Genomic DNA, 55088 nt, shown 5'->3' on the forward strand with positions numbered 1-55088 from the left:
CCGTCTTCGGTTGAGCCCAGCAGGCCGTCAAGATCGGTCTGCTGGTTCTTGGTGCGGCGGCGCGGCGGGCGGCTAGAACTCGAGTTCTCAGACATTCGGGTTCTCCGTTTCGTCGTTGGAGGTGCTGGAATCAAGCTCATCGTGAGGGATCGTGAGCTCAACGCGGTAACCGGCCAGATGCTGGCCAGCCTTGAGGGTGTCGACAGCATGCTGCAAGATGTTGACGGCAGCAACCTGGTCGACCATGGTTTTGAATTCTCTGCTCGATACTCCGGCCTCGTGAAGCGAGCGGTGGGCGCTCACCGTGGTGAGTCGCTCGTCGACCAGCCACACGGGTACGGAGGCATCGTCAGCAGCAAGTTCCTGCACCAGGGCCTCGGCATACTCGCGGGCCATGAGGGTCGAGGGGCTCTCTCCCCCGCGCATGGTCTTGGGTAGCCCCACGAAGACTTCGGTGACTTCGTTAACCTCGATGAGCTTGCGAAGTACCCGCCGGTCTGAGTTCTTTTTCAGGTCGCGGCGGAGGGTCTTGAGGGGCGTTGCGAGTATGCCGTCGGGGTCGCACAGGGCAAGGCCGACGCGGGCGTTACCCACGTCGACTCCCATGCGGCGGCCTCTGGTGAAGGTCACTGGGTTAGGCCCCCAGCTCTGAAATCGTGGATCGGATAGCGGTGAAGGCTTCGTCAATCTTGGTGGCGTCCTGACCGCCGCCCTGGGCGACGTCGTCCTTACCACCGCCACCGCCACCGAGCACACCGGCAGCGACGCGGACGAGGGCACCTGCCTTAACACCGGCGTCACGGGCGGCCTGGTTGGTGGCAACCAGAATAACCGGGCGGCCGTTGTTAACACCGGCAACAGCTACGGTGGCAGCGTCCTCACCCAGGCGTGAGCGCAGGTCAAGGGCAAGTTCGCGCACGGCGTTGGCGTCCAGTTCCCCTGCATTGTGCAGGAGGGTGCGGACGGAGCCCACCATCTGGGCGGTTTCGGTCAGCTTACCGGCCTCGGCCTGCAGCTTTTCCTTGCGCAGCTTAGCCAGTTCCTTCTCAGCTTCCTTGAGCTTGGCCAGGGTCTGGTTAATCTTTTCGGGCAGTTCGGTGGAGGACTGCACCTTCATCAGACCAGTCAGCTGGTTGACCAGGGTACGCTCGGCAGCCAGGTGGTTGAAGGAGTCCAGGCCGACCAGGGCTTCAACGCGGCGGTTGCCCGAGCCGACGGACTGCTCAGTCAGCAGGGTCAGAGAACCAATCTGAGCGGTTGAACCAACGTGGGTACCGCCGCAGAGTTCGCGGGAGAAGTCGCCGCCCATTTCGACCACGCGCACAGTATCGCCGTACTTTTCGCCGAAGAGGCTCATGGCGCCGAGCTTCTTGGCCTCGTCCAGCGGCATTTCGCGGGTAATGGTCTGGAAGTTGTCGCGGATAGCGGTGTTAGCTACCTCTTCAACTTCCTGCTTGGCAGCGTCGGAGAGACCCTCGCTCCAGGCGAAGTCGAAGCGCAGGTAGCCTTCCTTGTTGAAGGAACCTCGCTGGGTTGCTTCGTTGCCGAGTACCTGGTGCAGGGCTGCGTGGATGATGTGGGTGCCGGAGTGGGCCTTTTCGCCGTCCTGACGGCGCTGAACATCCACCTGGGCAATAACGGGAGTGCCGGATACAACCTCTCCCTCGCGCACAACTGCGCGGTGAACTGAAAGACCCTTGACGGGCTGCTGGACGTCTGAAACGTCAATGGTGAAGCCGTTACCGGTGATGATGCCGGTGTCAGCGGCTTGGCCGCCAGCCTCAGCGTAGAAGGGGGTTTCGTCAAGTACGATTTCAACCTTCTGACCTGCGGACGCCGCGGGTACAGAAACACCGTCGACCAGGATGGCGCGCAGGGTGGTTTCGGTGCGTAGCTCGTCGTAACCGGTGAAGATGGAGCCGCGTTCGTCGGCCAGTTCGCGGAAGACGGAGAGGTCGGCCATGCCGCCCTTCTTGGCCTTAGCGTCGGCCTGGGCGCGGTGGCGCTGTTCTTCCATGAGGGCACGGAACTGGGCTTCGTCGACCTTCACGCCGGCTTCTTCGGCCATTTCGAGGGTCAGGTCGATGGGGAAACCGTAAGTGTCGTGCAGGGCGAAGGCGTCTGCACCTGAGACTTCGCCCTTACCGGCGGCCTTAGCTGAAGCAACGGCCTCTTCCAGGCGGGTGGTGCCTGACTCGATGGTCTTGAGGAAGGCCTTCTCTTCGGCGTAGGCGATGCGGGAGATGCGCTCGAAGTCTTCGGCTACATAGGGGTAGGCGCCGGCCATGGCGTCCTTAGAAGCCGGGAAAAGGACGGGCAGGCAGGGCTCGGTGACGCCCAGTAGGCGCATGGCGCGGATAGCGCGGCGCATGAGGCGGCGCAGGATATAGCCGCGGCCCTCGTTGGAGGGGGTTACACCGTCGGCAATGAGCATGAGGGAGGAGCGGATGTGGTCGGCAACTACGCGCATGCGCACGTCGTCCTCGTAGCCTTCGTCGTTAACGTTTTCGGAGCCGTGGTACTTCTTACCGGAGAGCTTGGCTGCGGCATCGAGGACGGGGCGTACCTGGTCGGTTTCGTAGAAGTTCTCTACACCCTGTAGCAGCATGGCCAGGCGCTCTACGCCCAGACCGGTGTCGATGTTCTTCTTGGGCAGATCACCCAGAATCTCGAAGCTGTCCTTTCCAGTACCTTCACCGCGCTGGTACTGCATGAAGACCAGGTTCCAGATTTCGATGTAGCGGTCGTCGTCGGCTGCGGGGCCGCCTTCCTTACCGTATTCGGGGCCACGGTCGTAGAAGATTTCTGAGTCGGGGCCTGCGGGGCCGGGCTGGCCGGTGGACCAGTAGTTCTCGGCCATGCCCATCTTCTGGATGCGCTCGGCGGGGAACTTCACGTCGTTGACCCAGATGTTATAGGCTTCGTCGTCGCCCTCGTAGACGGTAACCCAGAGACGTTCGGGGTCGAGACCGTAGCCGCCCTCTTCAATGGATGAGGTCAGCAGCTCGTAGGCCCAGGGAATGACTTCCTTCTTGAAGTAGTCGCCGAAGGAGAAGTTACCGGCCATCTGGAAGAAGGTGCCGTGGCGGGCGGTCTTGCCAACCTCGTCGATATCCAGGGTGCGGATGCACTTCTGTACGCTCACTGCGCGAGAGAACTTGGGGGTCTCACGGCCCAGGAAGTAAGGGATGAAGGGGACCATACCCGCGATGGTGAACATGGCGCCGGGCTCGTGTGATACGAGTGAAGCTGAGGGTACTACGGTGTGCCCGCGCTTTTCGAAGAATTCGATCCAGCGCTTTGAGATTTCCTGTGAGAGCATCGAGGCTTTCTTCCTTCGGTTGATAGTAAATCTTGGGGTGGTTCGCTTATGCGAAGAAGTCTTTGCCGAGTTCGGCATCGCGCTCTAGGCGGTGCCTGATGTCGGCTTCTCGTTCTGCCAGACTTCCGGCCGGGGGCAGGGCAACAGATTCGATGAGCTGGTCGTCCGCTAGTTGCTGGGGCTCGCTCCCCCGCTGCCAGGTGTCGAGGGAGCCTGGGCGGGCGTCCTTGGTCTGAGCGTCGAAGCGATCTTTAAGTTCTGCTTCTTTTTCCTCCATGCCCGCTTTGACGGTCGCGGCGAAGCTCATCGCCTTGAGTGCTGCACCCTTGAAGGGGGCGCCGTATTTTGAGTCAAAGAATTGAGCCATGGTGCTACCTTCTGCTGTGAAGCGCTGCAGGGGGTGATCCGCTGAGACTTCAATGTCGGTGGACGCCGGTGCTGAGGTACGGTTGCGCGTGGCCAGGTAGCCTGCGGCGGCTCCGCCCGCTATGAGGAGTATGTTTTTAAGGAGTCCCATTTAGTGGCCTTCGGGTGAGGTTCCGGGGCGCTCCTGCCCTGCGGTGGTTGAGGCTGCCGGGCGTGAACCGGTCGCAGCTGCGCCGTCCCCCTTGACTGCCTTGCGGATGCCGTGGGAGAAAGCTGCAACCTTGATGAGGGGCTGACCTACGGTCGAGGTGACCAGTGATGAGAGAGCAGAAACGTTTGCTGAGGCATCAGAAACGTTGCTGGTGATGTTGTCGACCTTCTCAATCTGGGCGTTGGTGCTGGCCACAGTTTTAGTGACTTCACCGATGAGCGGTGTGGTCTCGTTGTTGAGAGACCGGATGGTTGCGGTGAGTTCGTCGAAGACCTGACCGAGTTTGATGATGGGCAGGGCTAGCAGGGCTACGAGAATCGCGAATACGCCTGCGGCTATAAGGCCCGCGATATCTGCTCCGCTCATGGCTTTCCTGCTTTCTGCCGAGTCACCCGGCTTTTAAAGGACACGATTTGATAACAATCTTACTTTACACGGCATTAAGGAGCCAGCCCGCTCCCCTGGCCCGTGAGGGCGCAGGTGGGCGGGCTGGTGTGAGCTTGGCGGGATTAGGCCAGGCGTGAGTAGTATTCAACCACGAGCTGCTCTTCGCAGGTCACGGGGATTTCTTCACGCTTGGGTGCGCGCTCGAGCTTGGCGTGGAGCTTCTCGATCTCTACGTTCAGGTAGGCAGGGGTGTCAGGCAGGACGTCCTGGTGTGCGCCGGTGGCTGCAACCTGGAAGGGTGCCATCTTCTCTGACTTGGGGTGAACGTGAATCAGCTGGCCGGGCTTGACACGGAAGGAGGGGCGGTCAACGCGGATGCCGTCTACCATGATGTGGCGGTGTACGACGAGCTGACGTGCCTGTGCGATGGTGCGAGCGAAACCTGAGCGCAGGACGAGGGCGTCCAGGCGGGTTTCGAGGATCTCGACCAGGTTCTTACCGGTCTGGCCTTCGATGCGCTTAGCTTCGAGGTAGGCGCGGCGCATCTGAGCTTCACGAATGTTGTACTGTGCGCGCAGACGCTGCTTCTCGCGCAGCTGTACGGCGTAGTTCGAGTCAGCCTTCTTGCGGCTGCGGCCGTGCTGGCCGGGGCCGTAAGGACGACGCTCGAGGTACTTTTCTGCCTTGGGGGTCAGTGCGATGCCGAGGGCACGTGACTGACGCACGGTACGGCGGGTACGGTTGTGGTTTGCCACAGTTCGTATTCCTTTTCTTTAGCGGTTGGCACGACTCGTAACGCATATACGGTGGTGTGCTGAGCGTTTCCCACGGGTGTGGGTGTGCCATTGTTCTGGTGGTCTGGCCTCCGGTGGGCCGCCCACGGTTTGGGCGGTGGAGAGTAGAGAGCAGCCGCACTCTCGGTACTACGAGCTACCCGGTGATCAGTTTCTGCTCCCTTGCCGGGGCGGACGTTGCGTTTTGGGTAGTCTGCCAGCCACAATCAAGTATATAGACCCGTTAGGTGTCCTGGCTAACCCCGCGGGAGCAAGAAGTTGTGATTTTAGACAAAAGTGGGCTCCGGGTGCTTTCAGCACCCGGAGCCCAGTGAACCCACCAGGGGGGGACTATCGGCGTTAGATGCCGAAGCCGTAGTTGTCGTAGACGCTGCTGTTGTTAGCCGGGTTGGTGTCCTGAGCGCTGTTGGGGATGTAGTCGGTGGTGACAACAATCTTGTTGCGCTTGGAGTGGTTGAGATAGTGTCCGTGGGCCCAGTCAAGACGAACCTGCTCACCGGGGCCAAGCTCACCGCGCAGGGTCACCATAAAGGTGTGGGAGTTAACGCGGGCAATCCTCATCTTTGTTGAGGCGGGGGTGGTCAGGGTCAGGGAGGTGTGCTTGACGGGGGCACCGCTCATGTCTTCAACGGTAACGTAGAAGCGGGTTCCACTAGGCAGGTTGCCAGAGGCAGATCCGGAGTTACCGATATAGAGCTGGCCGATAGTTGCCAGACCGGGAACCGGGGCAAAGGAGGTGGCATTGGTGTAGACGTCAACGGAGGTGGGTACGGTGGCGGCCTCAGCGGGGGCTACCGCCAGACCGGTAGCTGTCAGGGCACCGAGAGCTGCGGTGGATAGGGCTTTCTTCATCATAAGCAAAAAATCCTAAATCTCTAAAGGGGTGTGAGTAGGTCTGAGACTGTAAACAATAAAAGCGACTTGTAATCTCTAACCTCCTCTAGTTTAGCGAGCTAGCCTGGGACAAGACTAGGCAGTTTAGCCCCTACATATATGGACATTCCCCGCATTAAGGTGGACAAGCTCCGGCTTTAAAATGAGGAAGGCGGTGAAGAGAGATATCTCTTCACCGCCCCGAGTCTAAAAGCCTAGCTTTTGATTGAGATTGAAAGCTAGGTTTTTAGGGTTTACCAGATACCGTCATGGTACATGAGCTCATTGCCAAGATTAGTGTCTTGACCACGGGTAAGACCGACAAGTCGACTGCCAAAGTAGTCAAAGGCGTTGTTGTAGCGAGCTGTGAAACGATCGCCATTGAGGCCAGCAGTTGGCAGACCTTGGAAAGCGCCGATATCGTGAGAATAGACAAAGTCGCTACCTGAATAGGTGACAGCCTTAACGTCGCCACTAGTGTCGTGGGCCCAGCCTGAGAACTGAATGTTGGCACCCGCAAAACGCTCGTTGCTGTTGTTCCAGATGTCCGCACGCTTGGTGTAAGCCTCCAGCAGGCAGGCCTCATCAACGGAGGAACCTACAGCGGCACGAACCTCATTGAAGCTGGGGGGTAGGAAGCCGATGGGTCGAACACCAACAGAGGTGTAGATAGCGCCTGAGCCAGCAACAGTGGCATCACGCCAGTGGGAGTTAATAAGGTTTACAGCGCTACCGCCGGTTGCATTACCGCTCTTGATGGCAAAAACCCAGGTTAGGTGGTTACCCTGAGGAACGCCAGTTTCCTCACCAAATTCACCTGCGCCCAGGTCGTTGTAGCGACCATCAGCAGAGTAAAGATTGATATAGGAGGACGCATGAGAAACATCGCGCTGGTTAGCAGCGTTTGGGTCATCGACGTTAACCGCTGCGGGAGACACGTCGGCTACACCGGTACGGGTATTCCAGCCAGAGTTTGCCGGCCACTTCTCGGGCATCTGAGCGGTGCGAATGGTTCCGCCACCAAAGAGCTTGTTAATAGCTCCGGAGGTATCAACATTACGCTGAGCGAATTCAAAGCCAAAAGGCAGGCCGGAGACGCCCAGCGCACCGCCGTTGGTTACCTGCACTCGCAGATTGGAGGTTTGTAGGGCACCATTAGTGCCAGAATTACCGGTATACCAAAGGCGGATGGTGGTATTGGTTAGGCTAGGCAGAGAGGCCAGGCGAACCTGGAATACTGCATCGACCTGAGCATCAATATCGTCAGGGCAGGTTGGTGAAGCTGCATATGCGGGGATGGCAGCAGTTGCCACAACAGCAGGGGCTGCCCAAGCGGCACCCTTAGCAAGGGTACGGCGAGAAACATTGTGAGTCATGTATGTTTTCCTCAACTAGGTGCTAAAAAGACATTGTTACCATTGCGGCAGCCTAGTGCAAACCGCCCTACGCAATGAAAACTAAATCTATTATAAGGAAGAAGAAAGCAGTACGCACGGCAACAGCTCGCCTCAGGTAGGTTGTGGTAGCCCCAGCCATCAACCGCTTTCTATCTGATTTCGTCATATAATCTAGCTTAAATCCGCGCAGGGAGCATGCATCTACTAGTCACATAGGTGGAACTTACACATTCCTCCGCTGCAAATTCAACTTCCACCCCCTGCCCAACTAAGCCCAACCTGTGTGTGAAATTTCACCAAAACACGCTAGCAGTTTCTACCGTAATGGAATGAGCCGCAGGCGTCGCCAACCAGCTAACCGTTAAATTCTCTCAGCTTGCCCACTCTTCTGAGCCTCTCCCCTAGCTCCTTTTCAGCCCCAAAGACCGTAGGAGTGTAATAGACCTTCCCTACAAGAGCATCAGGGGCGTACTGCTGGCGGGCTACCCCGTTTTTCTGATCATGGGGGTAGATATAGCCCTTGCCGTGCCCGAGCGCAGCAGCCCCCGGGTAGTGCCCATCGCGCAGGTGCAGCGGAACCGGCCCTGCCAGGCCGGCGCGGACGTCCGCCAATGCCCCATCAATAGCCCGGTACACGGCGTTCGACTTAGGGGCAGACGCCAAATGAATCGTCGCCTGCGCCAGATTCAAACGGGCCTCGGGCAACCCCACCAGTTGAACAGCCTGGGCAGCATTCACCGCTGCAGTAAGAGCTGTAGGGTCGGCCATACCAATATCTTCACTGGCATGAACAATCAGGCGACGGGCAATAAACCGGGGATCCTCCCCCGCATCAATCATTCGAGCCAAATAGTGCAGAGCCGCGTCAACATCTGACCCCCGTATCGACTTGATAAAAGCGCTAGTGACATCGTAATGCTGATCACCCTTCTTGTCATAGCGCACCACAGACTGATTCAGAGCCAGGCTGGCATGCTCAGCCGTCACAGGAAGAGGCTGCCTGACCGAATACTCAACCCCGGCATCCGTAGCCTCACCGAAAGCAACCGCAGCCGCAGCCTCTAAAGATGTCAAGGCCTTACGAGCGTCCCCATTCGCCAGTTTCACCAGATACTCAGCCGCGTCTTCCTGCACAGCGATTACACCGGCAAAACCACGGGGGTCCGCAATGGCCCTATGGACCAGCTCTGCGATATCAGCATCGGTAAGCCCCTGGAGAGTCAGCAGAATAGAGCGCGATAGCAAGGGCGAAATCACCGAAAAAGAAGGATTCTCGGTGGTTGCCGCAACCAGCACCACCCAACGATTCTCGACCCCCGGGAGCAGGGCGTCCTGCTGGGCCTTCGTGAAACGGTGAATCTCATCGAGAAACAGTACGGTGGTTAGTCCCCGAAAATCTCGGTCTTCCAGCGCCTGCTCCATCACCGCGCGCACGTCCTTCACACCGGCGGTAATGGCAGAGAGCTCCACAAACTTGTGCCCAGCTCCCCCAGCAATCACATTCGCCAGGGTGGTCTTACCCGTCCCAGGAGGACCCCACAGAATCACCGAACTTGGCCCAGCAGGTCCACCGGCCTCCCCCGCCAACACTCGCAAGGGAGAACCCGGGCCCAGCAGGTGCTTCTGCCCCACCACCTCATCCAGGGAGCGGGGGCGCATGCGTACCGCCAAAGGCGCCCGCTCCCGTCGACGAGATACCTGGCTGCCATCAGTATCGGGCTGAGAGTCATCAAAAAAGAAGAGGGAGGGTTCCACGGTGAACTTACCTTAGAGAGAATCGGTGTCGAGAATCAGGGTAACGGGGCCGTCGTTGGTCAGGCTCACCTGCATATCGGCGCCGAATCTTCCGGTTTCAACGATTACCCCCAGGTCGTGCAGAGCCTGAACGTAGTCATTAAAGAGGGGCTCGCTCACGGGGCCGGGAGCTGCCGCAGACCAGGACGGACGCCGCCCCTTCTTCGCATCCCCATAGAGGGTAAACTGGCTCACCGCCAGCACCGGGGCACCCTCATCAAGCACAGACCGCTCCCCCGCTAAAAGCCGCAGGTTGGCAGTCTTTTCTGCGAGCTTGGCAACCTGGGCGGGGCCGTCCGTATGCGTAATACCCACCAGAACCAGCAGACCTGGCCGGTCGATTGCCCCCACCGTTTCGCCGTCAACAGTGACGGCCGCTGAGGTAACCCGTTGAAGAACTGCGCGCATGGGTGCTCCTATGTGTGGAGGGTGACTGACTGTTCTAGCCTACCAACTGCCATAGAAAAGACCAGAAAAACCAGAAATACCCACCTAGTTCGTGGGTATTTCTGGTTTAAATGGTACCTACCGGGTAGGTCAGACTCATCGGATGAGGTAATCCCCTACATTGGCCTGTAGGCTACTGTGCCTGTTCCTTCCGGCGGAGATTCTTAAAGTATGAACGAGGCTTTGCTAAATTAGCCTCAATTTCTGCAATAATTTTCAGTTGTTCTGCAACTTCTTGCTGGCGGCGGCTTTGAGACACACGGTGGTTCTTGCGGCCAACCCTATCAGCCGACTTTGGTGAACGGGTAACTACTATTGAAGTCATCAGGTTTACCCCTTTCTCAGTTAACTCAATTATCGTCTGTTGCGACTGAATCTCCAAGACTTTCTAGACGATTCTTGTCTTGTTTCCTGTTCGAGCTCTTCCTTATAGGTCTTAACTATAGACTGAGCCAGCCTACTATCAGCAGGGTCCAGTTCAGGATCACGGGAAAGCTCTTCAAGCAGCCTTAGGGCGTAGACCTGCTCCACATGGCTTGTGCTCGAAAGGTGCTCAACCGTCCACTGCATCCTATCTTTGAAGTTTGACCTATTTGCTTCCTTGCGCCGATTCTCATTAGTCCGATAGGCAATCCATGCAGCAGTACCTGCAACAAAGACCGCGGCTACCCCACCCAAGTTCCGTAATGAATCTCCTAAAACCGAGAACTCGTACTCAGAAATAGAGAAGTCCGGAACCAGACTCCACGTTAGAAACCAGCAAACCATCCCACATACACACAATGCGCAGATTATTGCAACCACTTTTCTGCTCATACTTCCATGGTATGAGGAATGCCAGTACTTTTACACTCACGGCTAGAAAAGACCAGAAAAACCAGAAATACCCACCTAGTTCGTGGGTATTTCTGGTTTAAATGGTACCTACCGGGAAGGGGGGTTACTTCTCGCCGTCCTTCTTGGGCTTGAAGTCAACGCCGGCTTCCTTACGCTGCTGGGCAGTGATAGGTGCAGGTGCTGCGGTCAGCGGGTCGTAGCCACCACCGGTCTTCGGGAAGGCAATGACGTCGCGGATAGAATCAGTGCCACCAATCAGCTGCAGTACGCGGTCCCAGCCGAAAGCGATACCGCCCATGGGGGGCGCACCGAAGCTGAAAGCCTCCAGTAGGAAGCCGAACTTCTCGGCAGCTTCTTCCTCGGTAATACCCATGACCTTGAAGACACGCTCCTGCACATCACGCTGGTGAATACGGATTGAACCGCCACCAATTTCGTTACCGTTGCAGACAATGTCGTAGGCGTAGGCCAGGGCCTCGCCGGGGTTCTCGTCGAAAGAGTCCAGGTACTCGGGCTTGGGTGAGGTGAAGGCGTGGTGCACAGCGGTCCAGGCTGAGTGGCCCAGGGCAACGTCGCCGGACGCGGTTGCATCAGCAGCTGACTCGAACATGGGGGCATCCACTACCCAAACGAAGGACCAGTCGCCGTCCTTAATCAGGCCGGTTCGGTGGCCAATCTCAACGCGGGCTGCACCCAGCAGGGCGCGGGAGGCCTTGGCCTCACCGGCTGCAAAGAAGATGCAGTCGCCAGGCTTGGCGCCGGTAGCCTCAGCCAGGCCCTCACGCTCAGCGTCAGTGATGTTCTTGGCAACGGGGCCGGTCAGCTCGCCGTCCTCCTGAATCAGCACATAGGCAAGACCCTTAGCACCGCGCTGCTTGGCCCATTCCTGCCAGGCATCCAGAGTGCGGCGGGCCTGGGAAGCACCACCGGGCATGACAACGGCACCGACGTAGGGGGCCTTGAAGACACGGAAGGTGGTGTCCTTGAAGTAGTCGGTCAGCTCGGTGAGCTCCAGGCCGAAGCGCAGGTCGGGCTTGTCCGAACCGTACTTCTCCATGGCGTCCTTGTAGGTAATACGCTCGATGGGGCGGGGTACCTTAACGTCGATCAGGTTCCAGACGGCCTCAACGATACGCTCACCCAGGTCGATGATGTCTTCCTGGTCGACGAAGGAAGCCTCGATATCCAGCTGGGTGAATTCGGGTTGACGGTCGGCGCGGAAGTCCTCGTCGCGGTAGCAGCGGGCAATCTGGTAGTACTTCTCGATACCGCCCACCTGCAGCAGCTGCTTGAAGAGCTGGGGTGACTGGGGAAGGGCGTACCAGGAGCCGGGTGCCAGGCGTGCGGGCACCAGGAAGTCGCGGGCGCCTTCGGGGGTGGAGCGGGTCAGGGTGGGGGTCTCGACCTCGGTGAAGTTTTGGCTGTGCAGCACCTCGCGGGCGGCGCGGTTGGCCTCTGAGCGCAGGCGCATCAGGCGGGCAGGCTCGGGGCGGCGCAGGTCGAGGTAGCGGTACTTGAGGCGGGCTTCTTCGCCCACTTCAACGTGCTCATCAATCTGGAAGGGCAGGGGGGTTGAGGTGTTAAGAACCTCGGTCTCCTTGACCATAACCTCGATTTCACCGGTGGTGAGGTTGGGGTTTTCGTTGCCCTCGGGGCGGCGGGTTACTTCGCCCACAACCTTGAGGACGTACTCGTTGCGCAGGTGCTCGAAGTCGGCTTCGTTGTGGAAGACAACCTGGGTGACGCCTTCGCGGTCACGCAGGTCAACGAAGGCCACGCCACCGTGGTCGCGGCGGCGGGCTACCCAGCCAGATAGGGTAACGGTTTCTCCGATGTTCTCGGCGGTTAGCTCGCCGAGGGTGTGAGTGCGTAGCACTGAGTTCCTTTCGATGGGGCACGGTACCGGGTGGCACTGTCTAAAGTTCAGTTTGCACCCGATTTTACCGTGTTGTGGTGCACCTGGCACCGGTTGGACGGGTGTGAATTAGGCGGTAGGGAGCACGCGCACGTGCAGGTCGTCGGTGGGCGGGGCCCAGGTGCCGGGATCTGCAGCTACCTGCTGGCCGGTGCGGATGTCTTTTACTTCGTGGGTGAGCTCGCCGTTCTCCCCTGCTGAGGTGAACCAGACGAAGGGGATGCCCCGCTTCTCGGCGTACTTAATCTGCTTACCGAACTTAGCGGCGGTGGCTGAGACCTCACAGGCGATACCGCGGGCGCGCAGGGCGTCGGCGACGTCCTGGGCACCTGACCACATATCGTCGTTGGTGAGGGCGATGAGGACGGCGGTGGGCACTTTGCGGGTTGCTTCGGCAAAGCCCTGGGACAGGATGCGGGCCACCAGGCGGGTCACGCCGATAGACAAGCCCACGCCGGGGTAGGTCTTCTTGCCGTTTGAGGCCAGGGACTCGTAGCGTCCACCGGAGCAGATAGAACCCAGCTGTTCGTGGCCTACCAGCACGGTTTCGTAGACGGTGCCGGTGTAGTAGTCCAGACCGCGGGCGATGGAAAGGTCCGCTACTACCTTGCCGGGGGCGCGCTTAGCTGCCTCGCCGATAACCTCGGTCAGTTCAGCTAGGCCCTCTTCAAGCAGGTCATGGGTGACGCCCAAGGCACGAACCTGGTCAGCAAAAGAGGTGTCTTCAGCGCGGATGCTGGCAAGCTTCAGGGCGGCAGCGGCCTGCTCGTCGGCAGCGCCAACCTCGTCCTTAAGAAGCTGGGCGACGGCGTCCGCACCGATTTTTTCAAGCTTATCGATATTGCGCAGTACACCCGCGGTATCAGTGAGTCCTAGCCCCAGGTAGAAGCCCTCGGAGAGCTTGCGGTTGTTGACGCGCAGCTTGAAGTCGGGGATCGGTAGCTTAGAGAGCGCATCGACGATAACCAGGGCCAGTTCCACGTCGTAGCGGAAGGGCAGGGCACCGTCGCCAACAACGTCCACGTCGGCCTGGGTGAACTCGCGGGCGCGACCCTCCTGGGGGCGCTCACCGCGCCAGACCTTCTGAATCTGGTAGCGCATGAAGGGGAAGGAGAGGTAGCCGGCATTCTCTACAACATAGCGGGCAAAGGGCACGGTCAGGTCAAAGTGCAGGGCCAGCTTTTCCTTCTTACCGCCCCGGGCCTCGTCCGCATCGTCAAGCAGACGGGAGACCGCGTAGACCTCTTTATCGATATCGCCCTTGCGCAGCAGCTGCTCAATGGTCTCTACCGAACGGGTCTCAATCGACGAAAAACCGTGAAGCTCAAAGGTCTCTCGCAAAGTATCGAGAACAAAATTCTCTACCAGGCGTTCCTCGGGCAGGTGCTCCGGAAAACCAGAAAGCGATTGTTTGCGAGCCATGTGCTCCCCTTTTATCGGTTGAAAACGGTCGAAGTAGGTAACGTGCCCTCGCGAAACAAGCGGTCTCACAGCAGAGCACAATCCCTTTAATACTAGACCGAAGGCGCACCTGCCGGGTAATTGCACCCTCTTTCGCCCTAAACACGCTATGCTGGTAACTGCGCCACCTGCGCCCGATAGATTATTGCTGCCTCTTCGCGAAGCAGCAACCAGCCCTATCGATACGGCCCGGTCTGGTGCACTTTTCATTACTTAAACGGGGGCTGCTCCCCCACTACTGATGCGAAAAGAGTTATAGCGGTGACTACCCAATCCGACGACACCACCCTCAACGTAGACCTCGACAAGGCCCGTAAGTTTGGCCGCGTGGACGAGGACGGCCACGTTTTCGTTATCGTTGACGGTGAAGAATACGCAGTAGGCCAGGTACCCGGCGCATCTGCCGACGAAGCCCTCGCCTACTTTGCCCGCAAGTTTGAGAACTTTGAAGCCCAGGTTGCTCTGCTCGAAGAGCGCGTAGAGCGCAAGGCCAAGGCCGCTGACCTGCAGAAGGCAGCTGCCCACCTGGGCCAGCAGGTTGCTGTACGCAACATGGTAGGCGACTACGCCGCCCTGCAGGAACGCCTAGTTGCCCTGGTTGGCAAGATCAATGAGCGTGAGGAAGCAGAGAAGACTGAGAGCGCCGAGGCTCGTCAGGCAGCTCTTGAAGCCCGCGAGGCCATTGTGTCTGAGGCTGAAGCTATCGTGGCTAAGGACGACTCCGCTATTCACTGGAAGAACTCCCACGCCCGCATGAACGAGCTATTCGAAGAGTGGAAGAAGACCCAGAAGGAACACCACCTGGCCAAGAGCATCGAGGACGAGCTGTGGAAGCGTTTCCGCGCTGCCCGCACCAGCTTTGACCGCCGCCGCCGTGCCCACTTCTCCCAGCTCGATGAGGCTAATGCCAAGGCTAAGCGTGTTAAGGAAGCTCTCATCGCTGAGGCCGAGGCCCTGCAGAACTCCACCGACTGGGCAGCAACCGCCGCTAAGTACCGCGATCTGATGGACCAGTGGAAGGCAGCCCCCCGCGGCACCCGCAAGGAAGATGATGCCCTGTGGGCCCGTTTCCGCGCAGCCCAGGACGTCTTCTTCGACGCCCGCACCGCGGTGAACGCTGAGCTGGATAAGGAATTCGAGGCTAACCTCCAGGCTAAGGAAGCCCTGCTGGAAGAGGCCCGCGGCATCCTGCCCGTCACCGACATCGCTGCGGCTAAGAAGGCCCTTGATGGTATTCTGGACCGCTGGGAAGCTATCGGACGTGTGCCCCGCAACTCGGTGCGCCGCGTTGAGCAGGAGCTGCGCAAGGTTCAGGACGAAATCCACCGCGCCGAGAACGCCAAGTGGCAGAAGACCGACCCCGCTAAGCAGGCTCGCGCTAACTCCATGCTGACCCAGCTGGAGGACGCCATCGCCGGCCTTGAAGCAGACCTGGCCAAGGCTGAGGCCAGTGGCAACACTCAGAAGATCAAGAAGGCCCAGGAAGCCCTGGACGCCCGCAAGCAGTGGCTTGAGACCCTCAAGGCTTCTTCAGCTGAGTTCGGTGCCTAAATTCTAGGTTTGTCTGTGACGTCTTTGTGACGCAGAATCCCCCGTCTACCGGTCGGTAGACGGGGGATTTTTGTGGATAAGTAATTTTAGGCGGGAAAGTTATCCACAGCCTGACAACTTTTTATCGTGCATCCTGCGTTGATGTGCTAAAACGTAGGCATGGAACATCTCAACTCACTCGCTGCCCTCTCTGAGCTCCCCTTCCCCCTGGCCCCGGGGAGGCCCAGCTCCTATAACTCCCTGCAGGTTATCGCCCACGACAGCAGTTCTTTTCAGCCCACCCGGGCAGGGCACAAGCAGCCCGAGCCGCGGGAGCTGCCGGTGCTCGTCCACCTGTACAGCCAGCAAACCACGGGGCTCCCCGCAGCTCAGTGGCGGGCCTTCCTCAAGGAGCGCGGGTTGGTGCACTTTCATCACGGCATCTACCGGGAGCCGGAGGACGAGCCCACCCCGCTCATGCGGGCAGCCAGCCTGGGCTTGCTCACCCCCGCAGGCTACCACCACCGGATTCGCTATAGCCGAACCACCGCAGCCTGGGTGCTAGGCTACCTGCCCGAGCTACCCGAAGGGCGCCTGCATGTAGACTACGACCGAGATAACCGGTGTAATCTCCCCCGCTCCTACCGGGCAGACTTTGCCACCCATCAAGCCCAGCTTCGCCCCTACGACACCATGACCATCGGGCCAATCCGCCTCACCACGCCGCTAAAAACCGCCCTAGATATCATTACCCACTCGGTCGATGAGAGCGACCTGACTATCGTCAAAGCAATCCTGCGAGATAGCCAAAACAGTGTTACTCCTGAGCTTCTACTCCAAAGCGCCCGGGAGCAGGCGAGCCTTAAAGCTACGGCTCTGCTCAGAGCCCAGCACCTGGCCCACCAGCTTGAGGCGGCTGCGGTAGCCGGGGTCTAGCCCTGCTGGTTCATGAGCGGACGCGAGCCGGTCAGGCGGTAGGCATTGTAGATGCCGGGGACGTTGCGGATCTGGTTGAGCAGGTGCTCCATCATGAAGCGGTCAGAGAGCTCTACGGTGTAGCGGTTGACCACAAAACGTTCGTCGCTGGTATGCACCTTGGCATCCACAATATTGCAGCCGGCCTCAGAAATAACTCGGATGGTATCTGAAAGCAGGGCCTTACGGTCGATGCCCTCTACCTGGATTGAAACCCGGTAGACGGAGTTACCGTGGGCAGCCCATTCCACCGCGGTCTGGCGGGGGTCGTCAACCTGGCTCAGCACGTTGAGGCAGTCGGTACGGTGCACCGAGATGCCCTGCAAGCGGGTGACGATACCAACGATATCGTCGGGCGGTACGGGGGTGCAGCAGCGGGCAATCTTAGTCAGAATACCCTCGGCCCCGGGTATCACCACACCGTTGTCATCGCCTACCAAGCGGCGGTTAGATACCAGGGAGGCATCGAAGCTATCGAGTTCAACGGTCTGGTCGACCTCGTCCTCTCCGTAGTAGAGGTTGACCAGGGAGGTAATGACGGCCTGGGTCTCCACCTCGTTCTCGCCCACAGCGTGGTAGAGGGTAGCCACATCGTGCTTGTGCAGGTCCTGGGCCACCTGCAGCATGAGCTCAGGCGTCATCATCTTGGTCAAGGGCAGCTCGTGCTGGCGCATAGCCTTGACCACGCGTTCCTTGCCCCGGTTCATCGCCTCGATACGGCGGCCCTTAGCGTAGTGCTGGCGAATCTTGGTGCGGGCCTTGCTGGTGCGCACAAACTTGAGCCAGTCCTCGCTCGGGGCGTGGTTCTCGTCCTTGGTTGTCTGAATCTCAACCGTTGAAGCGGTTTCGAGCTCGGTGTGCAGGGGAACCAGCTTGCCGTTAACCTTAGCGCCGATAGTGCGGTCCCCCACCTCAGTGTGGATAGCGTAAGCAAAGTCAACGGGGGTAGAGCCCACCGGCAGGCTAATGGGCTTACCCTGCGGGGTCAGCACCACAATCTCATCAGTCTCAAGGCGCTCAGACAGCTGCTGGTAGAACTGCTCAGACTCGGGATTGGAGTTCGAAATCTCAGAAATCGACTGCAAAATGCCGATGTTGAAAGCAGCGGTATGGGCGCTAGGTTCCTTGGGTGAAAGGTCTACCTTTTCACCGCGGGAAGCAGCCTTATAGCGCCAGTGGGCAGCCACACCGTACTCAGCCTCTTCGTGCATCTTGTAAGTGCGAATCTGGATTTCCAGGGGTAGGCCGCCGGGCCCGTGCACCGTCATGTGCAGCGACTGGTAGTGGTTGTGCTTAGGCTGCTTGATGTAGTCCTTGAAGCGCCCAGGAACCGCCATCCACAGCGACATCACATGCCCCAGGGCGGTATAGCAATCGTTCTCATCCTCGACCATGATGCGCACGGCCAGAATATCGTTGATATCGTCGAAGCTCTTACCCTTGGTCTTCATCTTCTGATGAATCGAGTAGTAGTGCTTGGGGCGGCCCGTTACGGTGGCCTCAATACCTACCTGGGCCAGGCGATCCTCAATCGTCACACGGGCCTCGGCCAGGTACTTTTCGAGCTTAGGGGTACGCTCGCCCACCATCCGCACAATCTCGGCGTAAATATCGGGGCTCATCGCGGCAAAGGAGAGGTCTTCCAGCTCCCACTTGATGGTGTTCAAACCCAGGCGGTGAGCCAGCGGGGCATAAATCTGCAGGGTCTCTTCGGCCTTACGCGCTGCAGACGCACCGGAGACAAACCGCCAGGTGCGGGCGTTGTGTAGACGGTCAGCCAGCTTGATGAGCAGCACGCGCACGTCCTGCGACATAGAGATAACCAGCTTGCGAATTGTCTCAATAGGGGCGTTATCGCCGTAGCTGACCTTATCGAGCTTGGTCACGCCGTCTACCAGGTAGGCAACCTCAGTGCCGAAATCAGCGGTGAGCTGCTCCTGGGTGTACTCGGTATCTTCGACCGTATCGTGCAGCAGACCAGCAACCAGCACGGGGCCGGTAGCACCTATCTCAGCCAGAATGGTCGTCACGGCTACCGGGTGTGTGATGTAGGGGTCCCCGCTCTTACGCTTCTGCCCCCGGTGGTAGTGGTTAGCGACCTGGAATGCCCGCTGTAGTACCTCAAGGTCTTCGTCAGGGTGGTACTTCTTGACGGTGCGAATCACCGGCGCCAGCACAGGAGAAAAACGGGGGGCAGGGCCCTGCTGCTGTTCCCGCCCAAATACCAGGCGGGTAGGCACGCGCCCCGAAGCAGACATGACCCGGTGCGACCCGCGAACCGGCCGCTTACCCTCCGCGCGAGAATCCTTCTGGCTACTCTCTTCTGACCGGCTCATGCCCAATTCCCCCTCAAACTGAAATACTCGTGTGGGACTATCTTAGATTAATTCCACACTGCGCGTAACAAAAACGGGAGCGGACTGTATTCCGCTCCCATTTCTAGGTTAAAAGGCCTAGTAGCTCTTGGCCCTACTTACTATCGAGGTTAACCGAATGCACGGTGACCATCACCGGGGCAGCCGGCTGCGCACCAGCGTCCTCACACTCCTCACCCTCTTCTGCCTGCCCCTGGCGGGCACGGCGGACGAGCTCGGTATGCTCACGCACGCCCTTCTCGCCCAGGCGCAGGGCAGCGTAGGCAGGAGCTGCCACAAAGAGGGTGCCCAGGGTACCGATAATGATACCGACGAAGAGGGCCAGGGAAAGGTCCTTGAGGGTACCCGCCCCCAAAAGCAGGGCACCGATGAAGAGAATCGAGCCCACCGGCAAAATACCCACAATCGAGGTGTTAATAGAACGCACCAGGGTCTGGTTGACCGCCAAATTCACTTGCTCAGCGAAAGTGGTGTCGCGGCGCTTCTCTAGCCCCTCGGTGTTCTCACGAATCTTATCGAAAACCACCACGGTGTCGTAGAGAGAGTAGCTCAACACGGTCAGGAAGCCGATAATCGCACTGGGAGTAATCTCAAAACCGATGAGAGCATACAGGCCCACGGTGGTCACGATGGTAAAGATCAGGCCAGCAATTGCCGAGACCGACATCTTCCAGGTACGGAAGTACAGGGCCATACCGATCATCACCAGCAGAATAAACCAGACCAGACCCACCAGAGCCTGCTGGGTCACCCCAGCGCCCCAGGTGGGGCCTACGAAGGACGAGGTCACCTGGTCAGCACTCACACCGTAGGCCGACTGCAGGGCCTGGCCCACTGCCAGAGTCTCATCGTCCGTCAGCTCACTCATCTGAGCGCGTACAGTACCCGCAGCGATATTAGTGACGCGCACGTCGGAAGCCTCGGGGGCGGCATCCGCAATCGCCTGCTGGCCGATAAAAATATCGGTATCAGCCACCTGCGACACAGTGAACTCAGAACCACCGCGGAACTCAATACCCAGATTGAAGCCACCGCGCACCACCGGCACCAGGGCCGCCAGCACAACCAGAGCCAGGGCAATCGTCAGCCACAAACGACGCTTAGGCACAAACCCAAACGACCGCTGACCAGAATGCAGTTCATTACCGAACTGAGCGAGTTTATTAGCCATGGCGGGCCTCCTCGGTAGTGGTGGAATCTGCGGCAGGCAGGGTCTCCGCATCAGCATTCCCCTGCGCCGCTTCGGCTTCAGCCGCCTCAGCTGCAAGGCGCTCGCGGCGCTTACGCTCAGCCAGGGAGAGGGAACCTTCGGCTTCTTCAGGAGTGCGGACGCGCCCCGCACCCCGGTAGAGCGGGGTTGAGCCGAGGGCTACCGGGTCCATGCCAGAGAAGCGTCCACCGTTACGGAAGTAGTCCTTGCGGCCCAGCAGAACCATAAGCGGATGGATGAAGAGGAAAGTGATAATCAGATCTGAAACAGCGGTGAGACCCAGGGTGAAGGCAAAGCCGCGCACGTTGCCTACAGAAGCGAAGTAGAGCACTACAGCGGCCAGCAGGTTCACGGCCTTGGAGGCCATGATGGTGCGCTTGGCCCGCAGCCAGCCGTGGTCGATAGCGGCAGGGATGGTACGCCCGGCACGAATCTCATCGCGAATACGTTCAAAGTAGACAATGAAAGAGTCTGCCATCAGGCCGATTGAAACAATCAGACCGGCTACACCTGCCAGAGACAGGCGGTAGTTCATCAGGTGACCCAGCAGCACAATCACACCGTAAGAGAGCAGGCCAGCCACAATAATCGAGGTGATATTGACCAGACCCACCAGGCGGTACTGGAAGAGGGAGTAGATAAACACCAGCAGCAGACCAATCAGACCGGCAATCAGACCCATCTTCAGCTGATCAGCACCCAGGGTTGCAGAAATCTGCTGCTCTGACTGAATAGTGAAGCTAATAGGCAGGGCACCGTATTTGAGCTGCTCAGCCAGGTTAGCTGCCTCTTCTTCGGTAAAGTTACCGGTAATCTGGGGCTGGCCGTTGGTAATCACTGCCTGGGTGACGGGGGAAGAGAGCACCTGGCCGTCCAGCATGATGGCGAAACGGGCGCGGGGGTCGGACGCGTTGGTACCGCGGATAGCGTTCAGGCGGGTGGTGACGTCCTTAAAGGTCTGGGTAGCAGCCTCGTTGAAGACGATGTTCACACCCCACTGGCCGGTCGCGTAACCGGTTGAGCTAGCCACCTGGGAGTAGGAGGCTGTCTCAATATCGGTACCCTCAATTTCGATGGGGCCCAGGATGTACTTTTCACTTCCGTCTGAGGCACAGGCGACAATGGCGGAGTTGGGGTCCTGGTTAGAGGTATCGACGTTGGCGGGTACGGTACAGTCCAGCTGCTCGTACTGGCGCCAGAGGTCGCCGGTCACCCAGTTGTAGTCCGAACCGTCGGTAGGTTCGGCGGTCGGTGAGGGTAGGGCATCCTCGGCCGCTGCAGCGTCCGCTGCTACCGCCTGCGGAGTGCCCGCGTTAATGACCGCACGGAAGCTCATCTGCGCCGAGGTCTGAATCAAATCGCGGGTCTCTGAGCTCAAAGTGCCGGGCACTGAAACCACGACGTTCTGACCGGACTGGGTGGTTACTTCTGCTTCCGCTACACCCGCTCCGTCAACGCGCTGGCGGATAATCTCAACAGCCTGCTCAAGCTGTTCATCGGTAATGGCCTCGCCCGAGGAGTCGTTGACCTCGGGTGACAGGATGAGCTGGGTACCGCCAGAAAGGTCTAGGGCCAGCTTGGGCAGCCAGCTGCCCCCGGAAAAGGTGGTGCCGAAGATTCCTCCGGCAAGTAAGAGCAGCACCAGAGCCATCGAGGCAAGTGCCCCTCTGGCTTTGGTGACGTTGGATGGTTGAGCCATCGGTGCCCCTTCAGGTGAGTGGGTTCGTGAAACGTGAAAAAGCGCGCCACCTCTGAATCTAGAGGTAGCGCACCCTAAGTTGTAGTTTAGTTTTTGGGGTCGTCTGCGACTTCACCCTGGATGACAGGACGCTCGGCTTCGGCTACCGGTATGGCAGTGGTATCTTCCTCGATGCTGGTGACGGTCATGAGGTGAACCTTAGCCACGGTGCCCGGAGCAATTTCCAGGTGGGCGGTGTTGGCTTCCTTGTCGATAGAGACAACAGAGCCGTAAAGACCAAAGTTAGTCATAACCTGGGTGCCGGGCACCATGGCGTCCTGACGTTCCTTAATCTGCTGCTGGGCCTTCTTGGCACGGCGTGCCGGTAGCACGATGAGCACTAGCATCATGATGCCCAGAAGTAGGAGCATAAACAGGGGTGAGCCTGACTGCACGAGAATCCCTCTTAACGTAGTTGATGGGGGTGAACAAACTAAGTCCCCATTCTATGCCAAGTTCCTTGCAGTTGGCTGGTTGCCCCCTGATATTACAGGGGCAGACGACTAGGGCAGCTCGGGTGCCTCTAGCCCCAGGTGCTCCCAGGCAGCGGGCAGGGCGACTCGCCCGCGGGGGGTTCGCCCGATTAGGCCCTCACGCACTAGGTAGGGTTCGGCAACAGTCTCGACGGTTTCGGTCTCTTCGCCCACTGCAATAGCTAGGGTTGAGAGACCCACCGGTCCCCCGCCGAACTTAGTAATCAGAGCTTCGAGCACAGCACGGTCTAGGCGGTCCAAGCCGCGCTCATCGACCTCGTACATGTTGAGGGCTGTTGCTGCCGCCGAGGCCTCGATACGGTCGATGCCGTTAACCAGGGCCCAGTCGCGCACACGACGCAGCAGGCGGTTGGCGATACGGGGCGTTCCCCGAGACCGGCCCGCAATTTCTGCAAAACCCTCGGGGCTAATGTTGAGTTCCATTAGGCCAGCAGACCGGCGGATTACGCTCTCTAGCTCGGTAACAGAGTAGAACTCCAGGTGGCCGGTAAAGCCGAAGCGGTCACGCAGGGGCCCCGGTAGTAGACCCGCGCGGGTGGTTGCCCCCACCAGGGTGAAGGGCGGCAGCTCAAGGGGAATAGAGGTTGCCCCCGCTCCCTTGCCCACCACGATATCTACACGGAAATCTTCCATGGCCATGTAGAGCATCTCTTCAGCCGGGCGGCTCATGCGGTGAATTTCATCGAGAAAGAGCACTTCGCCGGGGGTGAGAGAGGAAAGAATCGCAGCCAGGTCACCCGAATGCTGAATAGCTGGCCCGGAGGTAATACGCAGGGGAGCATCCATCTCAGCAGCAATAATCATCGCCAGGGTAGTCTTGCCCAAGCCGGGAGGGCCCGACAGGAGCACATGGTCGGCCGAGCGTCCGCGCATTTTCGATGCCTCAAGCACCAGAGACAGCTGCTGACGCACGCGCTGCTGCCCCACAAAGTCATCAAGGGACTTGGGGCGCAGGGCCGCCTCAATCATTTTTTCTTCTGGTTCTTCATCCATGGAAACCAGGCGCTGGCCGGGAATCTGGACATCGGCGTGAGGGAACTGGCTCATACTCTACCTATCGACCTACCGTATTCTGGTTGCCCAGCGAAGCCAGTACGGCCCGCAGCGCTTCGGCAACGCCCATGGTTTCGGCCTTCGGGTTGTGCTCAATGAAGGACTCAATAGCGCTGACGGCATCTCGCTCGTTCCAGCCCAGGCTGGTCAGGGCGTCCTGCACTTGGGGCTTCCAGCTCACGCCCTGGTCGATTGGCAGCTGGTCGGTTGCGCCGTCCGCCAAAATCAGCTTGCCAGCAAGCTCAAGGACGATACGACGCGCCCCCTTGGGGCCAATGCCAGGAACCTTGGTGAAAGCCTTATCGTCACCGTTTGCCACAGCACGCTCAACCTCAGCCGGGGTATGCACACCCAACACAGCCAGGGCAATGCGCGGGCCAATACCCGACACCGACAGCATCATGTCAAAGACCTCACGCTCGGCAGGCTCAGCAAAGCCGTAGAGGGTCATGGAGTCCTCACGCACAATCATGGTGGTTAGAACCGTAGCCTTCTCTCCCAGGCGCAACTGCGAAGCTGTACGGGCATTGAGATGCACCAGCATGCCAAAACCGTTAACGTCGATAACAGCGGTCTCCAACCCCAGATGGGTCACGGTACCGGTCAGTGAGCTAATCATGAAACCAATTCTATTCGAATATATGTACTAATACAAGAGCTTACCTTCGCGCTCTAGCCTCCGCCTCCATCCAGGCCCGCTGGGCGGGGGTGAGCTGGGCGCTGCGGCGCGCTGCCGCAGGGTTTGACCCCTGGTGGGTCTGGGTGGTGGCTGCCATGTTGATGCCGGATCCGATGCCACCACCGCGCCAGCCGTGACAGATAGCCAGGGCGAGGGCGTCCGCTGCGTCCGCCGGTTTGGGCATGGCATCAAGCCCCAAAATGCGGGTTACCATACGCCCCACCGAGGCCTTATCAGCCCGACCAGAACCAGTCACCGCCGCCTTCACCTCTGAGGGCGTGTGGAAGTGTACCGGCACTCCGCGCGCAGCGGCAGCCGCAATCACCACGCCGGAGGCATGGGCAGTGCCAATCACAGTATTAACCTGCTCTTGGGCAAAGACCCGTTCAATAGCCAGGGCGTCGGGCTGGTAGGTATCGAGCCAGGCCTCTGCAGCGCGCAGAATTTTGAGGATGCGGGCGTCCAGGCTCTCCGATGCGGCGGTACCCGCCACCCCCACGTTGACGAAATGGGCCTTGCGGTTGGCCGTCATGTCGACCAAGCCGAAACCGCACCTGGTGAGGCCCGGGTCGACCCCCAGAATGCGGGCAGCGCCCGGAACTCGCGGGGCGGGTTCCGGGCGCTGGTGTGAGGTGCCGTGAGCCGGGGCCACGCACTCCTCCTTTCCCTGCTGGTTACTCAGCTTCGAGCTCGGCCATGACGGCTTCGCTGATGTCTGCGTTGGAGTAGACGTTCTGTACGTCGTCCAGTTCTTCGATGGCGTCCGCGAGCTTGAGGAACTTCTTAGCACCTTCGGCGTCGAGGTCTACCTGCATGGTGGGGCGGAAGACCGGGTCGTCGTTGTTGTACTCGAGCTCAGCCTCTTCCAGAGCCTTGCGGATAGCGGGCAGGTCGGTTGCCTCAGAGACAACGGTGAAGATCTCGCCCTCGTCAATGACTTCCTCAGCACCAGCATCCAGTACGGCCATGAGGACATCGTCCTCAGTCAGGCCCTCAGCCTTAGTAACCTCAGCAACACCCTTGCGCTCAAAGAGGAAGGCCACAGAACCGGAGTCTGCCATGGTACCGCCGTTACGGGTCACAGCGGTGCGCACCTCAGCAGCTGCACGGTTACGATTGTCGGTCAGACACTCGATGTAAAGGGCAGTGCCCTGGGGACCACGGGCCTCGTACATAATCTCGGTGTAGTCAATGGTCTCACCAGTCAGGCCCGCACCGCGCTTGATAGCGCGGTCAATGTTGTCATTGGGCACCGAGTTCTTCTTGGCCTTAGAAACAGCCAGATCCAGGGCCGGATTGCTGGCGGTGTCGGGGCCACCCATGCGGGCTGCTACTTCAATTGCCTTAATGTACTTAGCGAAGGCCTTGGCGCGCTTGGCGTCGATGGCAGCCTTCTTGTGCTTGGTTGTGGCCCATTTGGAGTGACCAGCCATGATTCTCCTTAGTTATCTGGTGCGCCCACCCACAAGCAGGCGCGATGTACCTCGTACTATTCTAGCGTGGACGGGCAGAAGCCGAAGCCCGCGCCTTGTCCACGAGGCTATCGTCAATGACTACGGGGGTGAACTCGCCGTACTTCTTGATAGCTGCCTGCTTAATGAGGAAGTCAGAGATAGCGGGGTTCTTGGGCAGGAGGGAACCGTGCAGGTAGGTTCCAATGACGTTGTGGACGCGGGCGCCTTCGCTGGAATCTTCCTTGTTGTTGCCCTCGCCCTTGGTGACGGTGGCCAGGGGCTTGGTGTCGCCGGAGAGATAGGTGAGCCCCGAGTGGTTTTCGAAACCGATGATGGTGCCGAACTCTTCTGATTCCTCAACGATGTTGCCAATGAGGCGTTCTTCACCGCCTATGGTCTTAGCGTCAAAGACGCGAATACCGTTGAGGGTGACGCCACCTACGGTTTTGAACTCTTTACCAAAGAGCTGGTAGAGGCCGCAGATCACCAGTATGGGGGTGCCGTCTTCTGCCAGCATGCGCAGGGTTTCAGCATTGGCGAGCAGGTCGTCCTGAATCACGGACTGGCCTGAATCCTGGCCACCTCCGCCCACGAAGATATCGCCGTCGAGGGGGAACTCATCACCGGGGTTATAGTCAACGATTTCGGTGGTGAAACCATGGGCCTGGGCCCGTCTGGAGAGCGACAGAGTGTTGCCCCAGTCCCCGTAGATGTTCATATCTTTGGGGTAGAGCTGCACAATTTTGAGGCTCTTGTTGTTGCCGGTTTGGGTGATAATCTGCTCGCCCGCTTCGACCGGTGCGTTCTCAAAATCGCTCATTAGATTTCCTCCACATCGGTGATTTTTGCCAGTTCCTTACGGATGGCCAGCATAGCGGTGTAGGTGCAGAAGATTCGCATGGGGCGCCCCTCTGACTTGGCAATAAAGGTAGCGAGGGCTTCTTCGAGGTCCTCGTTGATGTTCTCAACATAAACATCGTCGTGCTGCAGGCGTAGAGCCATGTCGTAGGCGCGCACGCCCGACACCATGGTGACGCCGCCCTGGGTCAGGGAGTGGAAGTCAACGTCCCAGAGCCAGGAAACGTCGCGGCCGTCAGCGTAGGCGTCGTTGATGGTAATCATGGTGGCGTAGTCCTTGGCGTCGGCGGACGCCAGCGACAGGCGGAACCCGCTGGGGTTCTTCACCAAAAGTAACTGCAGGGTCTGGCCGTTAACGTTGAGGGTTTCACCGCGGCCAAAAGCCGGGGCAATATGCTCAAGTTCAGCCAGAAGTTTAGTCTCGTTGAGGGAATCTCCCATGACTTCACGGGTCAGGGCCATTGCCGCAGCGGCGTTAAAGATGTTGTAGACACCGTAGAGGTTAATGGTGCCCGCTAATTCCTTACCGGCAACATCGAAGGTGGCGGCGGTTCCCTTGAAGTCCTTGAGCAGGACGGACGCCGCCGGCAGCTCCGGCGCCAGAAGACCGGCGTCCGCACGCTCAGCACCTTCGGGGCTGGTGCGCAGATCGTCATCAGACGGGAAGAGGGCACGGAGCTTCTCAGACAGACCGAAGTAGCTCACCCGAGTGCCGGGCTGAATATTCTCAGCCAGAGAACGAATACGCGGGTCCTCGCGGTTGAGCACCACGGTGCCCGTCGTCGCGTCGGCAACCGTAGCCAGCATACGGCGGGTTGTGTCAATCTCACCGAAGCGGTCTAGCTGATCACGCAGGACGTTGAGCAGCAGCGCGTAGTTGGGCTTGACCTTGCGTACAAAGTGCACCGCGTGAGCCTCGTCCAGCTCAAGTACCGCGATGTCAGCGTCCAGCTTACCTGCCAGGTTCATCTCACCCAGCAGAGCAGCAGCTACGCCCCGCACGAAGTTCGATCCGGTGCGGTTGGTAAAGACCTTCAGGCCCTGGGATTCCAGCAGCTGCACCACCATCTTGGTGGTGGTCGTCTTACCGTTCGTACCCGAAACAACGACAACACCGCGCGGCAGCTTAGCCAGCTCCTCCGCCACAAAATTAGGGTGCAGTTTCTCCATGACCAAGCCAGGAAAGGCAGAGCCGCCCCCGCGCAACTTGGTCGCATAACGAATGCCTTGGCCAACAAGGCGAACAACAGGTCGTGACATGGTGACTATCTTACCGGGTTTGTGTATGCTTCGAACCTGTAATGACCACTTCCATGAACCAACTTGTACCCTTCCCCGAATTTATCTGGCGTGACATCACCTGGCGCGATAGGGCCCCCTACCTTAAAGTTGAGCCTCTTCTTGATGGTCAACCTAGCGGTGAGATTGAAACTATTGCCATCACCCCAGGCAGCTTCCTCGGCCTTACTGCCCTCCCTGCGGACGTCCGTGGCGCCGGCACTTACTGCAGCGGTTACTCACGAGCCAACCTCGATAGCGTTGGCTTTCATCTAGAACCCTGCCCCACCAACACCATCATCACCAAGGGCAAGCAGTGCGACTCCTGTTTCGCCCGCGACGAATTCGCGCCTATTCACCGTATCCACCTGGGTTCTCGAATGAACGAGGCAGCCCTGACCTACGTTAATCTCGAACACTACCTCTACATCGCGACCTTCCCCGACGGCACTTCCAAGGTTGGCACCGCTTCCCTGCACTCCAACCCCCGCCGTCTCGACGACCAAGCCGTCGCCGCAGCTACTTTCGTTGCCCGAGCAGACACCGGCATCATCGTGCGCCAGCTCGAAGACCTGGTCTCGCAAGAAGCCAACCTCACCCAGTTCAAACGAGCCTCCACCAAATACAAGGCATGGGTCGACCCCGCCAGCACCGAACGCCTCAAATCTGAACACTACATGGCCGTAGAAAACGCCACCTGGGCGCTCGAAGACGCCCACGACACCATCGACGGTTTTGACATCACCGCAGACCGCTGGGTGCCGTCCGTCGCAATGAGCCGGGCCTACGCGTCCTTACGGGCAGAAAACCCCGAACCGCTCACCGCCTACCCCACCCTCACCGAAGGCACTCACGGCTTCTACATCACCGGTGGAACCGGCAAGTTCCTCACCGCCCACTTCGGCAACCCCGACCAGACCTTCCTCATCAACACCGCTGAACTCTCCAACAGGGCCTGCCGCCAGCACGGGGAGCTCACTCCCCCGGCGTCCGTGCAAGAATCGCTGTTCTAGGGGCGAGCGGTTGGCTTACCTACTGCCCTTGACTACCCCAGGCAGTACTGAGCAGGTCCCGGATCTCATCCAGGGTCTGCGTGACCGTCTTGGTCCCGGCGACGATGGGCAGGAAGTTGGTGTCGCCGCTCCAACGGGGCACGATGTGCTGGTGCAGGTGGGCAGCAACTCCTGCCCCGCCAACCTTGCCCTGATTCATGCCGATGTTGAAGCCATCTGCTCGGCTAACCTCCCGCAGAATTCCCATGGCTTTCTGGGTGAGGGCAGCAATCTCAGCGGTCTCCTCTACAGTAGCGTCATCATAGTTAGGGATATGCCGGTAGGGGCAGACCAGCAGGTGCCCGGGGTTGTAGGGGTAGAGGTTGAGAATGACGTAGGCGTGCTCGCCGCGGTGCACAATGAGCGACTCGGCATCATCGTGGGTGGGAGCATCGCAGAAGGGGCAGGTGTTTTCGGTGTAGTCCCTTTGCCCGCCTTTTACGTAGGCGCGGCGGTGGGGCGTCCAGAGCCGCTGGAAGGCGTCCGGAACCCCCGGCAGCTCAAAATCGTCGGTGGTGTACTGGGGAATTTCTACCATACCCCTCAGTTTATCCCGAGGGGCAGGTAGGACGCCGCCTAGCGGCGGGTGCGCCAGGCCCGGTGGTACTGTGCAGGCACATAGTCGATATCGACCTTGAGTTCGTCAGCCCAGTGCAGGGCGAAGGCGGGGTTACGCAGAGCCTCCCGGCCCACCAAAACCACATCAGACTGACCCGACCCCACGATAAACTCAGCCAGACGCGGTGAGTTGATCATGCCAACAGCCCCAACCGGCAGACCACTCTCGCGCTTGACCTGAGCAGCCATAGGAACCTGGTAACCCGCATAAACATTAATCTTTGCAGGGTAGTTACCGCTGGTGGAAATATCGGCGAAGTCCACGCCGTCCTCGGCGAGCCAGCGCACCACCTGTGAGGTTTCCTCGACAGTAATACCGCCGTCAAGGAACTCGGTAGCCGACAGGCGCACCATCAGGGGCATCTCGGCAGGCATGACATCCCGCATGGCACGGGCAATCCTGCGCGCGAAGCGGGCCCGGTTTTCTAAGGAACCACCGTAGGAATCATCTCGCTGGTTAGAGAGAGGCGAGAGGAACTGGGTAATCAGGTAGCCGTGAGCCCCATGAATCTCAATGAAGTCAAAGCCCGCAGCAACCGCGCGGGCGGCAGCCGCGGCGAAAGCCTGAACCAGATCGTCAATTTTCTCTTCGGTCAGTTCCTCAGGTTCTTTCAAGCCAGGGTAGGCAAGAGCAGACGGAGCCAGCGTGACCCAGCCGCCCTCGTCCTCCCCCAGGGAACCGCCATCGTGCGGCACCAGCTCGCCGGGGGTCGAGGCCTTTCGTCCTGCGTGAGCAATCTGGATACCTGCCTTGGCTCCCCCGGCGTGAATTGCTTCAACGACCGGCTTGAAAGCCTCGGTGTGTTCATCGCTCCAAAGGCCCAGGCAGTAGGGGCTGATGCGGGCGGCGGGTTCAACACCGGTCATTTCGACGATGACGGCACCTGCGCCGCCCCTAGCAAGAGCGCCGTAGTGGGAAATGTGGTAGGCGGTGGGTTTGCCGTCCTGCTGCTCAACCGAGTACTGGCACATGGGCGGAATCCAGATGCGGTTACGGGTAGTCATAGAACGTAGGGTCAGGGGCTCAAAGAGGGGCGATGCCATGTTAAATCTGCCTTTCATATGGGGTTGTGCACCTACTTCAACCGGGTGCGGGGCCGAGATATTCCCGAGGTGCCGGAGCAATGAAGGGTAGACTTACAGGCAGCAAGCGCTGATGTGAGGAGGCCCATGTTTTCTTTCTCCGACCTCGACATGCCCCTGGTTGCCGCGCCCATGGCGGGTGGGCCGTCCACACCTGAGCTCGCAGCGGCCACCTCAGAAGCCGGTGGACTTGGTTTCTTAGCCGGCGGCTACCTCTCTGCTGAAGCTCTTACCCGTCAGATCCAGCAGACCCGAGCGCTGACCAGCCGCGCCTTCGGGGTCAACCTCTTTATGCCTATCACCGATGTACAAATACCCGCGGACGCCGGTGGGCAGCTAGCGCGGTTTACTTCCGCGCTGCAGCCGGTGGCGGACGACCTGAAAAGTGAGCCGGGTAAGCCACAGGCTACAACTGAGAGCGAGGCCCGGGGTTTCGCCGAGCTCGTAGACGTTGTTATCGCCCAGCGTATTGCTGTGGTGACTTTTACCTTCGGCTGCCCCAGCACTGAGCTGATTCAGCGGCTGCAAGAGCACGGCTCATTGGTAGGCGTAACCGTCACCCGCCCAGAAGATGCCCTGGCCGCCGAACAGGCTGGCGCTGATTTCCTCTGTGTGCAGGGCCCTGCCGCAGGCGGGCACCAGTCCACCTTTGCCGTAGCTGACGAGCTAAATATGTTACCGCTACCGCGGTTACTCACGGAGGCGCGCCGCATCTGCACCGTGCCCCTGGTGGCGGCGGGCGGCGTCCGTACTGCTGAGCAGGTGCGCGACCTGCTTACCTCTGGTGCTGTAGCTGTTCAGGTGGGCACCCCGCTCTTACTGGCAGATGAAGCTGGGACATCAGAGGCCCACCGAAATCTACTCCAGGCACCAATCCGGGAAACTGTCATGACAAGGGCTTTTACTGGTCGCTATGCCCGTACCATCCAGAATAGCTGGGTTGAGCGCTATCACGATACAGCTCCCGCCCTTTACCCGGGTGTGCACGAGGTCACCGCCCCTCTGAGGCGGACGGCTGCGCTAGGCGGTAATACTGAGTGGATTCATGCCTGGGCAGGTGAGCCCTATGCGGGACTGCGAGGAGGGCCCGCCGCAGAGATTCTACACGGCCTTGCACCGGCGCTGTAGTTATCACGACGGGGTAAACTTGCAGGTATGCAAGAACTGACCGAATCCGCCGTCCGCTCATCTTTTATTAACTGCTCTAAGGGCGAGGCTAAACACCTCAACCTGCCCAGCCTTATGGAGCAGAACTGGGACGACCTGATTTTTCTCTCCTGGCTCGACCCGAAAAGCCCGCTCAAGGGTTGCCTGGTCGTGGAACACGAGGGGCAGGTGCAGGGCGTGTTGCTGCAAAAGTCTAAGGCGCAGAGTAAGGCCGCTCAGATGTGCCAGTTCTGCCTGACTCTGCACCCGGGGTCTGGGATTTCGCTGTATACGGCGGCCCGGCCGGGTGAGTCGGGGCGACGCGGCAACACCATCGGCACCTACCTATGCTCCAACCTGGCCTGCACCGACTATGTGCGGGGCAAGAAAAAGCCGGTGGGTATTCGCCAGATGGACGAGACCCTATCCCTCGAAGAACGCATAGCTCGCACCCGCGATAATGCGGTCAGGTTTATTGAGCGGCTGATGGAGGGGGCCGCATGATTCAGATTGAGTCGCTCGCACCCACCCAGGCTGATGTGGTCCAGGCACTCTATGACCAAAACCCCGATTACTTCCTACGAATTTCAGGCTGTCCCGCCGAGCCCGGCTCTGCGCTGGAAAACCTAACGGTTTTCCCAGCCGGTTTATCCCACTCCCCTGTGCTGTTGGGGGCCTTTGAGGACGGACGCCTGGTTGGGGTTTTGATTGCTGTGTTGGGGTTCCCTGATAAGCAGTTTGCGCATGTGGCTCTGGCCCTGGTTGATCGTCAGGCGCGAGGACGCGGGGTGGGCCGTGCCTTGCACGACGCCTACTTGGGTGCGGTTCGGCAGCACCCACATATCAGTACCTTACGTTTGGGAATTGTGGCAACTAACGCCGAGGTCGCCGGACCTTTCTGGCGGGCCCTAGGCTACACCCCCAGTGGTGCGGTTAAGGACTTTTCTCAGGGTGATGTGGTTTCAACGGTGGAGGTTTTTACTCGGCCAGTTAGCTAACTTTGATCTAGTAAAACGTAAAACCAAGCAGACTAATCACCCCACGGGTTAATAAGGGGAATATTCATAGCTAGGAAGTCTTTGGTGTTCCTAGTGACGAGTTTCATGTGATGGCGCTGGGTAATTGCCGCGATGAAACAGTCTGCCGATGGCCTGAGGTCGGGCACTTGATAAGTAGCGGCAATGAGGGACGATTCGAGATCAAGGTCAAGAACCCTCCCCTCAAACCCCGGAAGTAAGGTTCCATGCAACCAGTCACTAATAAGGGCGGCTTGAGCAGAGTCCTTACGCGCCAGCCTTTGAACGCCCACCTCTAACTCATAAACTGTGATACTCGTGACAAAAAGCTGGTCGGAGTACTGTTTCTCAAGCCATCGCTGCACTGCAGGGTTTTTCTTGGCTGGTACCTTGCGAATCTCACTGACAAGGTTGGTGTCTAGTACATACATCAGAACTCAACAGGGCGAGGCTCGAAGTTGAGGCGCTCGAATTCGTAATCGATATCTTCTTGCATGGACATCTTTTGCAGAAATTGAGCCCCATCTGGCTGGTCTTGTTTTCCAAGCTTTCTGTAATCCTCATAGGTCATCAGCACAAATGAGGGAGTACCCCTATCGGTGATAATGACAGGGCCTACTGAAGCTGCGCGTTTTGCCGCGCTGACATCTTGATTCAGTTGCCTCGAGGTAAGAACAGCTGGGGTTGCACTAACAGTCATAACACCCGCCTTTCATGTAGGTACTTACCTACATTTTTGTCTTGGTGCTGAACGAAGTCAAGGGGTTTCCTACTACGTAGTGGAGAGATTAGAAAGGATTACCAGCCAAGGCTCGTTGCCAGCTGGCAGGCAAGGGGCTGACAGCCGACGTCCTTATGTCGCTGAGCAAAAAATTCGCAATGGGCAGGTCGTCGAGGCCGAACGGATGCGGCCAGAATGGTAGTTTTCCCAAACTTAGCGCTCAGTATCAGCCTCTTGGTTTTCAGGCCCTTCTATTGTGGGTTGGTTCAAAGCTCTATCGCGGTAGCCTCTCATGACTTCTGCCAGGTCTTCTATGCTCATACCCTCGGGTAGCTTCATGGCCATCGCTGAGATAGTGATGGTTGAGTTTGCTGCTCCTTCGTGGGTCACTCGGGTCAGAGCGCGGATACCGGTTAAGGTCCAGTTATAGGTGTGGGTATCGGCGATAACAGCCCTAATTTCCTTGCCCTGCCTATCGGCGGTGATGTCTCCGATAACGCTCCACAGAATCAGGTGGTTGCCGTGGTCGAGAACCGTTGAATGGTTGTAGAAACCCTCGGGCGTGAGAATCAGGGCGTATCTGCGCCGGAAGTAGTATATAAAGGTGAAAATGCCGGCGACAATGCACCCCACTCCAGATGCCAGGACGCGGTGGTACCTCCAGTCCGGTGGGTTATGGATAAACCACACGCCCACCGCTATCCAGCCCACGCCAATCAGGAAGCTCATGCCGAGCTTCTTGGGGATTCTCATCGTTGAGTTTTCTGGGGTGTCCACAGTGCTATTGTACTGAAAGCCAGGCATAGCGCTCACGCAGTTTCTACACAATTCAATGGTTGCAACAATCAGGGTGATCTGACGGCTACACCGAGGAGACCTGGCTGCACGGTGTTCAGGTGACGGACGCCGAGGGTAAGGTGACATTCAAGACCATTGTTCCCGGCTACTACACTGGCCGCTGGCCGCACCTGTACTTTGAGGTGTTCTCGTCGATTGATGATACTACTGATTCGACGAATGCTATTTTGACCTCGCAGATTGCGATTCCGCAGGCTGTATGTGATGTGGTGTATGTGCTGGATGATTATGCGGGTTCGGCACAGAACATGGCTCAGCTGACCCTAGAGACTGACAATATTTTCTCGGACGGCTACGACCAGCAGCTCATTACCCTGAGCGGTTCCTTGGACACCGGTTACCAGAGTGAGGTGCTTGATGTTCCTATCGATGTGACCACTGAGCCAACCAGCGGCTCTATGGGCGGAGGTATGAGCGGCGGCATGGGCGAACCCCCAGCAGGCCCCAGCAGCGCACCCGGTCAAGCGCCAAACGGGGCGCCCGCTACACCGCCGAACAACGGCTAAATTTACGAGGGTAAAGTAAAGAACTTGCACTTTTGGGTCTTAAAAGGCGATTTTAAGACCCAAAAGTGCAAGTTTTTACCTCGAACGACTACCAGGGAAGGTTCTTCGCTCCATTGCGGTAGTTCCTCATTATTTCTGCCAGTCCTTCACGGGTCATACCGAGTGGGAGTTTCATGGGTGTGGTTGAGATGCCGATGGCGGAGTTTTCAGCGCCGTCGTGGGTGACTTTGGTGAGGGCGCGCCAGCCGGTGAGCGTCCAGTTGTAGGTGTGGGTATTTGCGATGTCTACGTAGATTTTTGGGCTTGCTTATCTGCGCGGATGTCACCGATGACTTTCCAGGGGATGAGGTGGTTTCCATGGGAGGCGATGCTGCTGTGGTCGTAGAATCCTTCTGGGGTGAGGATGAGGGCGTAGCGGTGCCGGTAGATGTTGATGGCGGTGCCCAGACCACCCAGGATGAGCAGGGTGCCATAGCCGTAGCTTTGGCCTACTCTCCAGTCCACGGGGTAGAGAATGAACCAGGTGCCGGCAGCTGCTAGACCCAGGGCGATAAGGACGCTCTTGCCTCGGCTTTTGGGATGCGGAGGGTTTCTTCCGGGCTTGGCATATGGACGTTTTTGGACATTTCGGTTTAGAGGTTTTATTGCAGACCTATCGGCTGGTATCTATGGCAGCAACTTTGCCTTCACTATGCGCGGAATCCCGATAGTCCTCGATAGCTTGAATGAGGTCCCGCTTGTTCATTCCAGAAGGTAGCGTGAGGTTCTGGGTCATAATGGCCTGGTTCCGCGGGGTTATGTAACGTTCTGCGTCTGCATGGGAGCTGGGGTGAATCTTGATTCCGCCTAGCTCGTTGGAGACTCCACCAACAGCTTCCCAGGGGATGAGAGCTGATGACCTTGCTGAGATAGTCGTTCTGTTCAGGATTCCTTCTGCTGTGATGGCAAGGGCCTTACGACCGGTGGCTAGGTAGATTGCTAGTCCAATCGCAGCGGTGGCAAAGAATAGAGCGCCTACCCAAAGTAGCACCCCAAAGAACCCCGAGCGCTCCATGGCAGATGAAGCAGAAAGAAGCGCAAAGACTAGGCAGAGCACCACATTCAGGCTAACCTTGGCTGGACTTTTCTTGGCGTAAATATCCTTCATGGTTCCTCCTCATTGAGAGCTACTTGCACCCAAAATTTTACCAAGTAGACTTACTTACATCAAGGTCGACAGCTGAGCTTACTCGATAGTTTCACCCACCGGTTACATAGCCAAGATTCGATCTCAAGTAGCTAGCAGATGCTGCCAAAGACAAAAGGGCACTCACACATGTGCAAGGATACCCTTACCTTGTTTCACGATGACCGCTCCCAGATTATGCCGCGATCTTAACACTGAGTAGGCGGTTGATGCTTATGCCTTGTTCTTGGGCCTCTATGGCTATGCGCCGGTGAAGTTCTGGCGGGATTCGCAAGCTGAGCTTGCCGGAGTAGGTGCGATCTGCGAATGCCTGGGGTATTTCCTCGCCATTAGCTTCCATGTCTTGGGCTACTTGGGCGACGAGTTTTTTGATGCCACTGAGGGCGTCTAGTTCGTTGGGTTCGAGCCAGGATAGGGAGGGCATTTCGAGGACGGTCGCGACGTATTCGTGGTCTTCTGGCGACCAGGTGACACGGTAGGTGTAGTGTTCAATCATTGGTCTGTCCTTTAAGTTTGTGAATTGCTTGGAGCGTAGGCTGAGGGAGATGTGAGCTTTATGGAAAGATTGAGGCAGGGTTCTTAATGTTACTGATAGAGAGATTTATCAATGAATGATTCTGGCTATGTTGCTCGTTCGACGGTTATAGGTGACATTGAGGCTCTTGCAGAGCTTATGGTAGAGAGCTGGCAGTTTGCTTATGAAGGTCTGATGCCGGCTGATTTTCTGATGAATCTTTCGGTGCAGGAACGGGCCGATTCTTTGCGCCGGGTGCTTGAGTCCAATGCTGCTTCAGATTTACAAGACACCCGCGTTGCACTTTCGGCAGATAAGTCCGATGAGATTCTGGGTGTCTGTTCTTTTGGCCCTGATAGAACAGACGGCTCTATTAGTGAGGTATATGCACTGTATGTCCCCCCACCGTGATTGGCAGTGGGTTGGGTAGATTTTTAATGCAGGACGCCGTGGCGCGGCTTTCTGAGTTTGGTTTTGGTGAAGTATTTTTGTGGGTGTTTGAGGGTAACGATAGAGCAATTCGTTTCTATGAGAAGGCTGGTTTCAGATTAACGGGTGAGACGAAAGTTGAGAAGCTACAAGGTGCGCAGCTGAGGGAACTAAGAATGAGGAAGACCGTCAGATAGCTTCTGTCTTTGCATAGAACAGTGAGGGTTATTCAAAGTAGAAGCACACCCCACCAAGAAACAACGGCCCCACCAGCAATTCGCCACACTACTAGCTGCCCTCACCCAAAACCACACCTGGAACAAACCACAAGGCAGACCAAGCGCACTCACCTTGCACCAAGCCCTCAAAGCCACCCTGCTCTACCACCGCCACAACCTCACTGAGGAACTACTAGCAAATATTTTCGGGGTTTCACAACCTACTATTTCCAGAACCATCAATCTCATTGAAAAAGCCCCCACAGTACCCGGCTCACTGGTTATTGATGGAACACTGATACCTACTTGGAATTGGCGTTCATCAGGCAAAACATACTTCTCGGGTAAACACAAGAAAGCTGGTTTCAATTACCAGGTCATCTGCACCCCTGACGGTAGACTCCTGGCTATCGCTGACCCTCCCCCTGGAGTTAAAGATGATACTCTCATACCTTCCATGCACAGGGGCTTGAGCGGTTCCTGAATTCTTCAACTTTGGCGGAAAAGGGTTATGTGGGTCTGGAGCTGATCACTCCAACGAAACCTAAACCTGGCCAGCGTATGGCCGTGGAGGTGAATAAGAAGAATAACCGGGTGATTAACAGGCTACAGTCGGTGGATGGTCGGATTATTACTCAGACCAAAACTTGCCAGGTGTTGAATACGGAGTTTCAGGCGACCGTTGAGTGGATATTTTCGGTGATGCGTGGGTTGGTGTTTTATGCGGTCGGGAGGGATTTTGAATAACCTTCCTTATAAAGAAACTCGCACCATGAAATAATTAACTAATTTAAAAATTTGGAGAACCCCCTTTCTCGAGAGGAGTGTCTCTGACAAATTCCGCACCATTATTTTTATCGTCTAGATTTTTAAAAGAATATTTTCCATTCCAGATGATTCCCTTGTTATCTTTAAACTGATATTCAACATCAATTCGATGTGTTTCACCGGAAACAGACTTCCCGTCTATTGATAAATCTTGATCAAGCTCCCAAACACCCTTGCTCTCACCTGGCATAATCTGCCACACAGTAACCGTACCACCAATGCCATACCCTAAATTTTTTTCCTGTTGACTATAAAGGAATGTATAATTATCGATCATTTTCCCCATTGTCTTAACCTCATAAATCGGAGCCTCCGATGGATTCCTGATGCAGATTTTCCATCTATTTGCAGCTTCAGGGTCAGATGTATTTGCCGTATCGCCTGAGCCACAAGATTCGTTGCTTTTAACTATATAGTGGAATATCTTATCTGCCTGTGACCTCTCAAGCAAAATATTATTTGAATGCAATGGAACACCGATCCCAAAAATTGCAACTATAATTGAAATAAAGGATGCCCAAAAAGACAATGCATTGTAGATAGACTTATTTGATCCACCGCTCAAATCAGATAATCCTGATTTTTCAGACTTTCGATGAAAATCTTCTGGAGTTAAATTTTCATTACACATATTAACCTCATGAAAAGTAGAATCTATTTCAATTGAATGCAGCCTATCTGAATTAATATCTAGTATTAAATCAATATCCGCTGGCCCGACAAGCAGGCTATCATTTTCAAATTTAGTAACCCTCAATTCAATTGCCTTTCAATCCCCTCGTGCTCTTCCTGGTGGTATTTCCTAGAGAGAAATATTTCCGCGCTTCACCAAAAAATATTAAATTTGCAAACTAAGACCACAGTGGGGGCCGGATCCAAGATAAGGGCCCCACTGTGGTCTAGCTTACTATTACGTGCTTGTTGCTGGTCAGCGCCAGGTTAGAGTGCCACTCCCCTACTCGGCAGCAACACCCTTCGGGTCCTCATTCACCCGCTCTTCAATATGCTTTACGATCCGCTCCACAGCCTCATCAACGGGCACGCCGTTTTCCTGGGAGCCGTCGCGGAAGCGGAAGCTCACCGCGCCGTTCTCGGCGTCCTCGCCACCGGCAATCAGGATGAAGGGCACCTTCTCCTTAGAAGCAGTGCGGATCTTCTTGGGGAAGCGGTCCGTGCCGTAATCCACCTCAACGCGCACACCGCGCGCCTTCAGCTTCTCCGCAACCTCCGCCATGTAGTCATTGAAGGCCTCAGCAACAGGCACACCAATCACCTGCACCGGCGCCAGCCACGCCGGGAAAGCACCCGCATAGTGCTCAATCAGCACACCCATGAAACGCTCAAAGGAACCAAACTTGGCTGAGTGAATCATGACCGGCTCCTGGCGGGTGCCGTCAGACGCCTGGTACTCCAGCCCGAAACGGGCAGGCTGGTTGAAGTCATACTGCACGGTAGACATCTGCCAGGTGCGGCCAATCGCGTCCTTAGCCTGAACAGAAATCTTGGGACCGTAGAAGGCAGCGCCACCCGGGTCAGCCACCAGTTCCAAACCGGTCTCAGCAGCAACCTGCTGTAGAACCGCAGTTGCCTCCTCCCACTGCTCGTCCGTACCGATGAACTTATCCTTCTTATCGCCCTCAGTGTCGCGGGTTGAAAGCTCCAGATAGAAGTCCGTCATGCCGAAGTCTTCAAGCAAAGAGAGCATGAACTTGAGCAGGTGGGCAACCTCAGCAGGTGCCTGTTCCTTGGTCACGTAAGAGTGGGAGTCGTCCTGGGTAATCATGCGCACGCGGGTCAAGCCGGAGAGCACACCCGACTTTTCATCACGATAGACCGAACCGAACTCGAACAGACGCAGGGGCAGCTCGCGGTAGGAACGGCCGCGGGAGCGGAAAATCTCGTTGTGCATGGGGCAGTTCATGGCCTTGAGGCGGTAGGCCTGGCCCTCGTCCTCCATAGCCGGGAACATACCGTCCGCATAGTAGGGCAGGTGGCCGGAGGTGTAGAAGAGATCTTCCTTAGAGATATGGGGGGTCTTAACGTACTCGAAGCCCTCTTCAATGTGGCGGGCACGCACGTAGTCTTCCATGGCGCGCAGAATGACGCCGCCCTTGGGGTGAATCACGGGCAGGCCGGGGCCAATGGTCTTGGGGAAGGAGAACAGATCAAGTTCTTCACCCAGGCGGCGGTGGTCGCGGCGCTCAGCCTCAGCAATGCGCTCCTTGTAAGCAACCAGCTCTTCCTTAGAGGGCCAGGCGGTGCCGTAGATACGCTGCAACATGGGGTTCTTCTCAGACCCGCGCCAGTAGGCGCCACCGGAACGCATCAGCGCATAGCCGTTAGCCAGAATCTTGGTGTTGGGTACGTGGGGGCCGCGGCAGAGATCCTTCCAGACGGTCTCGCCCTTCTTGTTCACGTTATCGTAGATGGTGATTTCGCCAGCGCCCACCTCAACGGCCGCACCCTCAGCGGCGTCCGCACCAGAACCTGGGCCCTGTGAGAGGGTGAGCAGTTCCAGCTTGTAGGGCTCGTTAGCCATCTCAGCTTCAGCTTCAGCCTGGGTGACCACGCGGCGGCGGAAGGTCTGCCCACTCTTAATAATCTTCACCATGTCCTTCTCAATCTTCTTCAGATCTTCGGGGGTGAAGGGCTCTTCAACATCAAAGTCAAAGTAGAAACCGTCGGTGATGTAGGGGCCAATGCCGAGCTTGGCGTCCTTGCGGTAGTTCTGCACAGCCTGAGCCATCACGTGCGCAACCGAGTGGCGCAGCACCTCCAGGCCTTCCTGCTCGTGCACAGAAACAGGCTCTACAGTATCGCCCTCAGCAAGTTCGGTGGATAGATCAACCAGGGAGCCGTTGATACGGGCAACAACAATCTGGGGATTCTCAGCGAACAAATCAGCGGCGGTAGCGCCGGCCTCAACCTGCTGTGCGGCACCAGAAACGGTAATTGAAAGAGCGGACAAAATGTCTCCTTAGGTGTGCCCACCCCTACTCCGGGTGAGCTAGCGTTACATCTGCACGGTACAAGGGTGCAGAACAAAGCCCATTTTACCGCTCCGTGTGCTTATTCGTGTCCCTGGCCAGGGCGCGCGCATCACATTTTCTGCCCGCCAGGTAGGAGCGGGCGGTCAGAAAGAGGCAGAAGCCCGCCAGGGGCAGGGCTGAGAAAAGGACGGACGCCTCCCCCAGCACCCCGGTCATAGTCAGGTTAATAAGCTTGATAGTTGCCATCAGGGCCAGGGCCAGCCCACCAAAGAAGGGCACCACTGCCTGGGTCTGGGCATAGAGGCGGCGGGCAGAGTAGACCGGGGCATCTAGCCCCCAGGGCCTGGGCCGCTGCCAGCTGGCGCGGCTTCTGCTTGCCCGCATGAGCCGAAAAGGCGTCGTGAACCTGGGTGAGGGCGTCCTTACTTGCCATACGCCCCATAGCCACCCCAGAAAACCACACCAGGGCCAGCAGGGCAGGCAAAAGAAGGGTAGGTCCAAAGACCAGCCAGGCCCTCTTTTCAGCCCAGCCGGTGGCCTGGCCCAAAAGGTCAAAGCGCACCGGAAGCTGCTGGGGCAAAGAAGGGTAAAGAAGGGCCAGATACACCAGCTCAGCCACCACCAGCCCCAGGGCAAAAATAAACCAGATAGGGTTAGGTTTGATGGGTGGGTAAGGGGCTGTCATGAGCTACCTGCTTCTACTTTTTCCTGCCAGCTGTCGTCTTTGATGCAGCCTGGGCCCCGGCCAAGGAAGCCTTGGCCCGGGACTTCTTGAAGGTCACCTCCAGCCCCTCCAGGGCCCGCAGGCGCCTGCGCATGACCTTAATGGCCTCGGGGTTCTGGTCAATCAAAAGGAAGTTGCGGTCAAGCTGGGCGCAGGCGTGGCCGGTAGTCCCAGAGCCGCCGAAGAAGTCCAGCACCCAGTCCCCCGGCTCACTGGAGGCCTGCACAATACGGCGCAAAATACCCAGGGGTTTCTGGGTGGCGTAGCCGGTTTTCTCCTTGCCGCTGGGCGAGACAATGGTGTGCCACCAGACGTCCGTCGGCAACTTACCAATCTCAGCTTTCTCGGGGGTAACTAACCCGGGCGCCATGTAGGGCTCGCGGTCAACCGCCTCAGAATTGAAGTAATAGTTCTCGGGGTCTTTCACATAGACCAGAATGTTATCGTGCTTAGCTGGCCACTTCTTCTTAGACTTAGCCCCATAGTCATAGGCCCAGATAATCTCGTTCAAGAAGGACTGGCGGCCAAAGAGGGCATCAAGCACAACCTTGGCATAGTGGACCTCGCGGTAGTCTAGATGTAGGTAGAGGGTGCCGCTGGGCTTGAGCAGCCGCCAGGCCTGCATGAGGCGGGGCTCGAGGAACTCCCAGTAGTTCTCAAAGGAGTCGGAGTAGCCGTAGATATCGCCCTTGATGGTCTCGTAGGTTTGGCCCTTATAGCCAACTCGACTACCGCCTTCTGTGCGCACGGTCTTGAGGCTTTGTCGCTTCTGCACCTTACCGGTGTTAAAGGGCGGGTCGATGTAGATGAGTTGAAAACTCTCTGCGGGCAGGTTCTTGAGCACGGCGAGGTTATCGCCGTGAATCACCATGCTCGTGCTATCTGCTGACCACAAAGAACGTTTTGACACAAGGTACAGAATACCCCAAGCACTTGACTCATAAATAAAAACTTATATAAGATTCTTCTTATGAATAACGGTGAGATCCCCTGGGCAGAAGACCTAGAGCCCTCAGTAGCCCTCTTCTCAGCCCTAGCCCACCCGCTACGGCTGGCCATCGTCCGCCACATCATGGACGAACCCCACACCGTCAGCGAGATTCACACCTGCATGGGAGTCTCACAACCCCTAGCCTCCCACCACCTCAAAATCCTACGAGAGGCCAGCGTCATCACCAGCAGGCAAGAAGGACGAAAAACCTACTACGCCCTAGCAGATGACCACATCAGCCACATCGTCAAGGACGTCTACCAACACACCAAGGAGTAAAAACCATGACCACCGCAACCCTACACCGCGAATCAGAAGCCCACTCCCACACCCACGGCCCCGACTGCGGCCACCAGGCCATCATCCACCTGGACCATGTAGACTACCTACACGACGGCCACGCCCACCGCGAACACAACGGCCACTACGACGAATGCAACACCTGCCAGTGCCAGGACTGCTCAGACATCTGCGCAACCTGCACCTGCGCCGACTGCACCTGCGCAACCTGCAACCACGACGTCTGCGCCTGCGCTGATTGTTCCGACTCCTGCGCCAACTGCGCCTGCACCAACTGCAGCTGCGCCACCTGCCAGCACGCCGCCTAAATAAATAGGTCAGCCAGCAAGAGGTTCCCTAGACTCACACTCCCTGTGAACCTAGGGAACCTTTTTCACCCCGTCCTCACAGGTCAGCCCGCTCAAGAGAAGCAGCCAGTCGGCAGACATTGGTCAGACTACCAATACCCTCAATAGCGGTCACCATCACCTGCCCATCAGCCAGCCACTGCCGGGGGCGAAGGGAAAGACCCACCCCGGCAGGAGTGCCCAGGGCAACCAAATCCCCCGGCTCCAAGGTCATAAAAGTAGAAATATAGCTAACCACCTGGGCCGGGCTAAAGACCATATTGGCAGTAGTCCCCTGCTGCCGTACCTGCCCATCAACGCTACAGGTCATGGCAAGGCCAGCCGCTATATCAAGTTCATCAGGGCTAACAATCACCGGCCCAAAAGGAGTCATACGGTCCCAGTTCTTACCCTGGAACCACTCAGAAGTCCGCCCCTGCCAGTCCCGCACCGACACATCATTCAGCACGGTATACCCCAGCAGGTAATCATCCACCTGCTCTTGGGCAAGGTGGCGGCCACGGCGTCCTACCACCGCACACAGCTCGACTTCCCAGTCAATCTTGCTACTCTCAGCAGGCAACTCAATGGGCTCGCCCGGCCCAATCAAGGCATTGCCAAACTTAGTGAAAATAGTGGGATAGGTGGGCAGTTCAGCTCCGACTTCTACAGCGTGATCCGCAAAATTCAAACCCACACACAGCACCCGCTGAACCCGACTCAAAGGGGCCACAAAGCTCTGCGGAGCAGACTCAAGAACCCTGCCCAGGCCACTCAGATCAGCTTCACTTCCCCAAAAAGCACCGGCATCCAGGGCCTCCTGCAGGGGCCGATCAAGCTCATACCAGCGTCCACCCGCCTCAACCACCGCACAGACCCCATCAGCCCGCCTCACCTGACCAAACTTCACCCCGGCCGTCCTTTCTGTTACAGCACCTAGTTTCGCCCCGCAGGGGCGATCAACTAGACTTTCTATGACGCAATATTCCGTTGACAAGGTGAATAATCGGTAAAAACCGTAGGCAATCATCAGCCAACAGAGTATTCTATACATCACAGTGTAAATCAATACCCGACCCACAAGGAGGCCAACCATGAGCGGCTTGATTACTCTGATTTCGCACACCTCAAAGGCGCGTAAGCCCGTGACTGTCAGCACCCGCCCCGCCCAGCTCGACGACGCCGAAGCGCTGGCACGGCTCTACTTCGCCTCCTACGACGACGAACGCTTCGCATCCCAGGCCGATGCCACCGCCGAGATGGAGCGCATTCTCAAGGGTGAGCACGGCGAGTTCTACGCCGAGGCATCCCCCGTGGTAGTTGATGAGCACGACCGCATTATTGCTGCATCCCTCTGTCTCAAACACCGCGTGGTCACCGACCCCAAGGACATCCCCACCATCTACGAGCTCTTCACCGCAGCCTCCCGCCGCCGCGAAGGCCTGGCAGAACAGCTGATTCGCCGCAGCATCGACCAGATGTTCGAGGACGGCTACGAGCAGGTTTCGGTACGCATCAGCGAGAACAACGCCGCCGCGCTAGCCCTCTACCTGACCCTGGATTTCAACCGCTGGTTCCCCGAAGACGACGATATTCTCTAGACAAGCGGTACGCTAGGTAATAGTTGAGCCCCACCCCTCACCAGCAGCGGAGGTGGGGCTCGGCTGTTTTAATTGGACAGCGAGCGTGAGTCAGCAAAACCTCACAACCCACTGAGCAAATCTTCGACCGGCTCCAACAGGTAGGGGGCGTTGTTGCGCACATTGCCAACATCCCTACTTACCTCGCGTAGCGCCCAGCCTGCGGTTTCGGCGAAGGCCTGCTCGCGGATGAGTTGCAAGGACGCCTGCGCCCGGGTGCGGTAGGCCCGTTTCTGCTCGGTGCTGGACTTAGGGGAACCGGCTGGCCGGCCTGACCGCAGCCAGGTGGTGAGGCTATCCGATTCGTTGATATCAGAGTCGTCGGCTACGTGAAGGGGTATGGGCAGGCGGTTGTGCAGTTGGCCCAGTTCCCGTTCAATCTCGTTTGTGTAGCCGGGGTCGCCGCCCAGGTCAGCCATGATTCCGGGGTCGAATTCGCCGTTGCCGGGCGAATCCATGGTCACAATCGAGCAGGAGAGCAGCCACTCCCCCTGCTTGTCCGCAAAAGGCCCCTCGGGCCCGGCGGATTCTGCTGGAATCTTCCACCACTCGTACAAGCCGGCGAAGTAGATGGGGCGACCGTCGGTACGGTGTACGAAGTAGGGGGTTTTGACCTGTTTACCCGCGGCGGTGGTTTCGGTTTTCCATTCGTAGTAGCCGCTCACGGGCACAGCACAGTGCCCCGAAACAGCGGCTTCGCGGAAGGTGGGCTTTTCAAAGATAGTTTCACTGCGGGCGTTGAAGGCCCGCGATGAGAAGGCGGGGTCCTTCGCCCAGACCGGTAGCAGCCCCCAGCGGGCCGAGTGCAGTTCTCGGGTGAAGGCCGGGGAGTTCCCCCGCCCACCATCAGAGGGGGCGGACGCACCCGCGCGCGCGAGTGCGTCCGCCCCGGAAACCTGCTCAGTAGGTGCCACGAGCCGGTCAACCAGGATAGGGACCGTGCTGGTGGGCGCCACGTTGTAGTTGGTGATGGGGTCGGTGAGTTCAACCCCAGCCATATACTGGGGGTATTCTTGGGCTAGTTCAAGGGCGTAGCGTCCGCACACCAGAACCCCTCGCTTTCGTAGGCTTCGATGACGGCGTCTTCAAGGTCGTCGACGGTGATGAGGGATTCGATGTCGGCTGCCGCGCCCACTGTTGCAGGGTCGAGGGGTAGGCCGAGGGCCTGGTAAACGTCCGTTGTTACCTCGCGCAGACTATCGGCCCCTGTCACCACGATGCCCGATGAGAACCACCAGGCTCCGGCAACAACCCGCTGGGCGGTGCCTATGAGCTTGATCCTCTGACCGCCGGGCAGCTGGCCCCAGACCGAATACTCGCCGGGGCAATACTCGCCGGGCAACGCCCCCACCCCGGCAGGAATGCCCAGACTGGTGAGAGCCTCTGCAAACATGGCCCCGAAGATGCCGTAGCGCTCGTGGTTGCCGCTGACCGCGTCCGATGCTTTCTGAAAATGATCCACCACCAAGCAGCCCGAGTGATAGGCGGCAGCGTGCCCACCCACGGTGCGCACCAGGGGTTCAAACCCGTGGCCCACCGCAGCCGCACGCGCCTGAGCGAAGCGGGGGTTAAGCTCGTCCCTGCGCCCAAAAGCTACCGTTGGTTTGGGCCGATAAAGACGCAGGGTACTGGGGGCCTCTCCCCTACCAACGGCGCGGACGGTCGCCATGGCTGAATCAACCATCTCTGCCATAGTTCCGCTGGCTGCGGGGTCAACACGGTCAAGGTGCAGCATTAGTCCACCGAAATTTCGTTCAAGCTGGTAGAGACGAACTCCCACCAGGCCGGGCGCAGGCCCGCATTCAGCGCAACCTGCTGGCTAATGATGTGCGAGGGGCTAGTACCGTAGAAGGGCACAAAGCCCTCGGTAAGAATAGCCTGCGACAGTTCCCTGACAAGGCAAGACGCCAGCCCCCTACCCCGGTGCGCCGGCAGCACATCAATACCAATCTGACGGCACCAGTCGGAGTCTTCACTAGCACCGGCTAGGGCTACTAGCTCCGCCTCTGCGTAGGCACCGAGCACCTGCACGTCGGGGCGCAGCTCTTTGAAACCGAGTGCGTTCTCAAAGTCGGGGTTGCCGCGATACTCCTCTAGCTCTGAAGGTTCCAGCCACCGCACCGTGTAGCCCTCGGCGGGCAAGCCGGGGCGGGCGTCCACACTATCAGTAAAGAAATCCCTGCCGGGGGTGAAGAAGAGGGAGGTGCCGCTCATCTGTAGGGCGTAGGGGGTGAGGTAGTCGTTGAGTTTGCGCAGCTCAGAGTAGTCCCCCACCCAGTTCCCGTTGTCGCCAGCCAGCAGGTTGTCGGCGGCCTCGCGCACGCGCGGGTGCTGGGCACAAATGACGGTAAGCCCCCGGTAGTTAATCAGGCGTAACTCCCAGTGGTCGCGGTAGCGGCGGCGGGCCGGGTGCATCTCGTCGAGGGGAATTCGCCGCGCCGAAAGGTGGGTTGAGCCGTGCTGCTGCGCTATATCAATGGCCTGCTCGGGCAGGCACAGGTCGATGGACAGCTGCGCAGCCAGAATCTTCTCGGCCTGCTGGTAGCTGGTGATAGGCGCGGGCATGGCTCTCTTTCTGCTCGGTGAGGTCTGTATCTAGGGTACTCGCTTTAGCGGGGGTGCGTGCGCCGGCGGCCGCTTTGCCTTTCGGGACAGGCTGGTGGGGTGCGCGGGTTGTGTCCCGCATTTATTCTGTTTTACCCGCAACTAGTTGCGGCTTTTTCAGAATAAATGCGGGGTGGTGTTGTCTATGCTGGTTGTATGAAGATTCTTGTTCTGGGTTTGAGCGGCGCCGGTAAGTCCACCTGGGCGCGACGGTTAGCCGCCGGGTACGGGGTGCCGCTGTTGCACCTTGATACCGTTCACTGGTTGCCGGGGTGGGTCGAGCGGAACCTAGCGGACGAACGTGCTCTGGTGGGCGAGTTTCTGGATGAGAATGGGTCTTGGGTGATTGAGGGCGGCTATTCCGATGTGCATTTTGAACGGCGACTGGCCGAAGCTGACCGTATCTATATTCTGTTAGCGCCCCGACTGGCGCGTCTGGGGAGGGTAGGACGCCGCTGGCTCACCTACCGCGGGACCAACCGGCCGGATATGACCGAGGGCTGCTCCGAGAAGCTCGACCTTGAATTTGTGAAGTGGATTCTGTGGGACGGCCCCAGCCGCGCCCGCATAAAGGCCCTGGCGGACGTCCGCCGCACCTACCCCGAGAAAACGGTGTGGAGAAGGTGGTGGGGCTAAACCGCTACTACTTCTTTTATGAAAATGGCCCCTCGCCGTTCACCCAGAATGGGGTTCAGCAAGGGGTCATTTTCTAGATCTGACTAGGGCATTTAGAAATCCCAATCCTCATCTTCCGTGTTTACGGCCTTGCCAATCACGTAGGAGGAGCCGGAGCCGGAGAAGAAGTCGTGGTTCTCGTCGGCGTTGGGTGAGAGGGCCGAAAGAATCGCGGGCGACACGTTAGTGACCGAGGCGGGGAACATTGCCTCGTAGCCCAGGTTCATGAGCGCCTTGTTAGCGTTGTAGTGCAGGAACTTCTTAACGTCCTCGCTCAGGCCCACGCCGTCGTAGAGGGAGTGGGTGTAAGCTACTTCGTTCTCGTACAGTTCATAGAGCAGGTCGAAGGTGTAGTCCTTGAGCTCTGCCTGGCGTTCCGCAGTCTCCTTTTCGAGACCGCGCTGGTACTTGTAGCCAATGTAGTAGCCGTGTACAGCCTCATCGCGAATGATCAGGCGGATCAGGTCTGCGGTGTTGGTGAGCTTGGCGCGCGAAGACCAGTACATGGGCAGGTAGAAACCTGAGTAGAAGAGGAAGCTCTCAAGCAGGGTTGAGGCGACCTTTTTCTTGAGGGGGTCATCGCCCTGGTAATAGTCCATGACGATTCGGGCCTTCTTCTGCAGGTGCTCGTTTTCGGTCGACCAGCGGAAGACCTCGTCAATCTCCTTGGTGGAGCAGAGGGTGGAGAAGATCGATGAGTAAGACTTAGCGTGTACCGACTCCATGAAGGCGATGTTGGTGTACACAGCCTCTTCGTGGGCGGTGACGGCGTCGGGCAGCAGGGAGACAGCGCCGACGGTACCCTGGATGGTGTCGAGCAGGGTCAGGCCGGTGAAGACGCGCATGGTCAGCTGCTTTTCTTCTTCGGTCAGGGTCTTCCAGGACTGCACATCGTTTGAGAGCGGCACCTTTTCGGGCAGCCAGAAGTTAGCGGTCAGACGGTCCCAGACCTCAAGGTCTTTTTCGTCTTCGATGCGGTTCCAGTTGATGGCTTCAACGTGGTTGACCAGTTCGACCTTCTCACTCATGGTGATGGGTTCTCCTCATGTCGGGGTGGTGGAGTGCCTGAAATAGGCTTGGTTCTATTCTTTCACCGTTGGGCGGTTTTCGCACCAGCGGCTCGGTTTGCTTAATATCTCAGGGGCGGACGCCGTCGCCCGCTTCTTCTTGTAGGGCGGCTAGACGTTCGGCTTTGGTTTCTCTGTCGACGAGGCGGCGCAGCAGCGGCAGGGCCGCAGCAAGCTGCGCGGCCTCGTCCTCATTCAATATTTCATCGGCGCGTTCTACGATCCAGCGGTCACGGCGGCTGATAATGGAGTCAATGGTGGTGCTCCCCTGCTCTGTCAGGTAGAGCTCCTTGCGGCGCTTATCGTGCAGGTTTTTACCCGAGGCAATGTAGCCGCGGCGCAGGAGGGAGGCCACGATCTTGTTCATGGACTGCGGGGTCATGCGCTGAAAACGGGCCAGTTCAGCGCCGGTTTGCCGCGGGGCAGCTTGGAGCTGGGCGAGCACGGTTTCTTCAGCAAACGAGAGGGGTGAGTGCGAGTCAGTCTCGTTCCTCAGCCGTCGATGCATTCTAAACACCGAGTAACGTAAGGTACCCGCCTGCTCATACGAAAAATTTTCCAAAGGCGCCAACCTAAAATAATCAGTTTAACTTATCAGTTATATAGATTATATACCGCGATAAAGAAAGCCCGCCACCCACACAAGATGACGGGCCCCGCCCGGCCGGGGCGTCCGCGCCCTACCAGCGCAACACCCTACCCCGCCTCAGGCTTTAGAGCATGCAGCTGACGCAGCCCTCAACCTCGGTGCCCTCAAGAGCCATCTGACGAATACGTGAGTAGTAGATGGTCTTGATGCCCTTACGCCAGGCGTAAATCTGGGCCTTGTTGACGTCGCGGGTGGTGGCAGTGTCCTTGAAGAAGAGGGTCAGCGACAGACCCTGATCGACGTGCTGGGTAGCAACGGCGTAGGTGTCGATGATCTTCTCGTAGCCGATCTCGTAGGAGTCCTGGTAGTAGTCCAGGTTCTCGTTGTCCATGTAGGGAGCCGGGTAGTAGACACGACCCAGCTTGCCTTCCTTACGGATCTCAATCTTCGAGGCAATGGGGTGGATCGACGAGGTGGAGCCGTTGATGTAGGAGATAGAACCGGTGGGCGGAACAGCCTGCAGGTTCTGGTTGTACATACCGTGCTCAGCAACATCGGCAGCCAGCTGCTTCCAGTCCTCAGCGGTGGGCACGAAGTGATCGCCGAACATCTCGCGGGCGCGCTCGGTCTCAAAGTCCCAGGTGCCGTTAATGTACTTCTCGAAGTACTCCCCCGAAGCGTACTTGGACTTCTCAAAGCCTACGAAGGTCTTTTTACGTTCGCGAGCAATCTCCATGGAGGCGCGAATCGCGTGGTAGGTGACGGTGTAGAAGTACATGTTGGTGAAGTCCAGCGCTTCTTCAGAACCGTAGTAGACGTGCTCGCGGGCCAGGTAGCCGTGCAGGTTCATCTGACCCAGGCCAACGGCGTGGCTCATGGAGTTACCGCGCTCGATGGAGGGAACAGAGGCGATATCTGACTGGTCAGACACAGCGGTCAGAGCGCGAATCGCGGTACTGACAGTCTGGCCCAGGTCGCCGCCGTCCATCGCCAGGGCGATGTTCAGGGAGCCCAGGTTGCACGAGATGTCCTTACCGATGGTCTCGTAGCCCAGGTCAGCGTTGTAGACAGAGGGCTCAGATACCTGCAGAATCTCGGAGCAGAGGTTAGACATGATGATCTTGCCGTCAATGGGGTTGGCCTTGTTGACGGTGTCTTCGAACATGACGTAGGGGTAGCCCGACTCGAACTGAATCTCAGCCAGGGTCTGGAAGAACTCGCGGGCGTTGATCTTGGTCTTCTTGATACGGGCATCATCGACCATCTCGTAGTACTTCTCGGTGACGTTGATGTCTGAGAAGGGTACGCCGTAGATACGCTCAACATCGTAGGGCGAGAAGAGGTACATGTCCTCGTTCTTCTTGGCCAGTTCGAAGGTGATATCGGGAATCACAACGCCCAGTGAGAGGGTCTTAATGCGAATCTTCTCGTCGGCGTTTTCGCGCTTGGTGTCGAGGAAGGAGTAGATATCGGGGTGGTGAGCGTGCAGGTAAACTGCGCCTGCACCCTGGCGGGCACCGAGCTGGTTGGCGTAGGAGAAGGAGTCTTCCAGCAGCTTCATCACGGGGATGACGCCTGAGGACTGGTTTTCAATCTTCTTGATGGGGGCACCGGCTTCACGCAGGTTGGTCAGGGCGAAGGCTACGCCGCCGCCGCGCTTAGACAGCTGAAGGGCTGAGTTGATGGAGCGGCCAATGGACTCCATGTTGTCTTCGATGCGCAGCAGGAAGCAGGAGACCAGCTCACCGCGCTGCTTCTTACCGGCGTTCAGGAAGGTGGGGGTAGCGGGCTGGAAGCGGCCGGAGATGACCTCTTCAACAATCTTGGTTGCCAGAGCCTCGTCGCCTTCTGCCAGCAGCAGGGCAACCATGACCACGCGGTCCTCAAAGCGCTCCAGGTAGCGCTGGCCGTCGAAGGTCTTCAGGGCGTAGGAGGTATAGAACTTGAAGGCGCCCAGGAAGGTGGGGAAGCGGAACTTCTTAGAGTAGGCCAGCTTGGAGAGGGACTTGACGAAGTCAAAGGAGTACTTCTCGAAAACCTCGGGCTCGTAGTACTGGTGCTTGACCAGGTAGTCAATCTTTTCTTCCAGGTCGTGGAAGAATACGGTGTTGTTGTTAACGTGCTGCAGGAAGTACTGGCGGGCTGCCTGACGGTCTGCTTCGAACTGGATTTGGCCGTTCTCATCGTAGAGGTTCAGAAGGGCGTTCAGTTCGTGGTACCCCATGCCACGGTATTTCTCGGGGGTGCTCGGATCCTCGTGACCGGGTTCTACGCTGAGGCCGGGTACAGGGAGTTTTGAATCCAAAATTTTTCCAATCCTTCTTGAACGGTTTCTACATCTTCTTCGGTGCCCATGAGCTCAAATTTGTAGAGCACAGGCACGTGGCATTTGGCGGCGACTTTGTCTGCTGCTACGCAGAACAGTTCACCGAAGTTGGTGTTTCCCGCGCCGATGACTCCTTGCAGGAGTTCCCGGTTGTGGGGGTTGTTGAGGAACTTCACGGCCTGGGGCGGTATGGAGCCCGCTCCCCCGGGTCGCCCGTAGCTGGGGACACACAGCACGTAGGGCCCGGTGACCTGTGGGGGGTCTTCACTGGTCTTCAGCGGTAGCCGTATGTTTTTTATTCCGGTCTTCTGCACGAACTTGTGGGTGTTCTCTGAGACCGATGAAAAGTAGACGATGGTGGGCTGTCCGGTGGTGTCTGTGGTGTCCATGGGAGCTGGTGCCTGGATCTGGTCGTGGTGGGTGTGCGCGTGTGGCGCGGGTAAGAAAAGGCCCGGGTGCGGACGCCTGTGGGCGGCGGGTGCTCCCCGGGCAGGTGGTCAGCGGTTAGGCTGCGGCGCTGGCCAGGGCGTTGATCTTGTCGGGCTGGAAGCCTGACCAGTGGTCTTCGCCGGCGATGACGACGGGGGCCTGCAGGTAGCCCATGCCCTTGATGAGTTCGAGAGCTGCGGGGTCCTCGGTGATGTCAACGGTGTTGTACTGGACGCCGAGCTTGTCGAGAGCACGGTAGGTCATGTTGCACTGGACGCAGGCAGGCTTGGTGTACACCGTAACGGTCATTGGGGTATCTCCTTGGTGTCCCGCGCGAAGCGGGAGGTTTCTGGCATAGGGGGGCTCTTTTCGAGCCGGTGTGGGGTTGGGCGGCGGTTTTTCTCTTGTCGCCCGAACCGAGATTTAATACTACATCTAGTGTTTGGGGAGCGCACCTAACCCTACATAGTGTGGTCTGTTACGAAATTTTTTTAAAACCGGTATCTATCCACAGTCCTTCCGCGCGTTTGCGGGCTTTAAGGGAGTTATCCACATTAAGGGCTTCTTGAGGCGGGGTTGGGGGTGGGGGTGTGACCTTAAGCCCGAGGGCCTGCCAGTGCCCCTGGGGCTTAAGACTGAACGTCCCGCGAGATATCAGGGCTGGGGCTTTCAACCCTAAATTGAGCCTTGAGTCTTGGGGGCCGTGTGGGGCGATTTTTTAAGGTTTTTTACCGGGGTGTGTCGCGCAAAAGGGGGCACTCTGCCAGGCTTGACAAGGGCGCCCCTTAAGGTGTTTAAGCGCGGTTGTTTAGACGAGCCCGCGGTCTTTGAGCTGCTCGTAGAGGGCGGTGCCGTCGTTGCCTTCAAGCCACAGGTCGCCCTTAGTGATATCGCGAGCGCGGTTGTCGCCCCAGACGCGGCCGGAAGAGAGCACGGATTCGCCGAAGGTGAGGTTGCGGATGAGGATGGCTTCGACGTTGTGGGGGTAGCGGACGGCAAATCCGTTGTAGATTTCTGGGTCGCGTTGGCCGTCGTCGCCGATGAGGATCCAGCGGATGTGGGGGAATTCGGCGGCGAGGCGTTTGAGGGTGTTGACTTTGTGTTGGGAGCCGGAGCGGAACCAGCGGTCGGGGGTGGGGCCCCAGTCTGTGAGGAGGAAGGTGCCTTTGGGGTAGCCGTTGCGGTGGAGGAAGCGGCGGAGGGTGGGGGTGACGTTCCAGGCGCCAGTGGAGAGGTACATGATGGGGGCTGTGGGGTGGGTGCGGTGGAGGCGGTCCATCATGACGGCCATGCCGGGGGTGGCGGAGCGGGCGTGTTCGTTGAGGACGAAGCTGTTCCAGGCTGCGACGAAGGGCCGGGGTAGGGCTGTGTTCATGACGGTGTCGTCGACGTCGCAGATGATTCCGATGGTTTGGTCTTCGGGGACGATGTAGACGCTGGTGATGGCGGGTTGGCTGCCGGGGGTGGTGATGGTGACTTGGTGTGTGCCCGGTTCGAGGGCGATGTTGAGTTTGACGTCTACCACTCCCCCGCGGTCGGCATGAACGCGGTGGTGTTGGCCGTTGATGTGGATGTCGATGGGGGCGTGGGATATGGCGACGGAGGTGAAGGAGCGCCAACCGCGCACGGGTTCGATGGTGGGGTCGCCTTTTTCGACGGAGTCGAAGAATTCTTCGAAGAGGTCGGTTTTGTAGAGTGCGCGGCCGAGGATGCGTACCCATTCTTGGGTGCCGTAGCCGACGCTGGGTACGATGACGGGTTCTAGGCCGTGTTTTTGTGCTTGGCGTTCGCGGTAGGAGTGGATGCTGTCGCCGATGCGGTAGCCGATGTTGACGGCTTCGTCGGCTGCTTCTGCAACGATGGTGCGGATTTCGTGTGCCCCTGTGGTCATAGCCTTAGTTTTTCATATTTGCGCAGTTGGTGCATGGTGTGACACCAGTGGAGGTTTATTCGTGATTAGTGGTTCTTAAAGAAATGAGGTGGGCACCGCCTTTGGTGCCCACCTGTGTGTAGTGTGTGGTGGTGTTAGTCGACGTTGAGGACGCAGGTGGCGCTGCCGGTGCCGTCTGCTTCGTTGGCGTGGTTGACGTGGTCGCCTTCTTCGAGGGAGTAGCCAGTGCCCTTGATGGCGCAGAAGACTTCAGCTCCGGGGTCTTTGGCGGTGACGGAGACGCGGATCTGTGAGTCTGAGAGGTCTGCGAGGTTGTCGTAGGTGAGCTTATAGAAGGCTTCGCCTTCGAATTCAGCCTGGTTGCCGTCGAAGCTCATCTGGTCCTGGTAGACGGTGATGGTTGCGGGAACCTCTGCGCCGTTGTGTTCGGCAGTTACCTCGATGGTGATATCGTCGCGGCCGCCCCAGCCGTCAGTTGCTTCGATGCCCATGCCGGGTACGATGGTTTGCGCGCAGCCTGCGAGCAGGGCGGTCGCCGCAAGCGCGGATACTACGGTAACTTTTTTCTTTGCCATACATAAAAATATAGCGTCTTCACAGACTCTTAGGGTAATGCTACGCGCCGTTAGGCGACAGTTTGTGGCTAAATGTCTAGCTCAGAGGTCGGGGGTGGGTGCGAAGAGGGCTTCTATAACACCGGAGAATTCATGGCCCATGGTCACGGGGGCAGTTTCACCGGAGATGGGGTGCGGGTGGCAGCGTCTGCCACCTGCCAGGTAGGCTACGAGCTTGTCGCGGGTACGTGTTTGCATGGAGTTGGGCTCCTTAGGTTTTTCTCTTGAGTCTTAGCCTAAGGAGCAGGTATGTGCGGGAGTTTTATCCAACCTATGAGCAACCTGTGAAAGTTTCAGAA

The 55088-nt window shown here is 58.1% G+C and carries 64 protein-coding genes (1 of these 64 only partly in view); 15 read left to right on the forward strand and 49 right to left on the reverse strand.

The features are described 5' to 3' along the window. The 14 genes from mltG to hisS form a co-directional block, all read right to left on the reverse strand. Window positions 1–95, reverse strand: the start of a protein-coding gene (mltG, locus tag VSX42_RS03865; protein ID WP_326503050.1) for an endolytic transglycosylase MltG. Its footprint begins 1123 nt before the window's first position; 95 of the gene's 1218 nt are visible here — the first part of the coding sequence; the start codon lies at window positions 93–95; its stop codon lies beyond the left edge, outside the window. Beyond that, complete coding sequence (gene ruvX, locus VSX42_RS03870; protein ID WP_135012387.1) at window positions 88–606, reverse strand: Holliday junction resolvase RuvX; 519 nt, start codon at window positions 604–606, stop codon at window positions 88–90. Before ruvX ends, mltG begins: the two co-directional genes overlap by 8 nt. 28 nt (window positions 607–634) lie before the next feature. Then, window positions 635–3322: an alanine--tRNA ligase gene (gene alaS / locus VSX42_RS03875; RefSeq protein WP_326503051.1), complete on the reverse strand. Its 2688-nt coding sequence runs from the start codon at window positions 3320–3322 to the stop codon at window positions 635–637. Window positions 3323–3368: 46 nt separating this feature from the next. Then, window positions 3369–3839 (reverse strand): peptide chain release factor 4, encoded by a 471-nt coding sequence (locus tag VSX42_RS03880; protein WP_326503052.1) that lies wholly within the window; start codon window positions 3837–3839, stop codon window positions 3369–3371. Continuing rightward, window positions 3840–4265, reverse strand: coding sequence for a DUF948 domain-containing protein (locus VSX42_RS03885; protein WP_326503053.1), 426 nt, complete (start codon window positions 4263–4265; stop codon window positions 3840–3842). A 143-nt stretch (window positions 4266–4408) separates the two neighbouring features. Next, window positions 4409–5041 carry a 30S ribosomal protein S4 gene (rpsD, locus tag VSX42_RS03890; protein ID WP_083091092.1) on the reverse strand — a complete coding sequence of 211 codons (633 nt, stop codon included), beginning with the start codon at window positions 5039–5041 and terminating at the stop codon, window positions 4409–4411. Window positions 5042–5419: 378 nt separating this feature from the next. Then, complete coding sequence (locus tag VSX42_RS03895) at window positions 5420–5935, reverse strand: hypothetical protein (RefSeq protein ID WP_326503054.1); 516 nt, start codon at window positions 5933–5935, stop codon at window positions 5420–5422. 272 nt (window positions 5936–6207) lie between these two features. Then, window positions 6208–7329, reverse strand: a complete 1122-nt coding sequence (locus VSX42_RS03900; protein ID WP_326503055.1) for a hypothetical protein — start codon at window positions 7327–7329, stop codon at window positions 6208–6210. 375 nt (window positions 7330–7704) lie between these two features. Continuing rightward, a complete protein-coding gene (locus VSX42_RS03905) occupies window positions 7705–9105 on the reverse strand; it encodes a replication-associated recombination protein A (RefSeq protein ID WP_326503056.1) in 1401 nt (466 codons plus the stop codon). Between the two features lie 12 nt (window positions 9106–9117). Next, window positions 9118–9552, reverse strand: a complete 435-nt coding sequence (gene dtd / locus VSX42_RS03910; protein WP_326503057.1) for a D-aminoacyl-tRNA deacylase — start codon at window positions 9550–9552, stop codon at window positions 9118–9120. A 172-nt stretch (window positions 9553–9724) separates the two neighbouring features. Further along, window positions 9725–9916 carry a hypothetical protein gene (locus VSX42_RS03915; RefSeq protein ID WP_326503058.1) on the reverse strand — a complete coding sequence of 64 codons (192 nt, stop codon included), beginning with the start codon at window positions 9914–9916 and terminating at the stop codon, window positions 9725–9727. 29 nt (window positions 9917–9945) lie between these two features. After that, the gene (locus tag VSX42_RS03920; protein ID WP_326503059.1) at window positions 9946–10407 is read right to left on the reverse strand and encodes a hypothetical protein; all 462 of its coding nucleotides are present in this window, start codon (window positions 10405–10407) and stop codon (window positions 9946–9948) included. A gap of 124 nt (window positions 10408–10531) precedes the next feature. Further along, window positions 10532–12304: an aspartate--tRNA ligase gene (gene aspS, locus VSX42_RS03925; RefSeq protein WP_326503060.1), complete on the reverse strand. Its 1773-nt coding sequence runs from the start codon at window positions 12302–12304 to the stop codon at window positions 10532–10534. Between the two features lie 108 nt (window positions 12305–12412). Further along, window positions 12413–13765: a histidine--tRNA ligase gene (gene hisS / locus VSX42_RS03930; protein ID WP_326503061.1), complete on the reverse strand. Its 1353-nt coding sequence runs from the start codon at window positions 13763–13765 to the stop codon at window positions 12413–12415. A 300-nt stretch (window positions 13766–14065) separates the two neighbouring features. Between hisS and VSX42_RS03935 the strand changes: the two genes are divergently transcribed. Both VSX42_RS03935 and VSX42_RS03940 read left to right on the forward strand, forming a co-directional pair. After that, window positions 14066–15355: a DUF349 domain-containing protein gene (locus VSX42_RS03935; protein ID WP_326503062.1), complete on the forward strand. Its 1290-nt coding sequence runs from the start codon at window positions 14066–14068 to the stop codon at window positions 15353–15355. Window positions 15356–15514: 159 nt separating this feature from the next. Continuing rightward, window positions 15515–16270, forward strand: a complete 756-nt coding sequence (locus tag VSX42_RS03940) for a hypothetical protein (protein ID WP_326503063.1) — start codon at window positions 15515–15517, stop codon at window positions 16268–16270. Here the strand turns inward: VSX42_RS03940 and VSX42_RS03945 are convergent. The 10 genes from VSX42_RS03945 to VSX42_RS03990 all read right to left on the reverse strand — a co-directional run bounded on the left by VSX42_RS03945 (window position 16267) and on the right by VSX42_RS03990 (window position 27439). After that, window positions 16267–18645, reverse strand: coding sequence for a bifunctional (p)ppGpp synthetase/guanosine-3',5'-bis(diphosphate) 3'-pyrophosphohydrolase (locus VSX42_RS03945; RefSeq protein WP_326503064.1), 2379 nt, complete (start codon window positions 18643–18645; stop codon window positions 16267–16269). The genes VSX42_RS03940 and VSX42_RS03945 overlap by 4 nt on opposite strands. A 133-nt stretch (window positions 18646–18778) precedes the next feature. Then, window positions 18779–19855, reverse strand: a complete 1077-nt coding sequence (gene secF / locus VSX42_RS03950) for a protein translocase subunit SecF (protein ID WP_326503065.1) — start codon at window positions 19853–19855, stop codon at window positions 18779–18781. After that, window positions 19848–21593 carry a protein translocase subunit SecD gene (secD, locus tag VSX42_RS03955; RefSeq protein WP_326503066.1) on the reverse strand — a complete coding sequence of 582 codons (1746 nt, stop codon included), beginning with the start codon at window positions 21591–21593 and terminating at the stop codon, window positions 19848–19850. Before secD ends, secF begins: the two co-directional genes overlap by 8 nt. A gap of 86 nt (window positions 21594–21679) precedes the next feature. Further along, a complete protein-coding gene (locus VSX42_RS03960; protein WP_326503067.1) occupies window positions 21680–22027 on the reverse strand; it encodes a preprotein translocase subunit YajC in 348 nt (115 codons plus the stop codon). A 108-nt stretch (window positions 22028–22135) separates the two neighbouring features. Continuing rightward, complete coding sequence (gene ruvB / locus VSX42_RS03965; protein WP_326503068.1) at window positions 22136–23173, reverse strand: Holliday junction branch migration DNA helicase RuvB; 1038 nt, start codon at window positions 23171–23173, stop codon at window positions 22136–22138. A 7-nt stretch (window positions 23174–23180) separates the two neighbouring features. Continuing rightward, a complete protein-coding gene (ruvA, locus tag VSX42_RS03970; protein WP_326503069.1) occupies window positions 23181–23798 on the reverse strand; it encodes a Holliday junction branch migration protein RuvA in 618 nt (205 codons plus the stop codon). A gap of 40 nt (window positions 23799–23838) precedes the next feature. Further along, on the reverse strand, window positions 23839–24510 hold the full coding sequence (gene ruvC, locus VSX42_RS03975) for a crossover junction endodeoxyribonuclease RuvC (RefSeq protein ID WP_326503070.1): 672 nt from the start codon (window positions 24508–24510) through the stop codon (window positions 23839–23841). A gap of 22 nt (window positions 24511–24532) precedes the next feature. After that, window positions 24533–25291: a YebC/PmpR family DNA-binding transcriptional regulator gene (locus VSX42_RS03980; protein ID WP_326503071.1), complete on the reverse strand. Its 759-nt coding sequence runs from the start codon at window positions 25289–25291 to the stop codon at window positions 24533–24535. A gap of 61 nt (window positions 25292–25352) precedes the next feature. Further along, on the reverse strand, window positions 25353–26132 hold the full coding sequence (locus VSX42_RS03985; RefSeq protein WP_326503072.1) for a glutamine amidotransferase: 780 nt from the start codon (window positions 26130–26132) through the stop codon (window positions 25353–25355). Further along, entirely contained in the window at window positions 26132–27439 is a 1308-nt protein-coding gene (locus VSX42_RS03990) for a MurT ligase domain-containing protein (RefSeq protein WP_326503248.1), read from the reverse strand. Before VSX42_RS03990 ends, VSX42_RS03985 begins: the two co-directional genes overlap by 1 nt. Window positions 27440–27483: 44 nt before the next feature. Here VSX42_RS03990 and VSX42_RS03995 point away from each other — a divergent pair, with 44 nt between their 5' ends. Continuing rightward, the gene (locus tag VSX42_RS03995; RefSeq protein WP_326503073.1) at window positions 27484–28461 is read left to right on the forward strand and encodes a hypothetical protein; all 978 of its coding nucleotides are present in this window, start codon (window positions 27484–27486) and stop codon (window positions 28459–28461) included. Window positions 28462–28480: 19 nt separating this feature from the next. On the opposite strand, the gene VSX42_RS04000 is transcribed toward VSX42_RS03995, so the two are convergent. After that, window positions 28481–29038 (reverse strand): HIT domain-containing protein, encoded by a 558-nt coding sequence (locus VSX42_RS04000; protein WP_326503074.1) that lies wholly within the window; start codon window positions 29036–29038, stop codon window positions 28481–28483. Window positions 29039–29076: 38 nt separating this feature from the next. Then, window positions 29077–30162, reverse strand: a complete 1086-nt coding sequence (locus VSX42_RS04005) for an NADH:flavin oxidoreductase/NADH oxidase (protein WP_326503075.1) — start codon at window positions 30160–30162, stop codon at window positions 29077–29079. A gap of 126 nt (window positions 30163–30288) precedes the next feature. Here VSX42_RS04005 and VSX42_RS04010 point away from each other — a divergent pair, with 126 nt between their 5' ends. Genes VSX42_RS04010 through VSX42_RS04020 form a run of 3 tightly spaced genes read left to right on the forward strand, consistent with a single transcriptional unit; the run spans window position 30289 to window position 32345 of the window. Further along, window positions 30289–31329 (forward strand): NAD(P)H-dependent flavin oxidoreductase, encoded by a 1041-nt coding sequence (locus VSX42_RS04010; RefSeq protein WP_326503076.1) that lies wholly within the window; start codon window positions 30289–30291, stop codon window positions 31327–31329. A 27-nt stretch (window positions 31330–31356) separates the two neighbouring features. Continuing rightward, complete coding sequence (locus tag VSX42_RS04015; RefSeq protein WP_326503077.1) at window positions 31357–31851, forward strand: FBP domain-containing protein; 495 nt, start codon at window positions 31357–31359, stop codon at window positions 31849–31851. Beyond that, window positions 31848–32345, forward strand: a complete 498-nt coding sequence (locus VSX42_RS04020; RefSeq protein WP_326503078.1) for a GNAT family N-acetyltransferase — start codon at window positions 31848–31850, stop codon at window positions 32343–32345. The genes VSX42_RS04015 and VSX42_RS04020 overlap by 4 nt, the downstream gene beginning before the upstream one ends. Before the next feature lie 32 nt (window positions 32346–32377). Here VSX42_RS04020 and VSX42_RS04025 read toward each other — a convergent pair whose 3' ends face one another. The 3 genes from VSX42_RS04025 to VSX42_RS04035 all read right to left on the reverse strand — a co-directional run bounded on the left by VSX42_RS04025 (window position 32378) and on the right by VSX42_RS04035 (window position 33861). Further along, window positions 32378–32794, reverse strand: coding sequence for a type II toxin-antitoxin system VapC family toxin (locus VSX42_RS04025; protein ID WP_326503079.1), 417 nt, complete (start codon window positions 32792–32794; stop codon window positions 32378–32380). Further along, on the reverse strand, window positions 32794–33063 hold the full coding sequence (locus VSX42_RS04030; RefSeq protein ID WP_326503080.1) for a type II toxin-antitoxin system prevent-host-death family antitoxin: 270 nt from the start codon (window positions 33061–33063) through the stop codon (window positions 32794–32796). Before VSX42_RS04030 ends, VSX42_RS04025 begins: the two co-directional genes overlap by 1 nt. 234 nt (window positions 33064–33297) lie before the next feature. Further along, window positions 33298–33861, reverse strand: a complete 564-nt coding sequence (locus tag VSX42_RS04035) for a hypothetical protein (RefSeq protein ID WP_326503081.1) — start codon at window positions 33859–33861, stop codon at window positions 33298–33300. Between the two features lie 140 nt (window positions 33862–34001). Between VSX42_RS04035 and VSX42_RS04040 the strand changes: the two genes are divergently transcribed. Then, window positions 34002–34448: a hypothetical protein gene (locus VSX42_RS04040; RefSeq protein WP_326503082.1), complete on the forward strand. Its 447-nt coding sequence runs from the start codon at window positions 34002–34004 to the stop codon at window positions 34446–34448. Between the two features lie 285 nt (window positions 34449–34733). On the opposite strand, the gene VSX42_RS04045 is transcribed toward VSX42_RS04040, so the two are convergent. The 3 genes from VSX42_RS04045 to VSX42_RS04055 all read right to left on the reverse strand — a co-directional run bounded on the left by VSX42_RS04045 (window position 34734) and on the right by VSX42_RS04055 (window position 36130). Continuing rightward, window positions 34734–34952: a hypothetical protein gene (locus VSX42_RS04045; protein ID WP_326503083.1), complete on the reverse strand. Its 219-nt coding sequence runs from the start codon at window positions 34950–34952 to the stop codon at window positions 34734–34736. Between the two features lie 148 nt (window positions 34953–35100). Continuing rightward, window positions 35101–35595, reverse strand: a complete 495-nt coding sequence (locus VSX42_RS04050; RefSeq protein WP_326503084.1) for a hypothetical protein — start codon at window positions 35593–35595, stop codon at window positions 35101–35103. Between the two features lie 214 nt (window positions 35596–35809). Beyond that, window positions 35810–36130: a type II toxin-antitoxin system HicB family antitoxin gene (locus VSX42_RS04055; RefSeq protein ID WP_326503085.1), complete on the reverse strand. Its 321-nt coding sequence runs from the start codon at window positions 36128–36130 to the stop codon at window positions 35810–35812. 111 nt (window positions 36131–36241) lie between these two features. On the opposite strand from VSX42_RS04055, the gene VSX42_RS04060 reads away from it, so the two are divergent. The 4 genes from VSX42_RS04060 to VSX42_RS04065 all read left to right on the forward strand — a co-directional run bounded on the left by VSX42_RS04060 (window position 36242) and on the right by VSX42_RS04065 (window position 37542). Next, complete coding sequence (locus VSX42_RS04060) at window positions 36242–36559, forward strand: hypothetical protein (RefSeq protein ID WP_326503086.1); 318 nt, start codon at window positions 36242–36244, stop codon at window positions 36557–36559. Further along, complete coding sequence (locus VSX42_RS10910) at window positions 36556–36774, forward strand: GNAT family N-acetyltransferase (RefSeq protein ID WP_418950762.1); 219 nt, start codon at window positions 36556–36558, stop codon at window positions 36772–36774. Before VSX42_RS04060 ends, VSX42_RS10910 begins: the two co-directional genes overlap by 4 nt. Before the next feature lie 154 nt (window positions 36775–36928). Continuing rightward, entirely contained in the window at window positions 36929–37279 is a 351-nt protein-coding gene (locus VSX42_RS10915) for a transposase family protein (protein WP_418950763.1), read from the forward strand. Between the two features lie 29 nt (window positions 37280–37308). Continuing rightward, window positions 37309–37542 carry a hypothetical protein gene (locus VSX42_RS04065; protein WP_326503087.1) on the forward strand — a complete coding sequence of 78 codons (234 nt, stop codon included), beginning with the start codon at window positions 37309–37311 and terminating at the stop codon, window positions 37540–37542. A 43-nt stretch (window positions 37543–37585) separates the two neighbouring features. Here the strand turns inward: VSX42_RS04065 and VSX42_RS04070 are convergent, their stop codons facing one another. The 5 genes from VSX42_RS04070 to VSX42_RS04090 all read right to left on the reverse strand — a co-directional run bounded on the left by VSX42_RS04070 (window position 37586) and on the right by VSX42_RS04090 (window position 42208). After that, window positions 37586–38380, reverse strand: a complete 795-nt coding sequence (locus VSX42_RS04070; RefSeq protein ID WP_326503088.1) for a hypothetical protein — start codon at window positions 38378–38380, stop codon at window positions 37586–37588. Window positions 38381–38578: 198 nt separating this feature from the next. Next, entirely contained in the window at window positions 38579–40594 is a 2016-nt protein-coding gene (gene thrS / locus VSX42_RS04075; protein ID WP_326503249.1) for a threonine--tRNA ligase, read from the reverse strand. Between the two features lie 82 nt (window positions 40595–40676). Continuing rightward, the gene (locus VSX42_RS04080; protein WP_326503089.1) at window positions 40677–40859 is read right to left on the reverse strand and encodes a hypothetical protein; all 183 of its coding nucleotides are present in this window, start codon (window positions 40857–40859) and stop codon (window positions 40677–40679) included. After that, the gene (locus VSX42_RS04085; protein ID WP_326503090.1) at window positions 40837–41298 is read right to left on the reverse strand and encodes a DUF1648 domain-containing protein; all 462 of its coding nucleotides are present in this window, start codon (window positions 41296–41298) and stop codon (window positions 40837–40839) included. Before VSX42_RS04085 ends, VSX42_RS04080 begins: the two co-directional genes overlap by 23 nt. 13 nt (window positions 41299–41311) lie before the next feature. Next, a complete protein-coding gene (locus VSX42_RS04090; RefSeq protein WP_326503091.1) occupies window positions 41312–42208 on the reverse strand; it encodes a site-specific DNA-methyltransferase in 897 nt (298 codons plus the stop codon). Between the two features lie 99 nt (window positions 42209–42307). On the opposite strand from VSX42_RS04090, the gene VSX42_RS04095 reads away from it, so the two are divergent. Continuing rightward, a complete protein-coding gene (locus VSX42_RS04095) occupies window positions 42308–42607 on the forward strand; it encodes a metalloregulator ArsR/SmtB family transcription factor (RefSeq protein WP_326503092.1) in 300 nt (99 codons plus the stop codon). Window positions 42608–42612: 5 nt separating this feature from the next. After that, window positions 42613–42936 (forward strand): hypothetical protein, encoded by a 324-nt coding sequence (locus VSX42_RS04100; protein ID WP_326503093.1) that lies wholly within the window; start codon window positions 42613–42615, stop codon window positions 42934–42936. A 76-nt stretch (window positions 42937–43012) separates the two neighbouring features. Here VSX42_RS04100 and VSX42_RS04105 read toward each other — a convergent pair whose 3' ends face one another. Next, window positions 43013–43864 carry a fumarylacetoacetate hydrolase family protein gene (locus tag VSX42_RS04105; RefSeq protein ID WP_326503094.1) on the reverse strand — a complete coding sequence of 284 codons (852 nt, stop codon included), beginning with the start codon at window positions 43862–43864 and terminating at the stop codon, window positions 43013–43015. Between the two features lie 184 nt (window positions 43865–44048). Here VSX42_RS04105 and VSX42_RS04110 point away from each other — a divergent pair, with 184 nt between their 5' ends. Further along, on the forward strand, window positions 44049–44555 hold the full coding sequence (locus VSX42_RS04110) for a GNAT family N-acetyltransferase (RefSeq protein ID WP_326503095.1): 507 nt from the start codon (window positions 44049–44051) through the stop codon (window positions 44553–44555). A 101-nt stretch (window positions 44556–44656) separates the two neighbouring features. Here VSX42_RS04110 and VSX42_RS04115 read toward each other — a convergent pair whose 3' ends face one another. Genes VSX42_RS04115 through VSX42_RS04125 form a run of 3 tightly spaced genes read right to left on the reverse strand, consistent with a single transcriptional unit; the run spans window position 44657 to window position 47159 of the window. Then, complete coding sequence (locus VSX42_RS04115) at window positions 44657–45592, reverse strand: SOS response-associated peptidase (RefSeq protein WP_326503096.1); 936 nt, start codon at window positions 45590–45592, stop codon at window positions 44657–44659. Window positions 45593–45612: 20 nt separating this feature from the next. Then, window positions 45613–46329, reverse strand: coding sequence for a lipoate--protein ligase family protein (locus VSX42_RS04120; protein WP_326503097.1), 717 nt, complete (start codon window positions 46327–46329; stop codon window positions 45613–45615). Next, window positions 46329–47159: a GNAT family N-acetyltransferase gene (locus VSX42_RS04125; RefSeq protein WP_326503098.1), complete on the reverse strand. Its 831-nt coding sequence runs from the start codon at window positions 47157–47159 to the stop codon at window positions 46329–46331. The genes VSX42_RS04120 and VSX42_RS04125 overlap by 1 nt, the downstream gene beginning before the upstream one ends. Window positions 47160–47354: 195 nt before the next feature. Here VSX42_RS04125 and VSX42_RS04130 point away from each other — a divergent pair, with 195 nt between their 5' ends. Then, entirely contained in the window at window positions 47355–47834 is a 480-nt protein-coding gene (locus VSX42_RS04130) for a hypothetical protein (RefSeq protein ID WP_326503099.1), read from the forward strand. Between the two features lie 92 nt (window positions 47835–47926). On the opposite strand, the gene nrdF is transcribed toward VSX42_RS04130, so the two are convergent. The 8 genes from nrdF to VSX42_RS04170 form a co-directional block, all read right to left on the reverse strand. Further along, window positions 47927–48901 (reverse strand): class 1b ribonucleoside-diphosphate reductase subunit beta, encoded by a 975-nt coding sequence (gene nrdF, locus VSX42_RS04135; protein WP_237186196.1) that lies wholly within the window; start codon window positions 48899–48901, stop codon window positions 47927–47929. A gap of 109 nt (window positions 48902–49010) precedes the next feature. After that, the gene (locus VSX42_RS04140) at window positions 49011–49385 is read right to left on the reverse strand and encodes a MarR family winged helix-turn-helix transcriptional regulator (RefSeq protein ID WP_326503100.1); all 375 of its coding nucleotides are present in this window, start codon (window positions 49383–49385) and stop codon (window positions 49011–49013) included. A 268-nt stretch (window positions 49386–49653) separates the two neighbouring features. Next, a complete protein-coding gene (nrdE, locus tag VSX42_RS04145; protein WP_418950764.1) occupies window positions 49654–51834 on the reverse strand; it encodes a class 1b ribonucleoside-diphosphate reductase subunit alpha in 2181 nt (726 codons plus the stop codon). Then, window positions 51798–52244: a class Ib ribonucleoside-diphosphate reductase assembly flavoprotein NrdI gene (gene nrdI, locus VSX42_RS04150; protein WP_326503102.1), complete on the reverse strand. Its 447-nt coding sequence runs from the start codon at window positions 52242–52244 to the stop codon at window positions 51798–51800. The genes nrdE and nrdI overlap by 37 nt, the downstream gene beginning before the upstream one ends. Window positions 52245–52359: 115 nt before the next feature. After that, window positions 52360–52593, reverse strand: a complete 234-nt coding sequence (gene nrdH / locus VSX42_RS04155) for a glutaredoxin-like protein NrdH (protein WP_135013938.1) — start codon at window positions 52591–52593, stop codon at window positions 52360–52362. 499 nt (window positions 52594–53092) lie between these two features. Beyond that, window positions 53093–54175: an App1 family protein gene (locus VSX42_RS04160; protein ID WP_326503103.1), complete on the reverse strand. Its 1083-nt coding sequence runs from the start codon at window positions 54173–54175 to the stop codon at window positions 53093–53095. Window positions 54176–54309: 134 nt separating this feature from the next. Then, window positions 54310–54750, reverse strand: a complete 441-nt coding sequence (locus VSX42_RS04165; protein WP_326503104.1) for a hypothetical protein — start codon at window positions 54748–54750, stop codon at window positions 54310–54312. Between the two features lie 81 nt (window positions 54751–54831). Further along, window positions 54832–54987: a hypothetical protein gene (locus VSX42_RS04170; protein WP_326503256.1), complete on the reverse strand. Its 156-nt coding sequence runs from the start codon at window positions 54985–54987 to the stop codon at window positions 54832–54834. Window positions 54988–55088 lie beyond the last annotated feature (101 nt).

Origin of the sequence: Rothia nasimurium, from assembly GCF_035916755.1 — a bacterium.
Taxonomy (GTDB): Bacteria; Actinomycetota; Actinomycetes; order Actinomycetales; family Micrococcaceae; genus Rothia.

Excerpts from the sequence above, each read along its gene's own strand:
- VSX42_RS04025 (WP_326503079.1), bottom strand. The coding sequence starts at position 32,794 with ATGTATGTACTAGACACCAACCTTGTCAGTGAGATTCGCAAGGTACCA.
- VSX42_RS04125 (WP_326503098.1), bottom strand. The coding sequence starts at position 47,159 with ATGCCCGCGCCTATCACCAGCTACCAGCAGGCCGAGAAGATTCTGGCT.
- VSX42_RS04095 (WP_326503092.1), top strand. The coding sequence starts at position 42,308 with ATGAATAACGGTGAGATCCCCTGGGCAGAAGACCTAGAGCCCTCAGTA.
- VSX42_RS03915 (WP_326503058.1), bottom strand. The coding sequence starts at position 9,916 with ATGACTTCAATAGTAGTTACCCGTTCACCAAAGTCGGCTGATAGGGTT.
- VSX42_RS04010 (WP_326503076.1), top strand. The coding sequence starts at position 30,289 with ATGTTTTCTTTCTCCGACCTCGACATGCCCCTGGTTGCCGCGCCCATG.
- VSX42_RS04110 (WP_326503095.1), top strand. The coding sequence starts at position 44,049 with ATGAGCGGCTTGATTACTCTGATTTCGCACACCTCAAAGGCGCGTAAG.
- VSX42_RS04055 (WP_326503085.1), bottom strand. The coding sequence starts at position 36,130 with ATGATTGAACACTACACCTACCGTGTCACCTGGTCGCCAGAAGACCAC.
- VSX42_RS04170 (WP_326503256.1), bottom strand. The coding sequence starts at position 54,987 with ATGCAAACACGTACCCGCGACAAGCTCGTAGCCTACCTGGCAGGTGGC.
- VSX42_RS04050 (WP_326503084.1), bottom strand. The coding sequence starts at position 35,595 with ATGAAGGATATTTACGCCAAGAAAAGTCCAGCCAAGGTTAGCCTGAAT.
- ruvB (WP_326503068.1), bottom strand. The coding sequence starts at position 23,173 with ATGAGCCAGTTCCCTCACGCCGATGTCCAGATTCCCGGCCAGCGCCTG.
- nrdI (WP_326503102.1), bottom strand. The coding sequence starts at position 52,244 with ATGGACACCACAGACACCACCGGACAGCCCACCATCGTCTACTTTTCA.
- VSX42_RS04160 (WP_326503103.1), bottom strand. The coding sequence starts at position 54,175 with ATGACCACAGGGGCACACGAAATCCGCACCATCGTTGCAGAAGCAGCC.
- VSX42_RS04120 (WP_326503097.1), bottom strand. The coding sequence starts at position 46,329 with ATGCTGCACCTTGACCGTGTTGACCCCGCAGCCAGCGGAACTATGGCA.
- VSX42_RS04080 (WP_326503089.1), bottom strand. The coding sequence starts at position 40,859 with ATGGCAACTATCAAGCTTATTAACCTGACTATGACCGGGGTGCTGGGG.
- ruvX (WP_135012387.1), bottom strand. The coding sequence starts at position 606 with ATGGGAGTCGACGTGGGTAACGCCCGCGTCGGCCTTGCCCTGTGCGAC.
- VSX42_RS04090 (WP_326503091.1), bottom strand. The coding sequence starts at position 42,208 with ATGGTGATTCACGGCGATAACCTCGCCGTGCTCAAGAACCTGCCCGCA.
- ruvA (WP_326503069.1), bottom strand. The coding sequence starts at position 23,798 with ATGATTAGCTCACTGACCGGTACCGTGACCCATCTGGGGTTGGAGACC.
- nrdF (WP_237186196.1), bottom strand. The coding sequence starts at position 48,901 with ATGAGTGAGAAGGTCGAACTGGTCAACCACGTTGAAGCCATCAACTGG.
- VSX42_RS03900 (WP_326503055.1), bottom strand. The coding sequence starts at position 7,329 with ATGACTCACAATGTTTCTCGCCGTACCCTTGCTAAGGGTGCCGCTTGG.
- dtd (WP_326503057.1), bottom strand. The coding sequence starts at position 9,552 with ATGCGCGCAGTTCTTCAACGGGTTACCTCAGCGGCCGTCACTGTTGAC.
- hisS (WP_326503061.1), bottom strand. The coding sequence starts at position 13,765 with ATGGCTCGCAAACAATCGCTTTCTGGTTTTCCGGAGCACCTGCCCGAG.
- VSX42_RS03895 (WP_326503054.1), bottom strand. The coding sequence starts at position 5,935 with ATGATGAAGAAAGCCCTATCCACCGCAGCTCTCGGTGCCCTGACAGCT.
- VSX42_RS03880 (WP_326503052.1), bottom strand. The coding sequence starts at position 3,839 with ATGGGACTCCTTAAAAACATACTCCTCATAGCGGGCGGAGCCGCCGCA.
- VSX42_RS04060 (WP_326503086.1), top strand. The coding sequence starts at position 36,242 with ATGAATGATTCTGGCTATGTTGCTCGTTCGACGGTTATAGGTGACATT.
- VSX42_RS03995 (WP_326503073.1), top strand. The coding sequence starts at position 27,484 with ATGAACCAACTTGTACCCTTCCCCGAATTTATCTGGCGTGACATCACC.
- VSX42_RS04000 (WP_326503074.1), bottom strand. The coding sequence starts at position 29,038 with ATGGTAGAAATTCCCCAGTACACCACCGACGATTTTGAGCTGCCGGGG.
- VSX42_RS03945 (WP_326503064.1), bottom strand. The coding sequence starts at position 18,645 with ATGAGCCGGTCAGAAGAGAGTAGCCAGAAGGATTCTCGCGCGGAGGGT.
- VSX42_RS04005 (WP_326503075.1), bottom strand. The coding sequence starts at position 30,162 with ATGGCATCGCCCCTCTTTGAGCCCCTGACCCTACGTTCTATGACTACC.
- VSX42_RS03940 (WP_326503063.1), top strand. The coding sequence starts at position 15,515 with ATGGAACATCTCAACTCACTCGCTGCCCTCTCTGAGCTCCCCTTCCCC.
- secF (WP_326503065.1), bottom strand. The coding sequence starts at position 19,855 with ATGGCTAATAAACTCGCTCAGTTCGGTAATGAACTGCATTCTGGTCAG.
- VSX42_RS04015 (WP_326503077.1), top strand. The coding sequence starts at position 31,357 with ATGCAAGAACTGACCGAATCCGCCGTCCGCTCATCTTTTATTAACTGC.
- alaS (WP_326503051.1), bottom strand. The coding sequence starts at position 3,322 with ATGCTCTCACAGGAAATCTCAAAGCGCTGGATCGAATTCTTCGAAAAG.
- VSX42_RS04020 (WP_326503078.1), top strand. The coding sequence starts at position 31,848 with ATGATTCAGATTGAGTCGCTCGCACCCACCCAGGCTGATGTGGTCCAG.
- VSX42_RS04130 (WP_326503099.1), top strand. The coding sequence starts at position 47,355 with ATGAAGATTCTTGTTCTGGGTTTGAGCGGCGCCGGTAAGTCCACCTGG.
- VSX42_RS03985 (WP_326503072.1), bottom strand. The coding sequence starts at position 26,132 with ATGAGCGATTTTGAGAACGCACCGGTCGAAGCGGGCGAGCAGATTATC.
- nrdH (WP_135013938.1), bottom strand. The coding sequence starts at position 52,593 with ATGACCGTTACGGTGTACACCAAGCCTGCCTGCGTCCAGTGCAACATG.
- VSX42_RS03980 (WP_326503071.1), bottom strand. The coding sequence starts at position 25,291 with ATGGCTGGTCACTCCAAATGGGCCACAACCAAGCACAAGAAGGCTGCC.
- VSX42_RS04115 (WP_326503096.1), bottom strand. The coding sequence starts at position 45,592 with ATGGCTGGGGTTGAACTCACCGACCCCATCACCAACTACAACGTGGCG.
- VSX42_RS03885 (WP_326503053.1), bottom strand. The coding sequence starts at position 4,265 with ATGAGCGGAGCAGATATCGCGGGCCTTATAGCCGCAGGCGTATTCGCG.
- VSX42_RS04100 (WP_326503093.1), top strand. The coding sequence starts at position 42,613 with ATGACCACCGCAACCCTACACCGCGAATCAGAAGCCCACTCCCACACC.
- VSX42_RS04085 (WP_326503090.1), bottom strand. The coding sequence starts at position 41,298 with ATGACAGCCCCTTACCCACCCATCAAACCTAACCCTATCTGGTTTATT.
- VSX42_RS04165 (WP_326503104.1), bottom strand. The coding sequence starts at position 54,750 with ATGGCAAAGAAAAAAGTTACCGTAGTATCCGCGCTTGCGGCGACCGCC.
- VSX42_RS03920 (WP_326503059.1), bottom strand. The coding sequence starts at position 10,407 with ATGAGCAGAAAAGTGGTTGCAATAATCTGCGCATTGTGTGTATGTGGG.
- secD (WP_326503066.1), bottom strand. The coding sequence starts at position 21,593 with ATGGCTCAACCATCCAACGTCACCAAAGCCAGAGGGGCACTTGCCTCG.
- VSX42_RS04030 (WP_326503080.1), bottom strand. The coding sequence starts at position 33,063 with ATGACTGTTAGTGCAACCCCAGCTGTTCTTACCTCGAGGCAACTGAAT.